Origin of the sequence: Runella sp. (assembly GCF_027484545.1) — a bacterium.
In the GTDB taxonomy this organism is placed as follows: domain Bacteria; phylum Bacteroidota; class Bacteroidia; order Cytophagales; family Spirosomataceae; genus Runella.
This window is the reverse complement of the sequence record NZ_JAIXST010000212.1, coordinates 1-57,671: the sequence shown is the minus strand read 5'-3', so window position 1 is coordinate 57,671 and position 57,671 is coordinate 1. Positions and strand designations below refer to the sequence as shown.

Annotated in this window: 57 protein-coding genes and 1 other RNA gene (1 of these 58 running past the window's edge); 35 read left to right on the top strand and 23 right to left on the bottom strand. The window is 42.4% G+C overall.

Annotated elements, in window-relative coordinates; translation table 11 throughout:
- On the bottom strand, positions 1 to 342 hold the start of the coding sequence (locus Q0081_RS19860) for a BT_3928 family protein (protein ID WP_298357400.1). Its footprint begins 747 nt before the window's first position; 342 of the gene's 1,089 nt are visible here — the first part of the coding sequence; the start codon lies at positions 340 to 342; the stop codon falls past the left edge of the window.
- 93 nt (positions 343 to 435) lie between these two features.
- Positions 436 to 978 (bottom strand): DUF1599 domain-containing protein, encoded by a 543-nt coding sequence (locus tag Q0081_RS19855; RefSeq protein ID WP_298357397.1) that lies wholly within the window; start codon positions 976 to 978, stop codon positions 436 to 438.
- Positions 979 to 1,070: 92 nt separating this feature from the next.
- Here Q0081_RS19855 and folP point away from each other — a divergent pair, with 92 nt between their 5' ends.
- A complete protein-coding gene (gene folP, locus Q0081_RS19850; RefSeq protein WP_298357394.1) occupies positions 1,071 to 1,910 on the top strand; it encodes a dihydropteroate synthase in 840 nt (279 codons plus the stop codon).
- Positions 1,911 to 1,976: 66 nt separating this feature from the next.
- Here the strand turns inward: folP and Q0081_RS19845 are convergent, their stop codons facing one another.
- Together Q0081_RS19845 and Q0081_RS19840 are read right to left on the bottom strand one after the other, a co-directional pair.
- Positions 1,977 to 4,484: a glycoside hydrolase family 95 protein gene (locus tag Q0081_RS19845; RefSeq protein ID WP_298357391.1), complete on the bottom strand. Its 2,508-nt coding sequence runs from the start codon at positions 4,482 to 4,484 to the stop codon at positions 1,977 to 1,979.
- Between the two features lie 62 nt (positions 4,485 to 4,546).
- Positions 4,547 to 5,329: a rhamnogalacturonan acetylesterase gene (locus Q0081_RS19840; RefSeq protein ID WP_298357388.1), complete on the bottom strand. Its 783-nt coding sequence runs from the start codon at positions 5,327 to 5,329 to the stop codon at positions 4,547 to 4,549.
- A 272-nt stretch (positions 5,330 to 5,601) separates the two neighbouring features.
- Here Q0081_RS19840 and Q0081_RS19835 point away from each other — a divergent pair, with 272 nt between their 5' ends.
- The 15 genes from Q0081_RS19835 (at position 5,602) to Q0081_RS19765 (ending at position 21,533) form a co-directional block, all read left to right on the top strand.
- Positions 5,602 to 6,768, top strand: a complete 1,167-nt coding sequence (locus Q0081_RS19835) for a 1-deoxy-D-xylulose-5-phosphate reductoisomerase (protein ID WP_298357385.1) — start codon at positions 5,602 to 5,604, stop codon at positions 6,766 to 6,768.
- A gap of 297 nt (positions 6,769 to 7,065) precedes the next feature.
- A complete protein-coding gene (rseP, locus tag Q0081_RS19830) occupies positions 7,066 to 8,373 on the top strand; it encodes an RIP metalloprotease RseP (RefSeq protein WP_298357381.1) in 1,308 nt (435 codons plus the stop codon).
- Between the two features lie 16 nt (positions 8,374 to 8,389).
- Positions 8,390 to 8,926, top strand: coding sequence for a DUF6702 family protein (locus Q0081_RS19825; RefSeq protein ID WP_298357378.1), 537 nt, complete (start codon positions 8,390 to 8,392; stop codon positions 8,924 to 8,926).
- Between the two features lie 123 nt (positions 8,927 to 9,049).
- A complete protein-coding gene (gene rpmI / locus Q0081_RS19820) occupies positions 9,050 to 9,244 on the top strand; it encodes a 50S ribosomal protein L35 (RefSeq protein ID WP_028668644.1) in 195 nt (64 codons plus the stop codon).
- Positions 9,245 to 9,394: 150 nt separating this feature from the next.
- Complete coding sequence (gene rplT / locus Q0081_RS19815) at positions 9,395 to 9,739, top strand: 50S ribosomal protein L20 (RefSeq protein ID WP_298357370.1); 345 nt, start codon at positions 9,395 to 9,397, stop codon at positions 9,737 to 9,739.
- Between the two features lie 162 nt (positions 9,740 to 9,901).
- Entirely contained in the window at positions 9,902 to 10,348 is a 447-nt protein-coding gene (locus Q0081_RS19810; protein WP_298357367.1) for an HYC_CC_PP family protein, read from the top strand.
- 78 nt (positions 10,349 to 10,426) lie between these two features.
- Positions 10,427 to 10,996 (top strand): AraC family transcriptional regulator, encoded by a 570-nt coding sequence (locus Q0081_RS19805; RefSeq protein ID WP_298357364.1) that lies wholly within the window; start codon positions 10,427 to 10,429, stop codon positions 10,994 to 10,996.
- A 153-nt stretch (positions 10,997 to 11,149) separates the two neighbouring features.
- Positions 11,150 to 11,692: a DUF3347 domain-containing protein gene (locus Q0081_RS19800; protein WP_298357361.1), complete on the top strand. Its 543-nt coding sequence runs from the start codon at positions 11,150 to 11,152 to the stop codon at positions 11,690 to 11,692.
- 7 nt (positions 11,693 to 11,699) lie between these two features.
- Positions 11,700 to 12,770, top strand: a complete 1,071-nt coding sequence (locus Q0081_RS19795; protein WP_298357359.1) for a YncE family protein — start codon at positions 11,700 to 11,702, stop codon at positions 12,768 to 12,770.
- Positions 12,771 to 12,790: 20 nt separating this feature from the next.
- The gene (locus Q0081_RS19790; protein ID WP_298357356.1) at positions 12,791 to 13,345 is read left to right on the top strand and encodes a DUF2911 domain-containing protein; all 555 of its coding nucleotides are present in this window, start codon (positions 12,791 to 12,793) and stop codon (positions 13,343 to 13,345) included.
- Between the two features lie 10 nt (positions 13,346 to 13,355).
- Entirely contained in the window at positions 13,356 to 15,587 is a 2,232-nt protein-coding gene (locus Q0081_RS19785; protein ID WP_298357353.1) for a multicopper oxidase family protein, read from the top strand.
- Positions 15,588 to 15,614: 27 nt separating this feature from the next.
- Entirely contained in the window at positions 15,615 to 17,870 is a 2,256-nt protein-coding gene (locus tag Q0081_RS19780; protein ID WP_298357350.1) for a TonB-dependent receptor, read from the top strand.
- A gap of 90 nt (positions 17,871 to 17,960) precedes the next feature.
- Positions 17,961 to 18,314 (top strand): heavy-metal-associated domain-containing protein, encoded by a 354-nt coding sequence (locus tag Q0081_RS19775; RefSeq protein ID WP_298357347.1) that lies wholly within the window; start codon positions 17,961 to 17,963, stop codon positions 18,312 to 18,314.
- Positions 18,315 to 18,448: 134 nt separating this feature from the next.
- Positions 18,449 to 19,627 carry a hypothetical protein gene (locus tag Q0081_RS19770; RefSeq protein WP_298357344.1) on the top strand — a complete coding sequence of 393 codons (1,179 nt, stop codon included), beginning with the start codon at positions 18,449 to 18,451 and terminating at the stop codon, positions 19,625 to 19,627.
- Positions 19,620 to 21,533, top strand: coding sequence for a hypothetical protein (locus tag Q0081_RS19765; protein ID WP_298357341.1), 1,914 nt, complete (start codon positions 19,620 to 19,622; stop codon positions 21,531 to 21,533). Before Q0081_RS19770 ends, Q0081_RS19765 begins: the two co-directional genes overlap by 8 nt.
- A gap of 21 nt (positions 21,534 to 21,554) precedes the next feature.
- Here the strand turns inward: Q0081_RS19765 and Q0081_RS19760 are convergent, their stop codons facing one another.
- On the bottom strand, positions 21,555 to 24,014 hold the full coding sequence (locus Q0081_RS19760; protein ID WP_298357338.1) for an alpha/beta hydrolase-fold protein: 2,460 nt from the start codon (positions 24,012 to 24,014) through the stop codon (positions 21,555 to 21,557).
- Positions 24,015 to 24,180: 166 nt separating this feature from the next.
- Between Q0081_RS19760 and Q0081_RS19755 the strand changes: the two genes are divergently transcribed.
- The gene (locus Q0081_RS19755; protein ID WP_013930995.1) at positions 24,181 to 24,372 is read left to right on the top strand and encodes a cold-shock protein; all 192 of its coding nucleotides are present in this window, start codon (positions 24,181 to 24,183) and stop codon (positions 24,370 to 24,372) included.
- 84 nt (positions 24,373 to 24,456) lie between these two features.
- Here the strand turns inward: Q0081_RS19755 and Q0081_RS19750 are convergent, their stop codons facing one another.
- Complete coding sequence (locus Q0081_RS19750) at positions 24,457 to 25,317, bottom strand: SMP-30/gluconolactonase/LRE family protein (protein WP_298357442.1); 861 nt, start codon at positions 25,315 to 25,317, stop codon at positions 24,457 to 24,459.
- 194 nt (positions 25,318 to 25,511) lie between these two features.
- On the opposite strand from Q0081_RS19750, the gene Q0081_RS19745 reads away from it, so the two are divergent.
- The 4 genes from Q0081_RS19745 (at position 25,512) to Q0081_RS19730 (ending at position 26,814) form a co-directional block, all read left to right on the top strand.
- A complete protein-coding gene (locus Q0081_RS19745; RefSeq protein WP_298357327.1) occupies positions 25,512 to 25,769 on the top strand; it encodes a hypothetical protein in 258 nt (85 codons plus the stop codon).
- Positions 25,770 to 25,846: 77 nt separating this feature from the next.
- The gene (locus Q0081_RS19740) at positions 25,847 to 26,320 is read left to right on the top strand and encodes a DUF6932 family protein (protein ID WP_298357324.1); all 474 of its coding nucleotides are present in this window, start codon (positions 25,847 to 25,849) and stop codon (positions 26,318 to 26,320) included.
- A 4-nt stretch (positions 26,321 to 26,324) separates the two neighbouring features.
- Positions 26,325 to 26,564, top strand: a complete 240-nt coding sequence (locus Q0081_RS19735; RefSeq protein WP_298357321.1) for a hypothetical protein — start codon at positions 26,325 to 26,327, stop codon at positions 26,562 to 26,564.
- 16 nt (positions 26,565 to 26,580) lie between these two features.
- Positions 26,581 to 26,814, top strand: a complete 234-nt coding sequence (locus Q0081_RS19730) for a hypothetical protein (RefSeq protein WP_298357318.1) — start codon at positions 26,581 to 26,583, stop codon at positions 26,812 to 26,814.
- A gap of 173 nt (positions 26,815 to 26,987) precedes the next feature.
- Here the strand turns inward: Q0081_RS19730 and Q0081_RS19725 are convergent, their stop codons facing one another.
- The 5 genes from Q0081_RS19725 to Q0081_RS19705 form a co-directional block, all read right to left on the bottom strand.
- Positions 26,988 to 27,290 (bottom strand): helix-turn-helix domain-containing protein, encoded by a 303-nt coding sequence (locus tag Q0081_RS19725; RefSeq protein WP_298357315.1) that lies wholly within the window; start codon positions 27,288 to 27,290, stop codon positions 26,988 to 26,990.
- Positions 27,274 to 27,621 (bottom strand): type II toxin-antitoxin system RelE/ParE family toxin, encoded by a 348-nt coding sequence (locus Q0081_RS19720; protein WP_298357312.1) that lies wholly within the window; start codon positions 27,619 to 27,621, stop codon positions 27,274 to 27,276. Before Q0081_RS19720 ends, Q0081_RS19725 begins: the two co-directional genes overlap by 17 nt.
- 91 nt (positions 27,622 to 27,712) lie before the next feature.
- Positions 27,713 to 31,528 carry an Eco57I restriction-modification methylase domain-containing protein gene (locus tag Q0081_RS19715; protein WP_298357309.1) on the bottom strand — a complete coding sequence of 1,272 codons (3,816 nt, stop codon included), beginning with the start codon at positions 31,526 to 31,528 and terminating at the stop codon, positions 27,713 to 27,715.
- A 166-nt stretch (positions 31,529 to 31,694) separates the two neighbouring features.
- Positions 31,695 to 31,958 carry a Txe/YoeB family addiction module toxin gene (locus Q0081_RS19710; protein ID WP_298357307.1) on the bottom strand — a complete coding sequence of 88 codons (264 nt, stop codon included), beginning with the start codon at positions 31,956 to 31,958 and terminating at the stop codon, positions 31,695 to 31,697.
- Entirely contained in the window at positions 31,955 to 32,227 is a 273-nt protein-coding gene (locus Q0081_RS19705) for a hypothetical protein (RefSeq protein WP_298357304.1), read from the bottom strand. Before Q0081_RS19705 ends, Q0081_RS19710 begins: the two co-directional genes overlap by 4 nt.
- Positions 32,228 to 32,526: 299 nt before the next feature.
- On the opposite strand from Q0081_RS19705, the gene Q0081_RS19700 reads away from it, so the two are divergent.
- From Q0081_RS19700 to Q0081_RS19680, 5 genes are all read left to right on the top strand, one after another.
- Entirely contained in the window at positions 32,527 to 33,840 is a 1,314-nt protein-coding gene (locus tag Q0081_RS19700) for a site-specific integrase (protein ID WP_298357301.1), read from the top strand.
- Positions 33,841 to 33,904: 64 nt separating this feature from the next.
- Positions 33,905 to 34,777, top strand: a complete 873-nt coding sequence (locus tag Q0081_RS19695) for a hypothetical protein (RefSeq protein WP_298357298.1) — start codon at positions 33,905 to 33,907, stop codon at positions 34,775 to 34,777.
- A 105-nt stretch (positions 34,778 to 34,882) separates the two neighbouring features.
- Complete coding sequence (locus tag Q0081_RS19690; RefSeq protein WP_298357296.1) at positions 34,883 to 35,173, top strand: helix-turn-helix domain-containing protein; 291 nt, start codon at positions 34,883 to 34,885, stop codon at positions 35,171 to 35,173.
- Positions 35,174 to 35,177: 4 nt separating this feature from the next.
- Positions 35,178 to 35,597 carry a hypothetical protein gene (locus tag Q0081_RS19685; protein ID WP_298357293.1) on the top strand — a complete coding sequence of 140 codons (420 nt, stop codon included), beginning with the start codon at positions 35,178 to 35,180 and terminating at the stop codon, positions 35,595 to 35,597.
- Positions 35,598 to 35,681: 84 nt separating this feature from the next.
- A complete protein-coding gene (locus tag Q0081_RS19680; protein ID WP_298357290.1) occupies positions 35,682 to 36,884 on the top strand; it encodes a hypothetical protein in 1,203 nt (400 codons plus the stop codon).
- A 679-nt stretch (positions 36,885 to 37,563) separates the two neighbouring features.
- On the opposite strand, the gene ssrA is transcribed toward Q0081_RS19680, so the two are convergent.
- From ssrA to tsaB, 3 genes are all read right to left on the bottom strand, one after another.
- Positions 37,564 to 37,938, bottom strand: a transfer-messenger RNA (tmRNA) gene (gene ssrA, locus Q0081_RS19675).
- A 72-nt stretch (positions 37,939 to 38,010) separates the two neighbouring features.
- Positions 38,011 to 39,117, bottom strand: a complete 1,107-nt coding sequence (locus Q0081_RS19670; RefSeq protein WP_298357288.1) for a PQQ-binding-like beta-propeller repeat protein — start codon at positions 39,115 to 39,117, stop codon at positions 38,011 to 38,013.
- Positions 39,118 to 39,177: 60 nt separating this feature from the next.
- Complete coding sequence (tsaB, locus tag Q0081_RS19665; RefSeq protein WP_298357285.1) at positions 39,178 to 39,870, bottom strand: tRNA (adenosine(37)-N6)-threonylcarbamoyltransferase complex dimerization subunit type 1 TsaB; 693 nt, start codon at positions 39,868 to 39,870, stop codon at positions 39,178 to 39,180.
- A gap of 86 nt (positions 39,871 to 39,956) precedes the next feature.
- Between tsaB and murC the strand changes: the two genes are divergently transcribed.
- The 5 genes from murC (at position 39,957) to Q0081_RS19640 (ending at position 44,081) form a co-directional block, all read left to right on the top strand.
- Positions 39,957 to 41,324 carry a UDP-N-acetylmuramate--L-alanine ligase gene (murC, locus tag Q0081_RS19660; protein ID WP_298357282.1) on the top strand — a complete coding sequence of 456 codons (1,368 nt, stop codon included), beginning with the start codon at positions 39,957 to 39,959 and terminating at the stop codon, positions 41,322 to 41,324.
- Between the two features lie 14 nt (positions 41,325 to 41,338).
- Positions 41,339 to 42,379: a hypothetical protein gene (locus Q0081_RS19655; protein ID WP_298357280.1), complete on the top strand. Its 1,041-nt coding sequence runs from the start codon at positions 41,339 to 41,341 to the stop codon at positions 42,377 to 42,379.
- 75 nt (positions 42,380 to 42,454) lie between these two features.
- Positions 42,455 to 42,874 carry an element excision factor XisH family protein gene (locus tag Q0081_RS19650; protein ID WP_298357277.1) on the top strand — a complete coding sequence of 140 codons (420 nt, stop codon included), beginning with the start codon at positions 42,455 to 42,457 and terminating at the stop codon, positions 42,872 to 42,874.
- A complete protein-coding gene (locus Q0081_RS19645) occupies positions 42,862 to 43,197 on the top strand; it encodes an element excision factor XisI family protein (protein WP_298357274.1) in 336 nt (111 codons plus the stop codon). Before Q0081_RS19650 ends, Q0081_RS19645 begins: the two co-directional genes overlap by 13 nt.
- Positions 43,198 to 43,229: 32 nt before the next feature.
- A complete protein-coding gene (locus Q0081_RS19640; RefSeq protein ID WP_298357271.1) occupies positions 43,230 to 44,081 on the top strand; it encodes a TIGR01459 family HAD-type hydrolase in 852 nt (283 codons plus the stop codon).
- 12 nt (positions 44,082 to 44,093) lie between these two features.
- On the opposite strand, the gene Q0081_RS19635 is transcribed toward Q0081_RS19640, so the two are convergent.
- From Q0081_RS19635 to Q0081_RS19615, 5 genes are all read right to left on the bottom strand, one after another.
- Positions 44,094 to 44,744, bottom strand: coding sequence for a Uma2 family endonuclease (locus Q0081_RS19635; protein WP_298357268.1), 651 nt, complete (start codon positions 44,742 to 44,744; stop codon positions 44,094 to 44,096).
- A 69-nt stretch (positions 44,745 to 44,813) separates the two neighbouring features.
- Positions 44,814 to 46,106 (bottom strand): NAD(P)/FAD-dependent oxidoreductase, encoded by a 1,293-nt coding sequence (locus tag Q0081_RS19630; RefSeq protein WP_298357265.1) that lies wholly within the window; start codon positions 46,104 to 46,106, stop codon positions 44,814 to 44,816.
- A 159-nt stretch (positions 46,107 to 46,265) separates the two neighbouring features.
- Positions 46,266 to 47,144, bottom strand: coding sequence for an SGNH/GDSL hydrolase family protein (locus tag Q0081_RS19625; RefSeq protein ID WP_298357262.1), 879 nt, complete (start codon positions 47,142 to 47,144; stop codon positions 46,266 to 46,268).
- Positions 47,145 to 47,184: 40 nt separating this feature from the next.
- Entirely contained in the window at positions 47,185 to 49,056 is a 1,872-nt protein-coding gene (locus Q0081_RS19620) for a 3-coathanger stack domain-containing protein (protein ID WP_298357259.1), read from the bottom strand.
- A 35-nt stretch (positions 49,057 to 49,091) separates the two neighbouring features.
- Entirely contained in the window at positions 49,092 to 49,973 is an 882-nt protein-coding gene (locus Q0081_RS19615) for a hypothetical protein (protein WP_298357256.1), read from the bottom strand.
- 109 nt (positions 49,974 to 50,082) lie between these two features.
- Here Q0081_RS19615 and Q0081_RS19610 point away from each other — a divergent pair, with 109 nt between their 5' ends.
- Complete coding sequence (locus Q0081_RS19610; protein ID WP_298357253.1) at positions 50,083 to 50,961, top strand: PIG-L family deacetylase; 879 nt, start codon at positions 50,083 to 50,085, stop codon at positions 50,959 to 50,961.
- Between the two features lie 66 nt (positions 50,962 to 51,027).
- Positions 51,028 to 51,684 carry a beta-phosphoglucomutase gene (gene pgmB / locus Q0081_RS19605; protein ID WP_298357250.1) on the top strand — a complete coding sequence of 219 codons (657 nt, stop codon included), beginning with the start codon at positions 51,028 to 51,030 and terminating at the stop codon, positions 51,682 to 51,684.
- Positions 51,685 to 51,881: 197 nt separating this feature from the next.
- Here pgmB and Q0081_RS19600 read toward each other — a convergent pair whose 3' ends face one another.
- Positions 51,882 to 53,477, bottom strand: coding sequence for a peptide chain release factor 3 (locus Q0081_RS19600; RefSeq protein ID WP_298357247.1), 1,596 nt, complete (start codon positions 53,475 to 53,477; stop codon positions 51,882 to 51,884).
- A 103-nt stretch (positions 53,478 to 53,580) separates the two neighbouring features.
- A complete protein-coding gene (locus Q0081_RS19595) occupies positions 53,581 to 55,320 on the bottom strand; it encodes a hypothetical protein (RefSeq protein WP_298357244.1) in 1,740 nt (579 codons plus the stop codon).
- A gap of 58 nt (positions 55,321 to 55,378) precedes the next feature.
- Here Q0081_RS19595 and Q0081_RS19590 point away from each other — a divergent pair, with 58 nt between their 5' ends.
- Positions 55,379 to 55,882: a histidine phosphatase family protein gene (locus Q0081_RS19590; RefSeq protein ID WP_298357241.1), complete on the top strand. Its 504-nt coding sequence runs from the start codon at positions 55,379 to 55,381 to the stop codon at positions 55,880 to 55,882.
- 85 nt (positions 55,883 to 55,967) lie between these two features.
- Positions 55,968 to 56,156 carry a hypothetical protein gene (locus Q0081_RS19585; protein WP_298357238.1) on the top strand — a complete coding sequence of 63 codons (189 nt, stop codon included), beginning with the start codon at positions 55,968 to 55,970 and terminating at the stop codon, positions 56,154 to 56,156.
- 76 nt (positions 56,157 to 56,232) lie between these two features.
- On the opposite strand, the gene Q0081_RS19580 is transcribed toward Q0081_RS19585, so the two are convergent.
- A complete protein-coding gene (locus Q0081_RS19580) occupies positions 56,233 to 56,499 on the bottom strand; it encodes a hypothetical protein (protein ID WP_298357235.1) in 267 nt (88 codons plus the stop codon).
- A gap of 4 nt (positions 56,500 to 56,503) precedes the next feature.
- The gene (locus tag Q0081_RS19575; RefSeq protein WP_298357232.1) at positions 56,504 to 57,529 is read right to left on the bottom strand and encodes a lipopolysaccharide assembly protein LapB; all 1,026 of its coding nucleotides are present in this window, start codon (positions 57,527 to 57,529) and stop codon (positions 56,504 to 56,506) included.
- Positions 57,530 to 57,671: the final 142 nt, after the last annotated feature.

The following is a 57,671-nucleotide window of genomic DNA, read 5'->3' as shown; positions in this document are numbered from 1 at the left end:
GCCGCAATCGGTCACTTTATTGTAGTAAGCTGAATAGAACGTCAAAAACGTAAAGAAAACAACGAGTAACAATAACACCCAACTCACCTGTTTCAATCGCCAAGAGACAATCAACGCCACGCCTAAAATCACCTCAGCCGCACACATCAATACCGAAAAATACAAGGCAAAAGGCACTAATGACATCCAAAAATCGTGCATGACGGGCATATCAGCCGCGAATACCTCGAAATATTCTTCTAATTTTATTTGGGTTCCAACGGGGTCATTGAGTTTGACCAATCCCGAAAAAATAAAAATGCCTCCAACCAAGAAGCGAACAATGTGGGCTAAAATTTTCATTCAATTATTAGGTTCGTTATTTTTCTGTTATTCTAAGGGTTAATTTACAACGCAATTTTCAAAAATCAAGCCAAATAACTTGTTAATGAAAAGTTAAGCTGCCAATCCAAGTTTTATCAAACAAAAGACTGAATAGTTAATAATGTCCTGATACCCCGACTTTACGCCTTCCGAAATAAGGGTTTTGCCCGCATTGTCTTCAATTTGTTTGATACGAAACAACTTCATCAAAATAATATCCGTCATGCTGCTTACGCGCATATCGCGCCAAGCTTCAGCGTAATCGTGGTTTTTATTAAACAGCAATTCATAGACTTCATTCATCTGTACATCGTACAATTCGGTAAGTGCCTCTGCTGTCAAATCTGTACGTTTATCATCCCCTAACTGAATCTGAATCAAGGCCATTACGCAATAATTAATGATACCCATAAACTCCGGAGCTTCTCCTTCGTCCACTTTCGAAAAACCATTTTCCTGAAGCGTCCTGATGCGTTGTGCTTTAATAAAAATTTGATCAGTAATGGAAGGAAGTCGCAGGATTCGCCACGACGGACCATAGTCTTGGTTTTTTTTCGTAAAAATATCTTTGCATCGAGTGATAACACTCCGATATTCGCGCTCGGTTTTTTCCATGAATGAGTGAATGAATTCATTAGTAAATGAGTGAATGTTTATTCGCTCATCCATTCATTCACTAATTCGCTAATTAATCTGGCCGCTAAATTATGAAAAAAACGCTGAACATCGGCGGTAAATTACTGGACTTGTCTACGCCACAGGTCATGGGGATTCTTAACGTCACCCCTGATTCTTTCTATTCGGGGAGTCGTGTATTGCAGGTAGAAGATGCCTATAAGAAAGCAGAACGCATGATTTCCGAAGGAGCATCCATCCTTGATTTAGGCGGACATTCAACGCGCCCGGGGGCCGATGCGGTGAGTGAAGAAGAAGAGCTCAAACGCGTTTTGCCTGTGGTGGAGATGATACAAAAGCGATTTCCAGACGCCATTATTTCCATTGACACCTTTCGTTCGACGGTAGCGCGGGAATCTATTGCAGCCGGGGCTCACATTATTAATGACATAGCAGGCGGTAATATGGATGCCAACATGTTTGAAACCGTAGCGGCCCTTCATGTTCCTTATATTCTCATGCACAGTCGCGGAACACCGCAAACCATGAAAGAATTGAATCAATATGACGATTTGGTAACTGACGTATTACGAGAATTACAAACCAAAATTTACCAACTTCAACAGCTTGGCGTAAAAGACATCGTAGCAGATATGGGATTTGGATTTGCGAAAAACGCCGACCAAAATTATGTGTTGCTGAACGAGCTAAAAGCTTTTCAAATTCTGAACGTCCCCCTTTTAATAGGAGTATCCAGAAAATCCATGATTTGGCGAAAGCTCAACATTACAGCAGACCAATCGCTCAATGGAACGACCGTTTTAAATACAATAGCTCTGCTGAATGGCGCAAGTATTTTACGCGTACATGATGTAAAAGAAGCCGTTGAAGCGGTGAAATTGGTACAGTTACTTCAAAGTCACACTTCTTAGATTTTATCATGGAATCCAAACGGCAGCTTTGACAAAGTTGTAAACTTTGTCAAAGCTGAAAAACGCTTAATTTCCACCCAAAATATAAATCTTATTTATCTCCGTACTCAAATCATACACAAAACTGCCGGCTTCGGGCGTAGTGGTTTGATACTTATTTTCAAATACTTGGAAGAAATGGTTAGAGTTTTTGCCCTTAGCCGTTTGAAATTTCGCGTTGGTCAGTACGTTGGGCAATTTTAACCGGCAATTGCCCCCAAATGCCGATTTTACAATGATGCGGGTGATTTTCTTGTCTTTCCACGTCATATCTATTTCAAAACCGCCACGAGCTTTCAGGCCCTTCACTTCCCCCGTTGCCCATACATCGGGCAAGGCAGGAAGCAAATTGATGACGCCATCCTGACTTTGAAGCAGCATTTCAGCAATTCCCGACGTTCCGCCAAAATTCCCGTCAATCTGAAAAGGCGGATGAGCACAAAATAAATTCAAATAGGTACCGCCTCCGTTGGCATAATCTGTGCCTTCCACACCAGTCAGTTTGAGCAGTTCCTGCAAAAGTTTGTGGGCGTGATTACCATCGTGGAGACGTGCCCAAAAATTGATTTTCCACGACTTACTCCAGCCCGTTCCTCCATCGCCTCTGATTTCAAGCGTTTTACGAGCCGCATCCGTAAATTTAGGAGTACGCAGGGGCGAAATGTAATGCCCCGGATGCAGCGCAAACAAGTGCGATACATGGCGGTGTTGAGGATCTTGATCTTCCCAATCTTTGTACCATTCCTGCAAATTTCCTTTTTTGCCAATTTGCAACGGAAACAAATGTTGAAGTCTTTCTTCCAACGTTTTACGCAAATCAGCGTCCATTTTCAAATGCTCGGAAGCATGAATCACGTTGGTAAACAAATCGTACACCAGTGCCATATCCATCGTCGTAGCTACCGAAACCGACTGTTTTACGCCTTTTTCAGTAATAAAAACGTTTTCGGGAGAGGTCGCAGGCGACGTAATCCAATTGTCGTTAGCATCTTTCACTAACCAGTCCAAACAAAACTGCGCGGCATCCCGCATGAGTGGATAGGCGTAATTTTTCAAGTAATTTTCATCTCCCGAATACGCATAATGTTCCCACAGATGCTGACTCAGCCACGCGCCGCCCATGCTCCAGTTGGCCCACGATGGGCTTCCTTTTCCTTTGTCACCCACAGGATTGGAAGCACCCCAGATGTCGGAATTATGATGTACTGTCCAGCCGCTCATTCCGTAGAAATTCTTGGCGGTTTCTCGGCCCGTTGCAGCAGCACCCGCAATCCAATCGGTAAACGTAGTGTGCAAATCTGAAAGATTAGCCGGTTCGGCAGGCCAATAATTCATTTCAGCGTTGATGTTAGTAGTATAATTGCTGCTCCACGGCGGGCGCGTCATCGGGTTCCAAATTCCCTGCAAATTGGCGGGAATACCGCCCGGGCGAGAACTTGAAATCAATAAATAGCGGCCAAACTGAAAATACAATGCTTCCAATTCGGGGTCATTACCCATCTGAGCGTAGCGCATCAGACGTGAATCCATCGGCAAAAAAGCCGCTTCACCCGATGTACCCAATTTGAGTTTCATTCGATTAAAAAATTTCTGATAATCAGCAATATGTGCGTTGCGAATCGCCGTGATTGACTTACCGGAAGCCCGTTTTAGGTAGGATTCCACCAAGGCTTTTTCGTCCCGTCCCTGACTGTCCGGACATTTATCAAAACCATTAAAACTTGTAGCGGCCGTCACCAGTAAAATCGCTTCTGTTGCATCGCTAATCGAAATTCCTGAGGTATCGGCAGTCACTTTCCCATCGGTAGTTTGCACCTTTACCCGCCAGTCAAACCGCATTCCTTTGCAACCAGTGGGGTCTTCGTAATAAACCGGTTTGGCATTATAACTCACATAATTAGGATCTGCATGAGCAGGCGCTTTGCCCCGCATACTCAATTCATTTTTGCCAACGACCAACTTCGACATCGGATGAGGGCTTTGGGTAGAAGCCGAAAAATTCAGTTTCCCTTTTTGCGAAGCTGTCAATCGAAGCACAATTACTTGGTCAGGTGCCGAGACAAACAATTCTCGACTGTACGTGACGCCATCAATCGTAAATTGCGTATGCGCCGTGGCATTTTGAATGTCCAAATCTCGAAAATAAGCAGTAGGCTGCGCGTCGAAAGGCTGTTTTATCAACAAATTTCCCAACGGCTGATAAGCTTCCGTGTAAAGCCCCTGTATCTTTTGCAATTCTTTAGAGGCTGCTTCGTAGTCTTCCCGATTTAAGGCTTCTCGTACCGCAGGCAAATGTTTGATGGCATCAGGATTTGGATTTTTCTCCACCGGCCCACCTGACCAAAGAGTCTCCTCATTCAGTTGGAGTAATTCTTCATTGACTCGACCAAACGTCATTACCCCCAGCCTTCCGTTTCCTACGGGCAACGCTTCGTTCCAGTTACGGGCAGGTTGTTTGTAGTGAATGGGCGCTTGAGAAAAAGTGTTAAAAAGAGGCAAAAGGCAAAGAGCAAAAGGCAAAAGTCTTTTTTTCATCAGAAGGAGATGTTTACCGAACCAATAGAAACTATATGAACTATGTTTCTATGTGGTTACAATTAGTGTTTCAAATACTGTATCAAAGGACTACCTTTCAGGGATTTTAGTCCTGCTACCACCGAGTTTACATTCAGTTTTGCACCGGCTTCGTTGGTATGGGTGTTGTCTTTGGAAGTAAAGAATTCCGTCTTTACTTTCTCCTCACCGATTGCTTCGTAATGAGGCACAATCAGCCCAAACAAATCCACGTAAAAAGCGCCGTTAGATTTGGCAACCGCTTCTGCCCATTGCCGATTTCCCGCTTCGGAAGTAGCAATTTTACCTTCTTTCCAGCTGTTGCGCGGTACGGGTGAGCAAACAATTGCAATAGCTCCCTTCGCTTTGGTTTCATCCACGTATTTACGCATGTACCAGCCATACGAATGAACCACTTCGTGTTTTTTGGTCAGAATATTATCAATTTCTTCCACTTCTTCACCTATTCCTTTGATGGTTCCGCGTGCCCGGGTAGAGTCATTGATGGCGCTGTTATCGTTGTGTCCAAACTGCATAATAACAAAGTCACCCGATTTCAGATTCGCCACAATTTTATCCCAACGTCCTTCCGTAATAAACGTACGACTGCTGCGACCGCCAATAGCATGATTTTCAATATGGATACGCGTCGTATCAAAATGTTCGTGGAGAAAACTTCCCCAACCCCACATGTTATCCTGCCCTTTTCCAGAGCCATTTTTGACGGTAGAATCCCCGATAATATAAAGCGTGGGCTTAGGAGCAACGGCTGCTATAATTCCCAAAAAAAGAACAATAGCGGTAAAAAAAGCGGATAAAGTTTTCATAGTATTTTTGTTTAAAAAATTCAAAAGCGCAGAAAATCGACTCTTTTACTATTCATTGCTTTGTTCTTTTCACTCCGTTTGATTTGGTTGATACGCAAAAACTAAACTGCGACTTTGTCCATTAGGCATTAAATATGGCAGGTAAAATCGTTAATTAACTGATAATCAAACCAACACCACCGATAACCAATAACAGATAACGATTAACAGACCCGTAAGCACCTAAAAGCGAGAAGAATGTGTAATTTTGCTCTCGATTATTTGCTCATTGCATGAAGTTTCCTCAAAAACATTTAGCCATTCTCGGCTCAACGGGTTCAATAGGAACCCAAGCCCTCGACGTAGTAGCCGCTAATCCCGACTCATTTACGATTGAGATTCTCACGGCTCAAAACAACGCTGACCTGCTCATTGAGCAAGCCGCTCAGTTTCGACCCAATGTGGTTGTGATTGCCAATGAAGACCTCTATGACAAAGTTTTCGATGCACTCGACCCGCTTGGTATTCAAGTCTATGCCGGCAACAAGGCCATTGCTGACGTAGTTCAGATGGACTCCATTGACACTGTTTTGACTTCGATGGTAGGCTATTCCGGATTAATTCCTACCATAAAAGCCATTGAAGCAGGGAAGCAAATTGCCCTTGCCAACAAAGAAACGCTGGTAGTAGCCGGAGAATTGGTAACGGCTCTGGCCCGCGAAAAAGGCGTTAATATTTATCCCGTTGACTCCGAACATTCTGCCATATTTCAGTGCATTGTAGGCGAATTTCACAACCCCATCGAAAAAATTCTTTTGACAGCGTCGGGAGGACCTTTTCGTGGAAAAACACGCGACGAACTCTTACACGTCACTAAAGCACAGGCGCTCAAGCATCCCAATTGGAGTATGGGGGCGAAGATTACAATTGATTCTGCTTCATTGATGAATAAAGGGTTTGAAATCATTGAAGCCAAATGGCTGTTTGGTTTGGAAGCCTCTCAAATTGAGGTAATTGTCCATCCGCAAAGTATTATCCATTCGATGGTACAATTTGAAGACGGAAGTATCAAAGCACAAATGGGTCTTCCAGATATGCGCTTACCGATTCAATTTGCGTTGACCTATCCGCACCGAATTAAGGCCAATTTTCCGCGTTTTGACTTCACCCAATACCCTGCACTTACTTTCGAACAACCTGATCTGAAAACTTTTCGTAATTTGCAATTCGCATTTGACGCAATGGAACAGGGTGGCAACATGGCATGCATCGTCAACGCCGCGAATGAAATAGCCGTAGCAGCTTTCCTGCGCGACGAAATTGGGTTTCTGGAAATGTCGGACCTTATCGAAACTTGTATGCAACGCGTGACGTTTATACAGCAGCCAACGCTCAATGACTACATCGAAACCGATGCAGAAACGCGGAAAGTGGCAGAGCAATTTGTCATTTCGACGTAGGACAGGGCCAAACTACATAATTTTTACCCCTCAAAATACCAATCCTGAAAAACTACCGTTTGGAATTATCAACGGCGGCGAAGTGTTAGAAGGATTAGAGATTGATTTGAGAAACGTTTTTGAAGATATTTCATAATGAACACTATTTTGATTCGAGTCCCGAAGTGGGATACATTTATAGAAGGTGCTATCATTGGTTTGGTATTCGGAGTCCTCATTCTTGGAATAGGTTGGAATATCAACAAGTGGATTAAGAAAAACAACAATTAACCGTGCAGCAGCACAAACGAACACAGAATGGAAATTTTAATTATGGTGGGACAGTTGATTTTAGGACTGTCAATATTAGTAGGATTACACGAGTGGGGGCACCTCATCACAGCCAAGATGTTTGGAATGCGAGTGGAAAAATACTTCATCGGATTTCCGCCCAAAATATGGTCTATTCAACGCGGGGAAACTGAATATGGTATCGGCGCCATTCCATTGGGTGGATTTGTGAAAATTTCGGGGATGGTTGATGAATCTTTAGATACCAAAAACCTGACTGCTGAACCGGAACCGTGGGAATTTCGCGCCAAACCCGCCTGGCAACGTCTGATTGTGATGCTTGGAGGGATTATTGTCAATGTAATTACTGGAGTTATCATTTTTATTACCCTCACTTATTATGAAGGCCACGATTATATTGCCGCAAAAGACGTTAAATACGGAATTGTAGCCCATAAATTAGGTCAGGAAATTGGACTTCGCACAGGCGACAAAATAGTGGCCATTAACGGAAAGTCATTCGATGACTTTGCCGAAGTACGCAAAGTATTTTTAGAATCAAACAGCTATTATACCGTTGAACGCGGCGGCGAACGGATAGATGTCTATGTTCCCAATGACTTCATTGAGAAAGTTAGCGATAAGAAAAATGCGCGGGAGTTTATTGACCCTATTTTCCCCTTCAAAGTAGGGGAATTAGTACCTGCCATGCCTGCCGATAAAGCCGGGTTGAAAACAGGTGATAAAATTGTTAAACTCAATGAAACACCCATCAATTATTACCACGAAATTCAGGATGCGTTAGATAAATCTAAAAATCAAACGGTTACGCTTACTGTAGAGCGTGCGGGGCAGATGATTCCTTTACCGATAAAAGTTTCACCCGAAGGTACCATTGGTTTTTATCCTGAAAAAGATTTAAAGATTACGCACATTGATTATTCATTCGGTGAATCCATTGCAGTAGGTGCAGGAAAAGCGTTCAGCGTTGTTACTGATAACATTCGGGGATTTGGCAAAATATTCCGTGGTGAAGTGTCGGCATCTAAAGCGTTAAGCGGCCCCATCGGCATTGCACAAATGTTTGGCGGCATTTGGGATTGGGGACGTTTTTGGTTCCTCACAGGTCTTTTGTCAATGGTATTGGCGTTTATGAATATTCTTCCTATTCCTGCTCTTGACGGCGGTCACTCTGTATTGTTGATTTATGAAATGGTAACCGGTCATAAGCCTTCCGACAAGTTTTTAGAAGGAGCCCAAAAGGTAGGTATGGTCATCTTGTTAGGACTCATGGTATTTGCTTTTGGCAATGATATTTTCAAATTATTCCGTTAGCAAACCCTCTATCAATATGCTTAAAGCATTAGTTTACAGGCAAAGTACCCACTTTGTCACCCTGAAGGGGTCTATGTGGGTACTTTGCCTTACTTCGCTCCTGGTCTCTTTTCGTCTCCACGATTTCCATACCAGCATTACGCGCATGGATTTCAATGCAAAGGAGAAATCTTTTGAAATAAGCATTCGCGTTTTTACGGATGATTTTGAAAAAGCGCTTTCGAAAGATAATAACGGTCAAAAAATCGTAGTTGTTAATAATGACAAAAACGACCCCTTGGTAGAGAAATACATCCGTAAACATTTTGCCCTTCTTACCTCTCAAAAGCAGAAGAAAAACTACTCATACGTAGGTAAGGAACAGGAAGCAGACGCTACTTGGATTTACATTGAGATCCCTATGCAGGAAGCAATTACAGGTTTTTCTGTTCAAAACTCCATCATGCACGACCTTTTTGAAGACCAGATCAATTTGGTCAACCTCAATTATCAGGGTCAAAAGAAGTCGTATATCTTCAAAAAAGACGAATCTACCATCGCTTTAGGAATATAGGTAACTCTGCTATTTTTGGGTGGAATCAGAAAATCAATTACTTGATTGGTTTTCTGACTGGAAACCATTAACTTTGCATCCCAAATTTTTACTTTTTCAATTACTTTAAAAAAGTTCAGTATCATGCCAAAAGTTAAAACCAATTCAGGTGCCAAGAAGCGTTTTAAAATGACTGGCACTGGCAAGATTAAGCGTAAACACGCTTTTCACAGCCATATTCTGACCAAAAAATCAACTAAGCGTAAACGCAACCTCGTTGGCTTTACCGTAGTTGATGACACGAATATGGATCGCATCAAATTGATGCTCAAAATCTAATGGAGAGAGAAGTCAGAATTGAGGAGCGAGAATAAAAAACACTCACTACTCACTACTCACTACTCACTACCGGTTTATTGTTTCACCCGATTGTTGGTCCATAAAGTGTTTCTAAAGTAAGCCACCAACCGTCAAAAAACTAACAAAATTATGCCACGTTCGGTAAATCACGTCGCGTCGAGAGCTCGCCGCAAAAAAATCTTAAAACTGGCCAAAGGTTACTATGGCCGTCGTAAAAACGTTTGGACCGTAGCTAAAAACGCCGTTGAAAAAGGGCTTGCCTATGCTTATACAGGTCGTAAACAAAAGAAAAGAAATTTCCGCGCGTTGTGGATTCAGCGTATCAACGCTGCTGCTCGTCAAGAGGGATTATCTTATTCTGCATTGATGGGTAAAGTTCACGCCGCAGGGGTAGAACTGAACCGTAAAGTTCTTGCTGACCTCGCGATGAATCATCCTGAGGCTTTCAAGGCAGTAGTCGAAAAAGTAAAATAAGATTTGGAAAAGCGGTATGGAAGCACCGCTTTTTTTGAAAAGGTGACTGATATGTTATTGGTCACCTTTTTATTTTGTGAAACAAAATCTACCCCGTTGGTGTTGACAAATTGAATATCTTTTTATCTTTACCTACTTTTTCTCCTCGGCAAAAGTAAACGAATGAAAACGACACTCCGCAATTACTTCACTATTCTCTTGGCTCTGCTCATACTGACGGCGAGTACGGGGTTTGGTGTGATTGAGCATCACTGCATGATGCGGGGCAAGTCATTGCACTTGGCAGCTTTACAAAAAGAAGGTGCTAAGGGTTGTCAGCAAGAGCATTCAAAGTCTCCTATTTCATATAAGACTTCACTCCAAAAACAAGCGTGTTGTGACGATGACCAAAGCTACGAAAACGTAGATGTTTCGTCTTCGTTGGCACAATGGGTGGCCAAAATCCTTAAAGTAGCCAGTGATGCAGTCATTGGAGCATTCATAGCCGTATTCAAAGCAATTATTTCGCTTTTTTCCTCCGGTACGGACTCTTCTGCCCATTTATCTTCCTTTTCTTCGCTGTTTCACGGGCGAAGTCTGCTTTCTTTTGTTCAATCTTTTTTGATTTAGAGTAATCCATTTGTTTCTTCTCGTAGGCAGTCGGCTTACGGGCAATTGGTGTTTATGTCTAATCTAACTGATTGAACAATGTCTATACTATTCCATATCAAAAACATGGTCTGCGACCGCTGCAAGATGGTGGTTGAGGACTCATTTAGACAAGTAGGTGCCCACGTGATGAGTACCGAACTGGGAGAGATTCAAACCGCCGAAAATTTAAGTTCTTCTCAATTAGAAACTCTTGCTGAATTACTGAACCGACACGGTTTTGAATTGCTGGACGACAAACAAAGTCGCATCGTAGAGAAAATCAAAAATGTGGTCATTGAATTGATTCACAACCCGCAACATGAGCATTTCAAAAGCAATTTTTCCGATTATTTATCTGAAAAATTGAGCCGTGATTATAGCGGGTTAAGCACGTTGTTTTCTACTCACGAAGGCAGTACCATTGAGCAATACATCATTCGTCAAAAAATTGAGCGGGTCAAAGAGTTATTGATGTACGACGAGCAAAGTCTGAGCCAAATTGCCGATGAGCTACAGTACAGCAGTGTAGGGCATTTGTCTAATCAATTTAAAAAAGTAACAGGTCTGACACCCAGTCAATTCAAACAGGCAGCGGCGAAAAATCGCCTTTCCTTAGACCAGGTTTGAGAATCCAAAATGATGTAAAACATTGCGATAAATGTGTAAAGTTCTACAGGCCGTCTCCACATACCTTTGTATGGTACAATAAAATAATACCTATGAAGCCAAAGATGGACATCATAGAAATTGTAGGGTTAATTTTAAATTAAACAAAAAAACATGAAAAAGACATTCATTTTTGCCATGCTTATTTTTCATTCAGCATTTATTATCAGTCATTCTCGTGCAAATGTAGCCTTAAGTAACAATGCTGCTAAGGCAGGGATAATTACCGACATTAAAGTTCAAATCAATTCCTTGTTGGTTCATTATTATGGTATAAAAGACGCTTTGGTAGCTACCGACGGCAAAACAGCGCAACAAAAAGCCAACGATTTTTTGCAGGAATTTACCAAAATTGATGTCGCCAATATGACCAAAGAGCAACACGATTTGTATATGCCATTGGCCCCCAAGATTAAATTGGATGCCGAGTTCATTGCCAAAACTCAAGACACCGAGCAACAACGCGCCCGTTTCAACGATTTATCTAACAATCTTTTTGCAGTTTTGAAGGCACTGAAAATTAACGACAAGCCGGTGTATCAGCAGTATTGCCCTATGAAAAAAGCGTACTGGTTGAGTGATAATTCGGCCATCAAAAACCCATACTACGGTAAAATGATGCTGACTTGCGGAAAAGTAACCGAAACTTTAAACTAATATTCCTATGAAAAGATTTATCAAAATTCTCGTAGTGTGGATAAGTAGTTTTATCGTCTCCGCCTGCATGGATATGGGTTCGGCAACGCCCAAACTGAATATTGATTACCCGGCAGCTTATGTAGTAAATGGGGAAAGCAGTACCCTGTCCATCATCAATCTCAATACCAATGAGGTAACGGATTTGGTGCAGCTTACAGATGGAATGACGGGCATGGCACATGGTTCAGGGATATTTTTGGCCTATCCGCACCACATTTACTTAAATCCTGCTCAAAACCAAATCGCTATTGCCGACCCCGGTATCAACCTGAGCGGCGGACACGGCGCCGATCCTACTCATAAAAGCACAGCAAAAGTGCTGATTGTGGATGCGGTGAAAGGACAAAATATCAAGCTGATTGAACTCCCGAAGATGAACCACAACGCCATTTATACCCCCGATGGTAAAGAGATTTGGACTTCACAAATGGATCATGATGGTAAAATTTTAGTCTATGATGCCACCACATACGCCCTTAAAAATACCATTAAGGTAGGTAAAGAACCTGCTGAGATAACATTTTCGGCAGATGGCTCCATTGCTTTTGTTGCCAACGGCGAAGAAAACACCGTTTCTGCCATTCATCCCACTACTAAAGCTGTTACGGCTACGATTTCGGTGGGCAAAAATCCCGTAGGTGCGTGGATGGGTGCCGATAATCGGATGTACGTGGACAACGAAGATGGACAAACTGTTTCAATCATTGACGTAAAGACGTTGAAAGTAGTAGAAACCGTTGAGTTGGGTTTTATGCCGGGATATGCGGCCTACAATGCTGAATTGAAAGAACTTTGGATAACCGACCCAATAGTAGGAAAAGTACATTGGTGGAAGCAAGACTCTAACGGAAAATTTGCGCATGGTGGCACGTTGATAACTGCCGCCGGAGCCCACGCTATTGCATTTAAAGGTTCAACTGCTTATGTAACCAATCAGGATGCCGCTTCAGTATCTGTCATTGATGCAATGAAACATACAAAAATCAAAGACATTAAAGTAGGGGCAAAACCCAACGGAATTGTTTTGAAATTTTGAACTTACAACTCAAATTTATTATGAAACTTTTAATCATTTTCAGTATTTCTCTTTTTTTAACAAACGGTTTGTTTGCCCAACACGAGCATCTAAAAGCGGACACTACTAAAACTGCTGCTAAGCCTAAAAGCCCACGTTTGTCAGCAATGGCGATGGTGGGTGACAATCACGTTCATATTGATTACGGCTCGCCGAGCGTCAGGGGTCGTACTATTTGGAATGGTTTGGTTGCCTACAATCAGGTGTGGGCAACGGGGGCGCACAAAGCCACTTGGATTGAATTTTCAAAAGATGTGATGATTCAAGGCAAACATATCTCGAAAGGGAGGTACGGCTTTTTTACGATTCCAAATGAAAAAGAATGGACATTGATATTAAGCAAAACATGGGACATGCACTTAGCTGACGATTATAAGCAGGAAGATGACATAATTCGACTGACTGTAAAGCCCGCAACAAATAAAGAATTAGTGGAGACACTAACGTACGAAGTCCTTCCAATTAAATCAAACAAAGGTGAAATCAAAATGAGCTGGGTATATCTAAGTGTAGCGTTTACATTTGAAAGCATGTAAACTATTGATAATGAGATTTTTAGCAAACATTTTTATTTTTTTAGTTATTTTGATTCCTGTTTTTGCCCAACAGAAGCAGTATTCCATGCCCGTACCTCAAAAAGGTGGTACAAGTAAACCCAAAGTAGTTCATTACGATTTATATATTCGAGACACTACCGTACTATTTGGTAACAAACCCAAAAGAGCCATTGCCGTAAATGGGCAAATACCTATGCCCACCCTGACTTTTACCGAAGACGACACGGCAGAGATTTACGTTCATAACGAACTGAACGAAGAAACGTCTTTGCATTGGCACGGTTTGTTTTTACCCAATCAATATGATGGTGTGCCTAACCTGACACAGATGCCAATCAAACCACATACAACGCATTTGTATAAGTTTCTTATAAGTCAGCACGGCACCCATTGGTACCATAGTCATTCGAGTTTACAGGAGCAAATCGGTATGTATGGCTCCATGATTCTGAACAGAAAAGACGAATCCGATCTCCCCACACTGCCCATTATATTGAGTGAGTGGACAGATATGAAGCCCGAAAACGTGCACCGTATGTTACACAATGCTACTGATTGGTTTGCGATTCAAAAAGGCAGTACACAAAGCTACACCGAAGCCCTGAAGAAAGGCTATTTTAAGACTAAAATTGTCAATGAGTGGATGCGAATGAATGCCATGGACGTGAGCGATGTTTATTACAGCAAATTTCTCATCAATGGCAGGAATGAAAGTCAACTTACACAATTTAAAGCCGGTGATAAAATCCGATTAAGAATTTCAAACGGTGGAGCATCCACTTATTTCTGGCTTACGTATGCAGGTGGTAAAATAACGGTTGTGGCCAACGACGGTAATGATGTAGAACCCGTTGAGGTAGATAGATTAATTATCGCTGTTTCAGAAACCTACGATGTCATTGTTACCATTCCTGACAAAAACACTTCCTATGAGTTTTTAGCTACGTCTGAGGATCGAACAAAATCCGCCTCCTTGTTTTTGGGGACCGGTAATAAATTAAAAGCCAACCCGTTACCAAAACTCACCTATTTTGAGGGCATGAAAATGATGAATGGGATGATGAAGATGAATGGTGATTTGGACGATATGGGAATGAGTATGAGCTTAAATCAAATGGACATGAACATGGTCATGTATCCCGAAATTACAGGTTCTCCTTCCTCCGACACGGCAACTGATAAGCATGCAATGGGGCAATCACAAACAACTGTTACGTTGAACTATGCTATGTTGAAATCGCCCACAAAAACCAATTTATCAAAGAATGCTCCGGTTAAACAACTGCGTTTTGAATTGTCAGGAAACATGAATCGTTACGTGTGGAGTTTAAATAATAAAGTGGTTTCGGAAAGCGAACGCATTCTAATAAAAAAAGGGGAAACCGTGCGGATGATACTTTACAATGGTTCAATGATGCGTCACCCTATGCACTTACACGGCCACGATTTTAGGGTACTCAACGGACAAGGTGATTATGCTCCTTTAAAAAATGTCATTGATATCATGCCAATGGAAACTGACACCTTAGAATTTGCTGCTACCGAGAGCGGTGATTGGTTTTTTCATTGTCATATTTTATACCATATGATGGCAGGAATGGGGCGAATTTTTAGTTACGAAAACAGTCCAAAGAACCCTGAAATTCCCCATCCTAAGCTGGCCAAGCGCAAATTATTTGCCGATGACCGAACATTTCATTTGATGGCAGAGAATGGTTTTGAGACAAACGGCAATGATGGCGAAGCAATGTACTCAAATACAAGTTGGAGTATAGGTACAGAGTGGCGCTTGGGCTACCATGATAAACACGGTTACGAAACCGAGACCCATATCGGAAGGTACATCGGTAAAATGCAATGGTTAATGCCGTTTGTGGGCTTTGATTGGCGTTTCCGAAAGCTCGGTTTTGATCAAAAAGAAACAAATCTTTTCGGGCAAAGCAACACCAAAGATAATCGAGCAGTGCTTAGTTTTGGGGTGAATTACACGTTGCCCATGCTTATCATTGCTCAAGCCGAAGTGTTTACTGACGGCAATCTACGCTTTCAGATAGAGCGAAAAGACATTCCGATTAGTAGTCGCCTGCGAATGAACTTAATGTGGAATACCGACAAAGAATACATGGCCGGACTTCGCTTCATTATTAACAAAAACGTAGGGTTTTCAACCCATTACGACAGCGATATGGGCTTTGGCGCAGGTTTCTCACTTAATTATTAGAAATTTTTAATTTTAGAAAATGTTGAAATGAAAACAAAAATAGCTGTCCTTTTTATACTTATTACTCATTGCTTTTTACTCACTACCTTAAACGCACAACGCGTAACAGGAACCGTTTATGAGCGTAATGAAGCAGGGAAAAAATCGGCCTTAGTGGGGGTAAATGTATTTTGGAGCGGTACCTCGTTGGCTACAATCACAGATTCCGTAGGAAAATTTAACATTGCCCGTTCGGCTAAATCTAATGTATTGGTTTTGAGCTATATTGGATTCAAAACCGACTCCATAAAGGTAACTTCCGAAAGCAATTTCGAAATCGTGATGAAGCCTCAGGGACAGTTGGGCGAGGTCATAGTTCGAGCTACATCCACTCAAATCGATCGACTGAATCCCATTCAAACCGAAATCATTACCACCAAAGCATTGGCTAAAGCGGCTTGCTGCAATTTATCCGAAAGTTTTGAAACCAATGCTTCCGTTTCAGTAAGTTACAGTGATGCCGTGACGGGTGCAAAGCAAATTCAATTTTTAGGATTAGGTGGCCAATACGTCCAAACCAACGTCGAGAACGTCCCCACCATTCGCGGGTTAGCTTCGACTTTTGGGATGAATTACATTCCCGGAACATGGATTCAGTCCATTGACGTAGCCAAAGGTGCAGGTTCGGTAGTCAATGGCTACGAAAGCCTGACGGGTGCCATCAATGTGGAATTAGTGAAACCCGATGCACGCGAAAAAATGTATTTCAATGCGTATGTCAACCATTTAGGCCGTGGAGAACTCAATTTAAATATCAATCGTAAGTTATCCGAAAAATGGTCAACGGGTTTTCTAACCCACGTCAGTACTTTGCAAAACCGCATTGACCACAACGGTGATGGATTTATGGACTTACCGCTTTATACACAGTTCAACGGAATAAATCGTTGGCAATACAAAAGCGACAAAATTATGGTGCAATTTGGGGTAAAAGCATTGGCCGAAAATCGGATTGGCGGTCAAATCGGGTTTTACCCTTCTGAGCACCGAGGAACCGCCAAATTTTATGGGTTTGGTAACCAAACCAACCGAATCGAGTTGTTTTCAAAAACGGCAAAATTATACCAAGACCAACCTTATAAAGGATTAGGATTGATTCTGAATGCCTCACAGCATAATACAGATTCCTATTTTGGATTTGCCAATTACGACGGTCGCCAACGGACGCTGTACGGAAATTTAATTTACCAGTCCATTATCAGCAATACTAATCATCAGTTTAAAACGGGGTTGAGTTATCTGTTGGATGATTACCGTGAAACGTACAAGGATAGTTTGATGACTCGAACCGAATCAGTTCCGGGAGCGTTTTTTGAATATACCTTCAATCATTTGGAGAAGTTTACCCTCGTAGCCGGCTTACGTGCTGATTATAATAATTTGTTCGGTGCCTTTGTCACGCCGCGCCTGCACGCACGTTGGCAACTTTTGGAACACACGGCTCTACGCATATCAGCGGGACGAGGGCAGCGGACTCCCAATGCTTTCGCTGAGAACTACGGCTATTTGGTTAGCGGGCGAGCCGTTCGTTTTTGGGGAGGAAGAATCAATCCCGAAGTTTCCTGGAACTACGGCATCAGTCTAACCCAAACTTTTCACTGGTTTGATAAACACTGGGATGTGGTGGTGGATTACTACCGCACCAACTTTCAAAACCAACTTATTGCCGATACTGACCACGCCACTCCGTTGGCGTCGCATTTATATTTTTACAATCTGAAGGGAAAATCCTACTCAAATAGCTTTCAGGTTGAACTGAATACGTTGTTATCAAAACGTACTGAAGTGAAATTGGCATACCGTTTGTTTGATGTGTGGCAAACCATGGGACAGCCCGCCAACGATGTACGTTTGATGCAACGAATGATGATTCCGAGAGAACGTATCCTTTTTAACATTGGATACACCTTGCCTTATGATAAGTGGAAAGCCGATTTAACCTTCCAATGGAACGGAAAAGCGAGAATAAATGACCCCATGAAATCCTTACAGGCAACTGTTGATCGCAAACCTATGCCTATTTTGTATTCTCAATCGTTTATAAACATAAACGGACAAGTATCCAGAGCATTCAAAAAGTTTGAGGTATATTTAGGAGGAGAAAATTTAGCGAATTTTAAACAAATGAATCCAATCATTCACGCAGAAGACCCGTTCAGTAAATATTTTGACGCAGGTCAAACGTGGGGCCCGGTAGTAGGGCGGGTAATTTATGCCGGCATAAGAATAAAAGTAAAAGACTAAAGTAAAAATCAATTTTCACAAACCATCCCTTATAACCCCAAGGCATGGACAACAAAAAAACTCCCCTTCGGGGTTGGGGGCTATAAACCAATGAAACAGTTAACATTCGTATTCGCCTTGATTTTGGGAGTGGTATTTAGTTCAACTGCCAATAAACCAAGCAAAGACAAAGAGGTCAAAATCAAAACTTCGGCCGTTTGTGAGATGTGCAAAGAACGCATCGAGAAAAACCTGACGCTCAGCAAAGGCATCACCGAAGCCGTATTAAACCTGGAGGATAAGGTAGTAACAGTAAAATACAATCCTAAAAAAACCGACGAAACTCAAATTCGGAAAGTAATTACCGATACGGGTTATGACGCCGACAATCTGCAATGCAGCCAAACGGCTCATGATAAGTTACCAAGTTGCTGCCAAAAAACGGCAGAATCGCACGCGCATTAAAAAGTAGCATTGTCATTTGTAAGGAGCCTTAAAAGCTCCTTTTTTTATTTGCAACAAGACTTTGCAATAAAAAAAATGCAATAAATTTTTGCAATAAAAGTAATGCAACTTACTTTTACAAAAAGATTCTACTTATGAAATTAAGCATTGGTAAAACTGCAACAGGTGATAATTTCTTTCTTCGGGACGACATTGTGGATGAAATTTACGAAGCCCTTGAAGAAGGACAAAACTTGTTGCTTTCAGCTCCTAGGCGAGTGGGCAAAACATCCATTATCCATTACATCAAAGACAATCCTGCCGACGAATACTACTGTGTTTATGTAGATACAGAAGATGTTAGTGATAGTCAAACCTTTTTTAAAGTACTCCTCAAAGCCATCTTTGACATCGAAAACAAGAATCGTTTTCTAAAAACTATCGAAAAGGCAGGTAAGAAAATCAAAAGTTTTCTAAGCAGCATTGACAACGTCGAAGTGGGTGGAGTCAAAATAGACTTCAATGAAAAAGCCGATGAAAAGCTGGATTACTACGAAAAATTCAAGGACTTTCTCGAAAAAGCGGATTTAGACAATCGCAAAATTCTGTTGATGATTGATGAATTCCCGGTTACTATTGAACACATCCGTGACGAGCAAGGCGAACAGGCTGCTCGAAATTTCCTGAAGCAAAATCGCGCCATCCGCCAAAATGACAAGTACAATCAAAAAATCAAGTTCATTTATACGGGTTCCATTGGCTTACTTTCTGTAGTCAAAAAGCTCAACGCAACTGCGGATGTCAATGATATTCAGACCTATAAACTACGTCCGTTATCGTTAAAAGATGCGTTAGAGTTAGCCAAAACGTTACTCGAAAACTATCAAATTGAGGCTTCGAACGAGGTTTTAACGTACTTATTGAAAGAGAAAATTGAATGGCTGATTCCGTTTCATATTCAACTGGCCATCAAAGAAATCCGTGATTTACATCGTATTGATGCTCGCGAAGTAAACAGGGCTTTTATTGACCAAGCTTTCAATGAGTTGGTTCTCAACGGAAGCATTTACCTCGAACACTACCGTGGACGTTTAAGTCAGGTTTTTAATCGAAACGAGTTGGCACTGGTACACGAACTACTCAAAAAGCTCGCTGAATATCAATCCGTAGCTGAGTTGGAATTGTACGATTTGGCCGTGAAGCATCGCCTCGAAGAATCGTTCAAAAATATCCTGCTTACCCTCGAATATGACGGGTACATTGCCGAAACAAACGAGAAACAATGGCGGTTTTATTCTCCAATCCTCAAAAAGTGGTGGTCAAAAAATGTCTGATAAAAAACTAAAATACCTATTTAATCCTCCTCAAAAAGAACCACTGCAACTCAAAGCAGAGTTTGTAGTGAGAACGGCTGTTTTTGAACAACTATTTACGGATATTCAGGAGGATACCATGCAGCACCCACCGCAGCACTACATGATTTTAGGGCAAAGAGGCATGGGTAAAACGACGCTTTTACTGCGTCTCAAATATGCGGTACTGGACGATGAAAAACTCAATAAATGGCTCATTCCTGTACTTTTTAACGAAGAACAGTATTCGATGCCCGATTTGGCGGCGTTTTTTGAACACATTGCCAAAATCCTTGCCGAAGACCACCCTGCTTACGAAACGCTTTTGAATGAAATGCGAAAGCAGGAGTTCGAAGCCGACTATGACCAAAAAGCCTTTGAAATTTTAGTGGATTATTTGAAGCAGAACCAACAGAAAATCATTGTTTTTCACGACAATTTTGGGCAATTTTTGGAGAAAATTGGCAAAACCGCCACGCACCGCCTCCGCAATATTCTGATGAATTCGCCCCACCTACGATTGGTGGGTGCCTCAGCTACCTTGCTCGAACATACGTTTGATTACAAAGAGCCATTTTTTGACTTCTTTTATCAGATTCGGCTCAAAGGCATGACCACCGATGAGACGATTCCGCTTTTTGAGAAATTGGCCGAAAACGAAGGCAAAAGCGAGACATTTCAAGAAATGCTCAAAACCGAACGTCCGCGCATTGAGGTGATGCGTAAACTATCGGGCGGCGTGATACGTACGATGGTGATGCTCTTTGATGTCTTTATGGACAACGAAAAACAGGATAGTTTTAAAGACTTGGAGGTGATTTTGGACCGGGTAACGCCCCTCTACAAACACCGCATGGACGACCTCAAACCACAGCAGCAACTCATCGTAGATGCTGTGGCACGGGCGTGGGATGCCGTGACCGTGAGTGAGATTGCCGAATTGGCCCGCTCGGAAAGACAAGGTTTAAAAACCAATCAAATATCAGCCCAACTCAAACAATTAGTGGATAACCAAATCATTGAAATAGAACCCCGCACCACAGGCCGCACCCATCTCTATCGTTTACAGGAACGATTTTTCAATATTTGGTACTTAATGCGCTACTCTACCCGCCAAGACAAACAGCGAGTGATTTGGTTTGTAAAGTTTCTGGAAGGCTGGTGCGACACTACCGACCTCAAACAACTTTTTGAACGATTTGAGAATAACTTAGAGAAGGGAACGTACGAATTAAATACGGTTTTTGATAGGACGTTGGCTTATTCGATGGTGGAGAATGAGGAAGTTTTACCTGAAAAACTTAAGTTAATTCTTAATGCAATTGATTTTTTAAAAAATAATGGATACGGAGAAAAGTATTTAGAATTACTTAAAGAAAGGCATAGCGAAGTATTATTTGAATCTACAAGAAGAATATATAAAGAAATTGTTTCAGAAGTTCAGAATTTCCAATCTAAAATTTCTAATTATTCCAAGGCATATTTACGTAAGGTAGCTCTTGATTTATCAAATCAAGCTAATGGAATTAATGCCTTTTTCCCGCTAGCTATTCATTTGGTTCTTTTGGGCAATATTGAACTTGCTTTAAAATATTATTCATATTTTTTTGTTAAAGAACTAAAAAACCTTCTTTTTTGGCAACTCCAAGAGTTTTATTTGATACTAATTTCTATGAAACAGTATCATACTATTTACAAACTCTTTCAAGAAACTCCAGAGTTAAAAGACCATCTAAAACCTATTTATTTCTTAACAATGGAATATTTGAAAGATGAATATCCTAATGAATATCTAAAGGCAGGCGAAGAAATGCATGATACGATTGAAGAGTTGAAAGAAAGCGTAAAATGGTTTGAGGCGAATTTATCATTAACCCTTCTCCAATAAAGAGAAGGGCTGAAAGAAGCTCTATTGCGCTTTCACCGCATCACTCTTCGTCACCTGCCAATTGTTATCAAAAAAGCCTGCGAGTTTAACGCCTTTGGTTCCTTCTTTGAGCATATCCGTTCCAAAAATGAAGTAATCAGGAAAACCGCTACCTCCGGTAAAGTATTGGTTAGACTCCGTCGCCAACATTCCTGCTAAACCGGAACCGGAAACTACGGCCACCGAAGCAAAAGGGCTGTCAGGACGAGGATAGGTAAAATAAGCGCCCAAGTTATCACCTGTCAGTTGCTCCTCTCCTACTTTGATACTGCCTCGCTGAATTTGAATCGGGCTGTTGGAAAGCAAAGTAGTCCAAGCGCTGTTTGTGGTGGCATTTCCAAATAGAATTACTCCTCGGTCGGCGTACCCGGCGGGTGTAAATTCACGGTCAGGAATCATATCCACCGCACCGTTGCCGCGATAATACCAAGTTTCCGCATCGTAACGAGCTTTGTTATAGGCCCATTCATTTTCTTCTTTGGTTCCCGCAGTTCCGTACACAAATACCATCCGATGGTTGAAGGCGGCTTTAAATGTGCCGTTTCGATGCGAACCGCGTTGAGCTATGGTAGGTTTTTCAGCAGTTGCCCACTTCCCGTTTTTGGTAAAATACAAAGGTTGGTCGCCCAATTTACAATCCGAACACACTTCCACTTCGTCTATTTTTAATTTAAAAGATTGCCCTTTTGGAAAGGCCCCCGGCAGTACCATAAACGTCCGTACGTTATCGGTAGTTACCGTAATGCTTTTGTCGTTTAGTGTACGTTTGGCCTGAACACGGCTATAATTAAGCGGAATTTCCTGCTGTTCTATCCCTGCCCAATGATAATTAGAAGAAATCCCGGGATTGGCCGTGGTGAAATCAATCACGTCTATTTCCTCCACTTTCTTGCTGCGATGCCATTGAAAGAAGTCAAACAGCGCAGGCCAATCCACACTGTGGTCACCGTACCAATGCGAACCGTTGGGATATTCGTAGTACGAGAAATCATTGTGAAAAGCCCCCAATGTGTTACGCATGGTGCGGGCGTATTCGACCGAAACCGTACGGTCGGCATCACCGTGCAAAATATAAATACCGCTGGCTTTGTAATTGGAAGCCAACGCCATTACGTTACTCGGATTGCTGGCTCGAAGTAACATTTGTTCTACTTTGTCGGTACTATTTTCGGGAATTTTACCGTCGGCGGACCCATACCCCATCAAGGTTGGATAACCCGCGCAGGGTGCCACTCCTGCCCATTTACCGGGATAAGTAGCGCCTAAATACCAGCTGCCGTGCCCTCCCATGGAGTGCCCCGTAAGGTAAATCTTTTGGGGATTCGGATTGAACTTCTTTTTAGCAACTTCCAACACTTCAAGTGCGTCTATTCGGCCCCAATCTTCCCAATTGAAACCTCTGGGGCGGCGGTTAGTAGGAGCTACCAAGGTACCCCAATCTTTTGATTTATAAGCCCTTGCCTGCCCAATCGCCTCCACCCCGGCACCGTGTACGGATAAAAACAGGGCTGCCGTATCCTTTTGCCCGCCTTTTTGGGGAGCCACGCCGAAATACTGAACACTGCCATCTATGGCGCTGATAAACGTATTGCTGTAGTGCTCATTGGACGAAACGGCCTGCAATGGAATTGTCTTTTGATCAATCGCTTTGCCATTTTGCAGTAACGTAAGTTCACAAGCCACTTCGCCTTTTTGCTGAACGGCACTCAAATCCATTTTAAAACCTACTTTTCGAGAATTCAGGGCGGTGACGGCGGGTACATCGGTAATGATTTCTTTGCCCTGTATCACCGCACGGAGCCGTAAATCAGTCAATGGCTTTTCGGTCAAATTGAACAATACAATTCCTCCCCAAACAGGCTCGGCATTTTCAGTAAGAACGATATGCGGCAGTGTTATATCCGGTGTACTTATCAGGATATTTTTAGCAGGAAAAATCAAATTAGCCATAACACCTTGAAAGCGTCCGCCCATGCCCACCCGTACCAAAATTTCGTTCACCCCTTTTTTGAGCTTAACGGGGCTATACATGTAGCCATATTGGTTGGCATCGCCTCCGCGCGGTACGCCATTGAAATACAATCCTGCGTGGCCTGCTACCTGCAATAACGCCATAATCTCTTTGGGAGCGGTGTAGGTCAAATATAGGTAGCCATTGCTCAATGCTGCATGTCGAAATCGTTTGGCAGTATCGGCCACTACCCGCTGCCATTTCAGTTCTTTTCCTTGCGCATCCGTCAAAAATGTTTTTCCTTCGGCAGGTACCGCAAAGGTTTTATGAATTAATTGATAGGTCAATTGGTCCTTGTAAATAGCCTCGCGCCCGTATTGATGACAAGGCCCTACCACGAGTCCTTCCGTAAATGCATGGGTAGTTTGGGCGTAGCTGATATTGGTACATAATAATCCTACTAAAAGAAGTAAGTAAAAGGTAGGTTTCATATAAATGGGTGGTTTTTAATTTTTTTTAAAATATAGACAAATATAGTTTTTTTGTCCTTATTTCTGAGGGTTTTGAATTCCCTTCCGAAAATAAAAAAATGTAAATTAGGTATTGCCATTATTTTACCATACCTTTGATTCTCAATACTTAATAAAGAATAATAGAATGCAAGAAGGAACAGTAAAATTTTTTAATGACACCAAAGGATTTGGTTTTATTACTCCATCTAATGGTGGCGCAGACATTTTTGTACACGTAACAGGTCTTAATGAAGACATTCGTGAGAATGACAATGTGTCTTTCGACGTAGAAAACGGTAAGAAAGGTTTAAATGCAGTTAACGTAAAAGTTATCTAATTTTATTCATATAAATGACTCTGTAAGAGGCTGTCTCCTTCATTGGAGACAGCCTTCTTTTTTGTATTAAAATCATAAGTTTTACTACTCTACTCCTTTCACCTGCATTTGCAGTGTATAAATAGACTCAGAGGCCGTGATAAACAATAGGTTACGGTCTTTTCCTCCAAAACATACGTTACCTACCCAACCTGACGGAACCAGAATATTGGTAATTTTCTTACCCGTTGGGTCGTAGACGGTCACGCCGCGACCGGTAATGTAGAGATTGCCCAAATTGTCCAGTGTGATTCCGTCTGAACCCTGAGCCACAAAAAGTTGGCGATTTGACAAAGTGCCATCGGCATTAATTCCGTATTTGTAGGTTTTGTTGTCGCGAATATCAGCTACGTAGAGATATTTACCATCAGGTGTGCCTACGATGCCATTGGGCTGCTTCAAATTATCGTCCACCAAGACCGGCTCTTTTTTCCCTTTGGGCAAAAAATAGACGTTTTGTTTTTCCATATCCGGCTTTTTTCGCTCCCAATAATCGCGCGGATAAAAAGGATCCGTAAAATAAATACCGCCTTTGGGATGAATCCATAAATCATTGGGTCCGTTGAAGGTACGCCCCTGAAAACCATCCACCAAAACGGTTGTTTTGCCTTTGGGAGAAATTGACCACATCTCATTTTTTTCGTCGGCACAGGAAATGATATTGCCTTTTTTATCAATGTACAACCCGTTGGAACGCCCTGTTTTTTCCATATAGAGCGACAAATTTCCTTCCGTATCGTATTTCCAGATTTTATCGTTAGGTTGGTCGGTAAAATAGATATTTCCTTTTTTGTCCACCGCAGGGCCTTCCGTAAACTTAAATTGTTTGGAAACCTGTTGAAGAATCGCACCGGGCGCCACCAATTTGGCAGCATCCTCCTGAGCATTGGCAGCAGAGGAACCCATAAAGATTGAAAAAGAAAAAAGTAAAGCGTTACGATATTGATTCATTGGTAGTTATTTTTGGGCATATAAGTACCCTTTGGCGCATATTCTACTGAAAAACGCAGGGGAATCTACCACAATTAGCATTCATCCCAACCTACCCGTTAACTTTGGAGTAGGTTTGTATCTATTCACGCACTCCATTCGCTAAAACCATGAAAGTAACCTGGACATTTTACCCGCGAAACCAACCGAGCATTACTCTAACGGTCATTTACGTGCCGAAATTGGATGCCCGCCAATTTCGTCTATTATACGAGCCTACCAATACCGCTTTTGTGGACTGGGATACCTTTAAAATCTTTAACGGAAACGATCTCAAGGCCAAGCAGGACGCCTTTCAACGCCTCACCCGAATCTTTAAACCGAATGTGAATTTGGGGGATGAAGTGCTTGAGTTGGCGGAGGGATAACTGTGAAAGCAGACTTTGGAAGAGTATTGCCAATTAAAAGTAAATACCGTAAATTTGAATTAAATACAGTATGACATTTGACCGCTGCGGCGGACCGTCAACACGGATACCTTACGCCCTATGAAGTGATACTGACAGACTTTGAAACGTTTGAACAGGTGTTTGTAAAAGAGTTTTCTGAAATGAGTAAACGTCAAAGATGGTTTAACAACTATTTATCCTATATGGACTCCTTAAAACAAGTGATTGGGGCCGATTTTGTACAATGGATAGATGGAAGTTTTATAAGCCGAAAATTTAACCCTAACGACATTGACTTTTTAACTTTTATTGACTTTGAAAGTTACCAACAGCATGAGCAAGAAATAGAGAAATTTCGATTACGCAGATACTCACGCAAGTTAGGAACTGATGGCTGTTTTGTAAAGGTGTATCCATCCAATCATCCTTTGCACAACATTTACCAAATAGAGTGTAAACGTTGGTTGTTTGATTTTACGACCGAATATGTTACAAAACGCCCAAAAGGAATTATTCAACTCAATTTTTAGACCCATGGAAGAAATTAATGAATTGATTTTAAACAATGAACAACGCGCCGCCGCCGTAGCCAAACTATTTCAGTTGATTGAAATGGACACCGAAATAATTGAGCAATACCGCGCCAACGGCATCAATGATGCCCACGTAAGGCAATACGTGGACATAAGAAACGAAAACCTCCAAAAGTTAGGCCAACTATTGGACGCTCGCAGCGGCGAACCGCCCAAAACTCAAAATTCATTTGACATTTGAAAACGCGGCATAGGTAATGGAACGACAACCAACCGTAGCAGTCGTATTATGCGCCCGCAACGGCGGTTCGATAATTGAATTGATTGAGCAAATCAACGGCACGCTACAAATACACCGTAACGACCGCGCGGCGGACCGTCCGGAACCCGATGCCTTTGTCATTGAACAATACGAATACCGCAGGAGTCAATACTTGTCGAACCGCCGATGCGGGCGAATTGGCCGTACTTATGCAACCGTTAGGCGTTGAAATACAATGGAAAAATCAAAACGCAGCCTAAAAGCTGACTTATTTCCCCTCCACTATCGCGATTTCCTCCTCCGTTAAGCCATACAGGGCATACTCCAAGCGGTCTATTTCGGCTTCTAAGGCTGATGTATCGGCGTTACTATCGGCAGCTTTGGCGGTTAGGATTTTTATCTTTACAATTTTATGTTTAGTTGTAAATGTCCACCTAAACCAAGTTCTACAATTTTTTGAAGCGTTGAAAGTCTGACTTCCTTAATGTTGTTTTCAATCTTAGAAATATAAGATTTTGTCATGCCTACTTTTTCAGCAAGTTCTTCTTGCGTTAGACCTTTCACCAGCCTTGCTTCGTGAATCAAAGCACCTATTTTAAAGTTTTCATAGCCAGCTTCAAGGGCATCTCGTTTTGCGGTTCCAGGTATTCCGTAGTTTTTATCCTTGAATTGATCAAGGGTCAAGACACTATTTTTCGCTTTCATATTCTTGTTTGATTTTTAATGCTTTCTCAATTTCACTTTTAGGGGTCTTTTGTGTTTTCTTTTGAAAACCGTTGGCTAATACAACTAATTGTCCTTGGTCAAAAAAACAGAAAATGCGAAAAATATCACTGCCTTGTTGAATCCTTAACTCGTATAGCCCATCTGTATTTTCTAAATGCTTCAAATAGGTTTCTGGAATTTTCGGAAGCTCTTCAATAAGTTGAAGTGTCCAAACAATTTTGTCTTTCACCTTGTCACGCTGTTTTACAAAGAATTCCTGAAAGTAGTCTTTGTAGAAAAGAATTGTTCGTTTTTTCTGATTTCCTTCCACGTTGTAAATTTATAAAATGTTTCACTAAAGTGCAACTTTCTCAAAATCGATAGGGTGTTGTTACCAAGGCTTTTAGACCCTGACTGCGTTTTTACCCCTCTACTATCGCGATTTCCTCCTCCGTTAAGCCATACAGCGCATACACCAAACGGTCTATTTCTGATTCTAAGGCGGTGGTGTCGGCGGGGGCCGCGCCATTGTTGGATTTGTTCGTGATTATTTGGTTGACTAATTCGATAATTGACTCTTTTTTTTCAGGTGATGCGTGAGGGATAGGGAAAGTTTTAAAATAAATACTGCTTGGTTCATAAAACCCGCCTCTAAGCGTAGGCAATAGCTGTTGAAAAAGGAAGTAGGTAACTTTACTATTGAGTACTGCCAATAGAAATTTATCATCCATGGCAATTATAAAACACTTTTGATTTGTGTAAAAAGAGGCTTTATCAATGATAAATTCAGGTTGTCGACAAATATTAGGGTAGACAATTTTAGGCTTCTCAAACTCGTCATAGTAAGCACAAGCCCTTAATTCCCACCAATATTCACCCTTATCTGTTCGTATTTTTGCTTTGTCTTTAAAAGGTTCAAGATGTTGGCAAATAGCTGGGTAATTGTTTTGGAGCCGTTTCCATGCCGGTTCTTCATCCACCTTACCAAACATTGCTTTTGTGCTGCCGGAACGGAATAATATCAAAAATTTATCAACCGTGGGAGGGTGGTAACGTTTTACATCTCTACCTCCCAAAAACGGCTTGATAACTTCAGCACTTCGCGCGTCTTCCGTAATCAATTTATCTTTGGTAGCGGCATCAATTACGAAGGCTTCATTGAGCCCTGTCTTTATGCCGTAATATATTTGACCCTTTACATAATCATTAAGTGGGGTTCCCGTTGTCCGTAATTTGGTCATTAGTTGCTGTACTGCTCCGTTAGTGAGTTGCCAACTATCGTCTTTTAAACTTTCAAAATTTACCTCGAAACGGTTCGCTTGGACATAATCAGATAACCCAACATCATATTTTAACGTATCTATCTGAGCCGCTTGAAAATGATTGGAAGCAGGCGCGTTACGAATACTCAAAATGCTTGGGTAGGTGGTAGCCTCGTCAAAAACGGGCAAATCACCAAAGTCGGCAATTTGTTCAATCGCCAACGTTTTCAGCCATTTACGGAGGTTTTCACCGTAGCCCGCTCTCATCCATTTGTTTGGAATGATGAACACGAATTGACCATTGGGGCGTAAAATGCGTAAACCATGCTCCACGAACATCACGTAAAGGTCAGCCGTACCCGTGTAGGTTTTGGGGAAATCTTTTTTCAGTAATGTTTTTGATTCTCCTAAATCCTCCTGTCGGATGTAAGGTGGATTACCGATAACCGCGTCAAAACCCACAAAATCGCCTTTTTCGTTCAGTACTTCGGGAAACTCAAACCGCCACTCAAACGAACCCCGATAGAGGGCATTACTTTCAATATTTGCCCATTCTAATTCGGCTTGTTCAATTTGTTTATCTAACTTTATCTTTTCATCCTCAATCAATTTAGTGTCTTTGACCATTTTAGTACCGCGAATTTTAGTACCAAATAGGTCAGTATCAATATCCAAAACATCACGTTGTCCACGTAGTACAGAGAGTTTTTTTCGACGATGGTCAGTATTAATAATTTTATCGCGAAACTGCTCTTTTATTTCTCCTATAAACCTTAATAATTCACTTTTTGCGTCTTTATCGCGCACATTTTTGTACGCAGTAACAGCATCCTTGTAAGTTTTAAAACTAAATTTCTGCTTTTGAAAAACGTCAGTCAGGTCTTCTGTAAGGCTAAATTTGCTCAAAAGGCTGTTTCCCTGCTTGATATTGATGTCAATGTTGGGGAGGGTTTCCAGTTCCGTAAAACCCGATTCTTCGGTATAATAGGCATTTTTCAATAACTCAATCCACAGGCGCAAACGGCAAATTTTTACGGAGTTGGGGTTAATGTCCACTCCGAAAAGACAGTTTTCAATCAGCGTTTGTTTTTCGTGGAACAAAGTCTTTTGGATGCGTTGGCGTTCGGGCGTTGGTTTTCCAGTGGCTTGCAGAAAATATTGAAACGGCGTTTCGTCATCATCCAGAACAATCAACTCATCATTCAGAACGCTAACGGTATAGCCTTTCAGCCGTTTTCCTGTTTCATCCTGCAAAATACCCAGTTCCGACTTGATAGCGATGAGTTCGTTGAGTCCCGATACCAGAAAGTGGCCAGACCCCACGGCAGGATCACAGAGGGCAAGTTCATTGATCAGGGCGTTGGCTTCATTTCTATCAAGGTCTTTGTCTTCCAACGCGGCAAAATCGGCACAGTTCCAGCCTTTGGCATCGTTGAACTTCTGAACCACCGCCTTACGAATGGTTTCGCGGCACATGTATTCGGTGATGAATCCGGGCGTATAAAAAGAACCGTCTTTGTAGCCGTTGATTTTCTCAAAAATCAGCCCCAATACGGAGGCATTAATCAACGACCTGTTTTTTTCCTGAATCGTCTCACGGCTTTCCGAGGCAAAATCATAAGCATCCAAAAACGCAAACAGGTAAGAGAGCGTTGGCACTTGTTTGGCGTTTTTATAGGCGGGGTTGTCGTTCAGTACGCTTTTACTCAACAGCGGTAAGGTTTGGCTATCGTCGAGGCTATTGATATTGATGGTGGCGTCTTCCAATTCGCTAATTTCAAACAAAGAGCTGTTCAGGTAAGGAATACGGCCAAACTTGGTTTGGATAGAAGAACGGCGTTCGGAGGGGCGTTTGGCTAAGACCTGAAAAAACAGTTTAAAGAGTTCGTCAAAATCGGCAATCGTTTCGCGGTTCAGGAAAGAATACGTTTTGTCTTGGTTGTGGTAACTGACCAACTGCGATTCCAACAGTTTAAGAAACAAGATTCGATTGACCCACGTAATACAAAGTTCTAAGGCAACGCTGAACAGTTGTTCATCCGTAGTGGCTCCGTATTGCGCCCGGTCGGGGAGGTGGTAGAGTTTGCCCGCTGTATCAAGTTGGATAATGGTATTTTCGAGCAATGACCCCTCGTCCCGTTTATCGGCTTCTTTGCGTCGAATCACTTTTTTTCCGCCGTCTTTTACCTCCTCCAAGCCAATCAGGTGCAGCAGTTCGGAATAAAATTTAGGGTTGAGTTTATTACTGTCCGTCGTCGTTGGCAGCTTCAGCAGATGCGTAGGCGACACGATTTTGTAAAGGGGTAAGAGCGCCTTATCATTGGCTGTATTGCTATCGGCAACGATTTTTTTAAAATTGCGAATGTCAAAGTAGGTGAACGGTATTTCCTCCTTCAGCTCGGCCAAAAACGGTTTGGCAATTTCGTTGTAAAACAGTTCATTGTTGGTACTCACTTTTTGCCCCGACGCCCAAGCCCTATATTCTTTAATTAAATGGGCGTTTTTGTAAAATACCCGCTCGAACAGAGCCGCGTCAAAAATGAACCATTCATACACGTTGGTAATGACACAATAGCGTAAATCGCTGTTTTTGTCTTTGGTACGTTCGCGAAAATAATACAGGATTAACTCCTGCATGGCTTTGGTGTTCAGGTTTTCGCGCGTAATCATTTCTCCTTTATTGGTCGGACGTTTGACCTCAAAGAGTACCCCGGCGGGGGCGTTGGCTTCTTTGCCGGTATGAATCACAAAATCGGTTTTTCCCTTGGTGGCTATCAAATACGCGTCTTTGTAATAGACCTCTTTGAGAAAGTCCATTAAATGCCCTTTTACGTTCTCTTCGCTTTCCTGTTCGTTGATGCGATTCAGCAGGGTTGTGAAGTTGGCTTTGAATCGGTCAATCTGTTCGCGGTTGCCAGATTGTAAGCGATAAACTTTTTCGAGTGATTCAGTGGGTGTGAGGGATTTAAGAAGCATATTAAAATCGTTAAGATAAGCCAATGTAAGGCAAATTTAACGATTGGGCAAATCAGGAATTTAAAAAGTTACGCTATTGTCGGTATTTTCACCAACAACCCTTTTGAAGCAAAGATTGTCGGTCATAAGACCAACAACGGCGGAGAACTTCGAGAAGTGTTAATAGCTAATCATCGTAATGCCCCATCAGAGACAGAATCACAATTATATCAGCGGTTACTTCGTACACCATGCGATTGCCATCATCAATCCTACGAGACCAACAACCGCTTAAATTGCCGCGTAAAGGTTCTGGTTTTCCGATACCCTCAAAGGGAGCACGCCTTACCTCACTGATAAGTCTCACAATACGTTGATATGTTTTACGGTCTTGGGTTACCCACTGAGCCAGTTCTTCAAATGAATCCTGTTTGAATTCGACACTCCTCATGGCTTAACCTTCTTATACTTTTCTATATCAACAGACTCTCCTTTAAGAAGTTGGCTTGTTATATCGTCAAAACTATCTCCCTCAAAAAGATACGATACAGGGCTATTTTGACGCTGCTGAATCTTCTGCTCAAATGCCGATACCGTCATTTTATCCGGCGATTCAGCTTTTAAGTTGAGCGTAAGCCTCTTCCCCTTGAAGGTTGATTTGAGGGATTTGAAAAACTTATAATCAAGTTCGCTTTCGTCTAAGTAGTACGTGGCTTCCATGAAGAATCAATTTTAATCGAAAATGGCATAAAATATTGATAATTTATCTAAAACAATTAGAAAAACCCGCTAAATCATAAGATTTAGCGGGTTTTGTGGAGCCGGTGGTACTCGAACCTATAAAATTGTACCTTACCCAATGCTACTAAAATACACTGATAATCAATTATTTATAAAAGTCAATAGTAAAGAGGGATAAAGAGAAATAAGATTAAATTAACAAAAAGTGTCCCCCAAAGTGTCCCCCAAAAAATAAAGTTTACTATCTTTGTTCTGTTCGATTTTTAACCGTTTCAGATATGGCAAAGATAAACTTTTACCTCCGTGATAAGGAGGCCGACAGCCCTACCCCTATTTTGTTGTTTGTTAGTTACAATGGTGTACGTCTTACCAAGTATCCAACAGGAGAAACCATTGACCCGTTATTTTGGGACTCTAAAACCCAACGAGCCAAACAAACTAAGAAGAACCCGACCTATCCCGAATTTAATACCCGTCTTTCCAACATTGAGACAGTAGCGGAAAATATACTACGTCAATATATGAACGATAACGACCAACAGCCGCCAACGTTGGAGACTTACCGCGACTTATTGAATCAGAGCCTCAACAAAACCCCGAAAAAGGAAGAAGTCAAACCATTGGATTTGTTTGGATTCATTGAAGGTTTTCTAAAAGAGTACGAAACCAAACTGAACGACAAAACCGCGAAACCCGTCACAAAAACGACATTGAGGGTTTACCGCCAATCGTTGCGGGTATTGAAAGAGTTTAAGGATAAGAACTACAAAAACAGAGAATTTAGTTTCGCCCAGATTGACTACTATTTCTATACACAGTTTCAACAGTTTCTTGTAAAACAGAACTTTGCAACCAATACAATCGGGAAACACATTCGAACGCTCAAAACGTTTTTCTTAGAGGCACGGGAACGCGGTTTAATGCCCAATTTCAGCACAAAAAAGTTTAAGGTAGTATCAGAGTCCTCCGACGCAATCTATTTGAATCAGCGCGAATTAAACACCCTTTTTGAACTTGATTTGAATATGAACCCGCGACTCGAAAAAATCAGAGACTTATTTTTAGTGGGTTGTTGGACGGGGTTACGGTTTTCAGATTTTACCCGTATCAAAAAAGAAAACATTGACGGGGAGTTTATCGAGATGGAAACCCAAAAGACGGGGGAGGTTGTCGTAATTCCGATACATTGGCAGGTAGAGGCAATATTGAAACGATACGAAGGTAAAACCCCTAACAGCCTCCCCCAACCTATCAGCAATCAAAAGATGAACGACTATCTCAAAGAGTTGGGGAAAATGGCGGGGTTTGAGGAAACGGTATCCGAATCCATCACTAAAGGGGGCATAAGGCAGACCGTAAACCATCCAAAATGGGAAATGATAACAACGCACACTGCGCGACGTTCGTTTGCCACAAATCAATATTTGGCGGGTTTTCCTTCTACTTCCATTATGAAGATAACTGGACACCGTACCGAATCGTCGTTTATGAAGTATATCAAAGTGACACCCCGCGAAAATGCCAACAACCTACGGGAACTATGGAAGAAAAACACCCCCTCAAAGGATGAACCGTTCCGTATTGCCAACTAATTAAACTCATACCTCCCCCTACCAACAGACCGCGTAGGGGGTTTTACTTGTTCGATTTTTTGAAATGAAAAAACAGATTATTTGGGTAACACCTCCATTACGTTTATTTGTATTCAATGCACCTAAAGGTTTTTTACCTATAAAAAACGAGGTGTATTATACATATAGGAAAAACCCCTATGAGGTTTATGATGAAGAAACCCCCAATTTAGACACAGACCCCTTTGTTGAAGAAATTAAACCATTTCATTTGCGGTACTTTTTTAAGACAGAGGAGAATCTAACAGCAGATGGAAAATTTGCAGAACAGGGATATTGGAAACATACTTTTGCGGAAATGACTGAATTAAAAGTATTACAGGCGTTTTTTAATAGATTATTTGAATATTATGAGACTGACCAAGTAGAACTCTTTTTAGACTTTCACTATAACAGTTATCGTGGTGACCTTGATGAATGGTTAGATAAAGTAACTTCCTTTTTTGAAAAAATGTATTTTTATACGGATGAACATCCGCCCAAAATTGCATATCTTAGAGTTAAAAAAAATGCCGATAAATGGATAGCTGAAAAACGTAAAGAGTTGGCAGAATTGAAGGGCGAAACAATAGAACAACCGCCAACGGTGGAGGTAGTAGAAGAAACCCCAAAGAATACAGTAGAACGAACAAAACTGCAATGGAATGCCTCAAATAGTGCGCTGTATCATTTGTTTGCTAAACTAAGTGAAAAACAAACTACGAAAGGAGAAATACCCCTTAACTATACGCCCGAATTGTTGGCTAAGTTTTTAATTGAATCGTTTACAGACCTACCCGACATAAAAACCATACAACGCGAAATACAGAAATACAGAAAGACGGGAGGCATGGCAGAAAAATTGCCTCCTAAAGAGGCTATTGATATACGGGGTATAGATTTTAGTGCAGAAATTTGATTGAATTTGCCTGTTTTTTATCCGTAAATTATACATCTTTTATCCGTCGGAAAAATTAACCTTACTTCTCTTTGCTGTTTTGCATCCTAATCAAAAAATAAAACGATGACAACAGTAATTAGTACAACCTTCACGCCCGATGAATTGACAGGGCTAATTGAGGCAGCGGTTGAACGTACGGTTCGACCCATTATTGAGGCAGCGGTTCGGCCTCCACACTCCCCCAAACTATTGACCCGACAGGAAACCGCGCGTTTCTTGGGCGTATCCTTGCCTACGTTGCACGAATGGACAATGGGCGGCAAAATTACCGCCAACCGTATTGGAACGCGGGTACGGTACTATCAGACCGACGTAGAGGCAGCAGTTCAACAAATCAACGCGGGGAAACGATAGGGGCATGATAGCAGACTACAAAACCGTTCGATTTTTGCTGAATGTAGAAACGAACTACTATGAGAAACAGCCCGATTTAGTCCCCTTTACCAAACTCCCCAACGAGTTGAAAGTGGAAGAAACCCACGATCCGAGAATCAGACGAAACGGAGCTGAACAAATCATTCATGGCAGAATCCAAAACAAAAAGTATTTGTTCTTTACGGGGTTAGTACCCTCCCCAACGCGGGAAAGATGGTATTTTGGGAATCATTGTGAGTTCAGCAGCGGAAACAAAAAACTTTCTTTAATACTGTTTTGGTTTTCGTCTGACTTTCGAGAGTTGCGGGTTTATTTCTTTAGTGGGTATAACCTATACCCGTCAGAACGTGAGCGATTTTTGGGGGAGTTTATCAACGCGGTCAAAACTCAAATGAGCATCTAACGAATAAAAAAGGGCATGGGATAACCCCGCGCCCTTTTTGTTCAATCATGTTCGATTTTTGACCAATCACACCCCGACAGGCGAATGATTGACTTTGTAAAGGTACGAATAAACGATAAAGGTTTTGCCGAACGGTTACGCCAAAACCCCAACTTTGATTTTATGGGCAAGATAAACCCCGACACAGGCGAACAAAAGGACGGTAGTAGAGCCGCTGAATTTAAAAACCTGAAAATTGGATTGTACCCGTCGGGAATGGTGGAGGTAACGGGGAGTTTGCATAAGTTCGCCAACGACGGAGCGCACAATTACGACTCATTTACCTATCAGCGATTAGTTCAGACGATTGGGGACATTATGACGCTATTGGAAACCTCCCCCGACCGCGTGAGCCTCCACAATGTAGAGTTTGGGGTAAATATCTTACTTGATACCTCCCCCTCCAGGTTCTTGGATAATATCCTGAACTATCGGTTCAAACTCCCCGAAATGCGAACCTTTGGCGGTAAGGGCTATCTTATGCAATGGATTAAACAAAACTATATTGTGAAACTTTATGACAAAAAACGGCAATACACTTTAAACACCAACGTACTAAGGTTTGAAGTAAAAACAATGGCAATGGTACATTTGGCAGAGGTGGAGGTTCGGACGTTGGCGGATTTGTTGGACGTGTCAAAATTGCGTCTATTGGGCGTTAAATTGTGTGAGACGTATAGAGGTTTACTAATTGGGGAAAAGTTGAACACGGGGCAAATGTCACGGTCTGAACGACGGGTATATGAACAAGGTATGAACCCGAACTTTTGGCGTGACTTGACCGACCGCAAACAGCGCAACTATTATCGGGAACGGTTCGAGCAAATAATTAAAAAATACGGTTTGGGTGTTCGTGAAACAGTAGGCCAATTGATAGCGGATAAGGTAGGAGAACTGTTAAAAACTTCGGACGTTTTACCCGACTCCAAAAATAAAAACTTAGGACATTTTACTACTTCAAGTAAAGTGGTAAAACGTCCAATCAATCCAACGCCCGCCAACACCCCTCCAAGTACCCTTCAAAGGCATTGCAAGGTATGTGGAACACCCATCGAACACCGTCGCAAAGGTGCGGTATTCTGCCACAAAAAACAGTGCAGAAACAGCGACAGCAACCCACGCAACAACTTTAAAAGGCGGGTATTCCACAGCATAAACCAAACCAAATTATTTGAGTTTAGGGAGGTGTTCAAACCAACGCCACAACAGCGGGAAATAATGGTACAATTAAATTTAAAGTTTGGTTGAAAGAGAAACAGCAGGATCGAACAGCTAACAACCTTAATTTCCTATCTGATTTGAAAGTAATTAGATAGGAGGTTAAGAAATCAACGTAAATGCAAGGTAAATGCAGAACTTATAACCGAAAGTAAACCGAATGATTGAGGGGGGTATATAAAAGTTCAGGCGGTTTGTATGCTTTGACCCTTGTCCCCTTCTACGTGTGTTTTGTCAGTATTAGAAAACAGGGGGGTATCCTATCAGGTGGAAAGAGCCTGAAAACCTTACAAAACCTTACATTTTGGGTTGAAGAACTTCACAAAACTTCACTTTTTGGCGGGTAGAACCTTAGAAAACCTTAGATTTTGAGCCATTAAATTGAACGTATAGGAGGGGGGAGTGAAAAGTTTAGGGTTTCAAATCGGTTTACCCGTGTCCACCCCTTGCATATTTACCAGCATAAATAAGGGGGGAGGGTATCTATCGGTAAAACCTCACAAAACCTCACTTTTGAGAGCAGGTAGTTTTGCAGTAGGTAGAACTTAACAAAACTAAACAATCATTAATTGTTTTGACAACTAAATAAAAAGACGTTCTGCAAAAGTGTCCCAAATTCAAACGTTTTTCTAAAAGTGTCCCCCAAACTGTCCCCACGAAAAAACAAAACCTCTTAACTATTTGAAAGTCAAGAGGTTAAATGTTTAAGTTGTGGAGCCGGTGGGAGTCGAACCCACGTCCAGAACAAGGAAACCGTACGCCTTCTACACGCTTAGATTTGATTGGATTTTCGAGCGTAGGCAAGGTTCAAATCAGACCTCATCCTCCACCTTAGGTGTTGTGTCTCGTCGGGTATCAACACCATCCACCCGACCAGCCTCGCGTTTCGACGCTCCTTGACCCAACCAGCAAGGCGGAGGTTGGAGGAACGATGGCTAAAGCTTAATCACTCCGGATTAGGCAGCCATAGCGTAGCTATATTCGCCAGCTATTGTTTTAAGCGTGTTTTTAACAGGACTCGCGCTCACGTCCCGACGTGCTTATACGTATTGCTTCAACTCGCTGTCAAAACCAGGGCGGCCCCCTTTTTTGTATGGGTTCTGATGGAACACCGATGACGTTCGGAAAAGTTCACTTTTTATGGATTTACTTTGTACTACTGCTGTATGCCGCTTACACCCGGGTAATAGGTTTTAGCCGCGCTGTTTAGAACGGCAGGAGATGAGTAAATGCCGCCGCCCGTCTGAAAACTCCATTTCTTATTCCCGGTTTGCAGGTCTATAGCGTACAATTTACCGTCCAAACTGCCGATATAGGCCACACTATCCGTTACTGTTGGTGAGGAACGAATGTTGTTAGTTGTCCATGACTCCCATTTTTTCACCCCTGTTTTTGCATTCAACGCATATAGTTTAAGGTCGTTACTACCCGTATACACAATTCCGTTGGATACCGTAGGCGAGGAGAAAACGGGGCCGTCGGTTTTAAACTCCCATTTTTTTGCTCCTGTCTTTGAATCCAACGCGTACAATTTGCGATCAAAACTGCCTATAAATACGCTACCATCGGCCACTGTCGGTGAAGAACTTACTTCTCCTCCGGTAGAAAATTGCCATTTTTTAGTCCCGGTTTCCGTTTCTAAGGCGTACACATTATAATCGTTGCTGCCCACATACACGTAGCCATCCGCCACGGCGGGCGACGAATCTACCCCCGAGCCTGTAGCGAATTCCCACAACTTGGTTCCTTTTTTAGCATCCAGAGCGTATAGGTTTGTAAAGCCTCCTATATACACTTTCCCATTGACAATCGTGGGTGAAGATACGCTCAGTCCATCGGCCGTAAATTCCCATTTTTTAGCCCCTGTCACTACGTCCAAGGCGTACAGTTTGCTGGTAAACTTGGTGGTAGTACCCATGCCTACGTACACCGTACCGTCTACTACAAACGGAGCAGAAGAAATCCCCATTTCCATCGGAAATTCCCACACTTTTGCTCCCGTTTTGATGTCTAAGGCATACACTTTTTCGTCCGAACTCCCCACAATCACCATCCCAATTGCCAACGTAGGAGACGAATGTACGGCTCCTTTGGTGACAAAATCCCACATAAACGCGCCTGTTTTGGCATTCAATGCGTACAGTTTATTGTCGCTGCTTCCTACAAAAACCGCATCTATCCCTTTGGGCAATGGTTCATTCTTTTTGGAACAGGCAGCAGTTAGCAACAAAATACAGAAGAAGTAGATACTGTTTTTTTTCATGAATACATACTGATTTTAACTTCTCTAACGATACCGTTTTGGAAATATTACTTTATTGCACTACAGCACTCTTTTCTTAGGGGTAGTGGTCATGAAATCTTTTAAATAATAGGGTTCAAAAGTTACGACATCCTCAAACTGTTGATTTTCAAACAAGACCGTGGCTAATTGCCCTACTGTTCTAGCCGATGGATAAACGGAAATTTCAGGAAAAACGGCATTGGAATTTGTTTCAAAAATGGATTCACATTTCGCTGCTCCATCTCCAAAAAACACCACAGGTTGCTTAGCTAAGACCTCTTTAAAGGAATCGGCATCCATGATTTTGGCTTGAGTGGGTTCCACACTGTTTAGGTTTTTGTCAAACAGAGCGCAATACACTTCCATTCGCCGGGCGTCCAATAAGGGACAAAAAAGGTAATTATCCGAGTAAAAACTGCTCACCTGCAACGCCAACGCTTCGAGGGTATTGACGGCAATGAGTGGCTTTTCAAGGGCAAAGCACAGTCCTTTGGCCGTAGAAACGGCAATGCGAAGCCCCGTATAAGAGCCCGGGCCTTTGGCTACGGCAAAAGCATCTACCTCGGCCAATTCAAACCCAGCGTGTTCAACCGCATTTCCAATGAGTGTGGTGAGCATTCCCGAAGACGATTTCTCGGCCAAGAGGTCATAATTGACTACTAATTGGCCATTTTGGTGTAAAGCCACCGAGCAGCCACGCGTGGAAGTATCTATGCTAAGTAGTAAGGGCACTTTTCGAATCCGCCGATGCGGAAGTTTTACGTTTGAAGTTCCGAGTTTACAGTTATTTTTGCAAACTTAATTATTCGCCCTTCAAAATGAGTCAAAAAGTTCACTTTATCGCCATCGGTGGAAGCGTCATGCACAATTTAGCCATCGCTTTACACCGTCAAGGTTATCAAATTACCGGTTCGGACGACGAAATTTACGACCCTGCCCATACACGACTTTCTAATTTAGGCTTACTTCCTGCCGAAATCGGTTGGTTTCCCGAAAAAATTCACGCAGGACTGGATGCCATTATTCTGGGAATGCACGCTCGCAAAGACAATCCCGAATTGGCTAGGGCACAGGAACTGGGACTGCCCATTTATTCTTATCCTGAATACATTTACCAACAAAGTCTTAATAAACAGCGCGTTGTCATTGCAGGAAGTCACGGAAAAACCACTATCACTTCCATCATATTGCACGCAATGCGCGTCAACAACCGCACGTTTGACTATTTGGTAGGGGCTCAGTTGGAAGGCTTCGAAACCATGGTTAAACTTTCGGAGAATGCCCCCGTGATTATCATTGAAGGTGATGAATACCCCGCTTCTCCTACCGATCTTTCTCCTAAATTTTTGCATTATCATCCGCACGTTGCCCTTATCAGCGGTATCGCCTGGGACCATTTTAACGTGTTTCCTACGTGGGAAAGCTACGTCAAACAGTTTGAAAAATTAGCAAATTCTCTCTCTAAATCGGGCATTCTGATTTTTGACGAAACGGACGATATGCTCGACGTTATTGGCAAAAACGAGCGAACCGATGTCCGTCCCGTACCTTACGAAGCGCATCCTCATAAAATTGTAAATGGGCAAACGTTCCTGACCACTCAAGCCTACGGCGATGTACCCCTGTTGATATTTGGAGAGCACAACATGAAAAATATCAGCGGTGCGTTGGCCGTTTGTGAAGAACTGGGGTTGACCCAAGATCAATTTTATCGTGCCATCCAAACCTTCAAGGGAGCGGTTAATCGGATGGAAACGTTGGCAAAAAGCAGCAATATAGCCGTTTTTAAAGATTTTGCCCACGCTCCCTCCAAAGTGGAGGCCACTACAAAAGCGGCTAAATCACAGTTTCCCAAGCGAAAATTGGTAGCTTGCGTAGAACTGCACACGTTCAGCAGTTTGAACAAAACTTTCCTGAGCCAATATGCCCACAAATTAGATACCGCCGATGTAGCCGTGGTATATTATAATCCGCACACATTGGCCCACAAACGCCTAGAACCTATTGAACCCGCCGACGTCAAAGCGGCATTTCAACGGGAAAATCTACACGTATTTACTAATCAGGCAGAACTGCTAAAGTTTTTGCTGTCAAAAAAATGGGAGAATAAAAACCTGTTAATGATGAGTTCGGGTACGTTTGGAGGTTTGGATTTGAAGGCGTTGGCCACAACGATTATTACTTGAACTAATTAGAAATTATGCGTTTTGTAGATTATCCCTCCATCATCAGATTTGCTTGGGCGGACTTTGATTCCACCCGGCCCATTGAACAAATTGAAGACATAAGTGCCCGCGTTTCCACCAACCACGTTTTTCGAATTACCTTCGAAGGTGGTGATCGGGTCATTGCTAAACTCTCCTATTTTGGAAAGTTTGAACATTTTAAGGAGGATCACCGCCTTATTCACACCTTGGCCAACAACCTGTTGTATCCGTTTGAGAATGTATTGGCCAAGTCGTTAGTGAAAAACAATCAGGTGTTCGTTTATCGCCACCAATTCGAGGGAATGGATGTTTGGGTAGTTTTTTACAACCCCATCCGCGTTGCTGAAAAATTACCGCGCCGTTTGGAAGAGCACCATATCCGAAAAATGGGCAGTCAAATTGCCAAGTTTCATAAGGCCTGCGCCAGCGTGAGTACGGTAATGCCGAAGTCGTCTAAAACCTTACGTTCTGATATTCAAGACCTACTGGATTTGTTGGACACCGACACGGGTCAGTACGAACACCGAATGAACATTGAAGCGCTTCGAGAACAGTGCAACCTTTTTTTAGAACACCGTAAAAAAATGGTGGCAAATTCGGTAGAAACCATGCCCGTATTTTTGGACTGGAACATTGGAAATTTTTCGTTGACCGAAAAATTGGAGTTGTTTTCCCGTTGGGATTATGACTGGTTCCGCATCAGTTACCGCGTCATGGATTTTTATTTTTTCAGTCGGGTATGCTCCGATGCGGGCGACCGCACGGTGTTTTCGTATTTGATTGAACCACTGGCCGAAGAGCGATTTGGGTGGTTTTTGGAAGAATACCACAAAATTTACCCGCTTACGGAGCGCGAAATTCGTTTCCTGCCCGAAGCGTATCGCTTTTTTATTCTGAACTATGTCATTAAGTACGGACGCTACTTTTTTCACCGAACCTATGCCACCAAATTACAACACGAAGCCTACGCTACTTATTTTCCGTCTATCAAGAATTTCAGTGTAGAGCCTATTTTAGAAAGACTGGGCTTGTAAAGATTCTGTGATTAGAAAACAAACGATGGTTTTAAGCAGTTCTATTTTACATCTAAGTATATTTGCATAGATAAAATGGCAAAAGATATTTTTCATGATGCAGTACGAGAGGCTTTAGAAAAAGAGGACTGGACAATTACGCACGACCCTTATTCCGTTTATCATAAAGAGCAACAAATAGATTATGATATTGACTTGGGAGCGGAGAAGTTATTAGCTGCTGAAAAAGGCTTAGAACGAATCGCTATAGAAGTTAAAACTTTCGCCAAGCCTTCTCTTCCTTATGAGTTTCATAGTGTATTAGGGCAATACTTGGTAAATATTTCTATTTTACGGCGTTTTGATCCGGATAGAACTTTATATTTAGCCATTCCTCTCTATGCTGATGAGCGTATTGAAGGCTTCCCTTTCATTTTAGAAGTTGTGAAAGAGTATCAAGTAAACATTCTTGTTTTTGACAGTAAAACAAAAACTATTGTGTCATGGAAAAGATAAAAAAATACGAAAAGGCAATTTTGGATATTATCAAAAGTCAGCGCCCCGTAATTCTCAAAGACCCTGATAGTTATGTCATTAAAGATGTAAAAAACCACCATTATCAAATGTTATTGAGTGGTTGGGGAGATGGGGAAAAGTATTTTATAAAAGTGTTTATGCACTTCCACATAAGACCTGACGGAAAAATTGTTATTTTAGAAAACCACAGCTCTACCGACGTAGGAGAAGAGCTGGTGGAACGAGGGATTGCAAAATCAGATATTATCCTTGGCTTTCTTCCGGAATACGCTCGTCCTTATTCTGGATATGCCGTAGCATAATTTGAATTGATAAATCTTTCAACTATCCAATAATGCTTGCCATCGAACCTTTTGCCGAAGTAGCCCAACGTTATCAAGTATTCTTTTTCGATGCTTTTGGGGTCCTGAAAAACTCACACGGACTGATTGCAGGTATAGCAGACACGTTTACCTATTTACGGGAAAACCAAAAACAGTTTTATATACTGACCAACGATGCCTCGCGCAGTCCGCAACAACTGGCAGAATCGTATTGGCGAATGGGATTGATGGACATTACGCCCGATAACATCATCTCGTCGGGAATGTTGGCGCGCGAGTATCTGGAATTGAAAGTCAATCACGGAACAGTGGCTTATTTGGGAACCGAAGATTCAGCGCACTACATTGAATCTTCCGAAAGAAAAGCATTGTCAATCAGCGAATTAAATTTAGAATCCGTATCTGATATCAGTGCGCTGGTTTTGTTAGACGATGAAGGTTTTGACTGGAACAATGACCTCAACAAAACAGTCAATTTGCTGCGAAGAAGAAATATTCCGGTGATTGTGGCGAATACCGACGTCACCTATCCCACCTCCAAAACACACGTAGCCATTGCCATCGGAGGCGTAGCAGATATGTTGGAAAGCATTGTAGGTAAGCAGTTTATCCGTTTTGGCAAACCGGATGCGCAAATGTTCATGTTTGCTTATGAACGTGTCGTGGCACAAAATCCTGCCATTGGCAAAAAAGACATTGTAATGATTGGGGATACGCTCCGTACGGATATTTCGGGAGGGAATAAATTCGGGCTTGATACCGTACTTGTTTTAACGGGTAATATTCCTGCCGAAGATGCCGAAATCCGAATCAGAAGCACAGGAATTCTGCCTACTTATATCTGCGAATCGGCGGTTGTTTAGTGAAGATTATCGCTATTTCAGTAGGTACTTTAGCAGTTTTAAAACGGGAGTATTGCCAAAAATATCTTCTACCTCTATTTCAAAACCTGCGATTACCTCACTTTTAATTATTCCTGCCGACCCTTTAAACCGTAAATGATAATTGCCGTTGATAAGCACATATTGTTCTATTACTTTCTTGACGGGCTCTACAATCCAATACTCACTTACGCCGTGTGCTTCATAATCTACAAACTTGACAGTTCGGTCAATTTTGGCCGTTTTTTTAGATAAAACTTCGACCACAAAATCCGGCGCGGGAAAGTGCATTTGCTCCTCTTCAAACGTATCGGCTATTTCTTTTCGCCAAAAACATACATCCGGCTCATAGTCATTACGGGTAAGAGACACTAATATTTTTTCAATTCCGGCCCAACCAAGTTCAAGGTATTCTGCATAGCCCGACACCAGCGAAAAAATACGGCCTGTGGCTACACTATGTGCTTTTTTAACAGGCGAATTGAAAATGATGGTTCCATTGATAAACTCCATCTTGGAATTCTCATCTACAATTTCATAGAAGTGATGGCGCAGTTTTTGCTCGGCCTCAAGCTCCTTCTGCCATTCCTGAATGAGTAAGTAGGCATGAGGGGGGATATTGGAAGGAAGTTGTGCACCGGTCATTTTTAACATTCTTTTCTACAAAATTAACAAAAATACTATCTTAATTTACATCGCCAGATAAGTGCCATGTCACACCCTCCGCATTTCTTTTTCAATACTTTCTTTATAAGGAAAAAAATCAACCTGTAAGGTATGACGCGGTGAAGCATTGTAACGCTTTATCATTTTTTGCCGATCACGCTCAATGTCCCGCGTCATTTCGTTTACATCCGGCAGTTTGCACTTGCCTTTTATCAATTTGGCAATCCATTTTGCCTGCATTTCAGCCAAAGGCATAATAGCTCCCAAAGGCTGCATCAAGCCCAGAAAAAACAAATTGGGCCAATCGGGGTGAATGACCTTTTTATACAGTCGTAAATCGTTTGTACCGCCTACGTCGAAGGTCTTATCTGTCAAAAAAGGGAATGTTACTTTGTAACCTGTGGCATAGATAATCATGTCATACTTCTCACTTGTACCGTCTTCAAATACCACTTCTTTACCTTTGAACTCCTTGATATTGGGTTTATAATCAATCAGTCCCCGACCGCTGAGATTCAGCAACTCCTGCGACAAAGTGGGATGTTCCTGCAAAGGCGGACGTTTCGGTAACGGCACCCCGTATGCTTCCTGTCGACCTTGTGCCAGAAAAAGAGAGGTTTTCAACAACAACCGTTGCACGACCAAAGGCAATTTGGCAGTAAGCGGATTGGCCAGATTATCGAACGGCATACTCATAAACCAGTTGGGTACAATATAGGCTCCGCTGCGACTCGAAATTGTAACACGACCCGAATGCAGTTTGGCCGCTTCACAGGCTATGTCTACGGCCGAATTACCCATTCCTACAATCAGCAGGTTTTTGTACATAATTTGCTCGGGTACACGGTAATCATGCACATGAAGGCTTTCGCCCGTAAACTCTCCCGGAAAAGCGGGTTCAGGATAACGAGGGTTCCAATGGTGCCCGTTGGCTACAATAATGGATTGATAGTCTTTGACTTCCCCTTTTTCGGTCGTGACCCGATACCTACCGTTTTCATTACGGGTTACGTCCAAAACCGCATTATTGAACGTAATGCTTTCGAGTAATCCAAAATGCTCCACGTATTCTTCAAAATACTTGACAATGTGACTATGGTGAGGAAACATGGGCATATCGCGCGTAAGAAAATAGTCGCTATAGGCCATCACGTCGCGGTTGGTATTGATGTGCAGCGACCGATAGGCCGACGACAATCCGTTGTCATTATCGTACCGCCAATTTCCACCGATTTTTGAGCCTTTCTCAAAACAATCAAAACTTATCCCATTATCTTTTAGGGTTTTGGCCGCTGTTATCCCCGACGACCCCGCTCCTATTATACAGACTTGCTTTTGCATTTTTTGTATTTTTTTTATTACCAACACAACCCAAAAGTGCTCTACCAAGGTGTAGCGTGCAATTTATCCCCCGCTGGCGGGGGTAGGGGGTGGTAAACTTCTACGTTTGTCTATCCAGTCAACTAATATATCATATACTAAATCTATCCTTGGCTCTGTTTATTGTTTCAACCACTTCTCCACCAACGACGCAATCATTGCCGCACCGCGCGTATTGAAATGAAGATTATCCTGTGTCAAATCCATGCCGTGCGACAAACCTATTTTATCCCAATTCTGCCCCAATAACTCGTGCTTAATCACGCTCAAATACATTAGTTTTATCGTGTCTTTGTACTCGTAACTTAGCTTTTTGGGATGACTTTTCAGAAAGTCTTTCATCCGTTCACGCACGGGCAAGTAAGTTACCTGTTCATTAGCAGCCAGTGTTTTGATAAATTCGCTATACACGTCAGCTTTGAGATTGGCTTCATTTTGCAGGTTTTCGCCCATCACGGGCAATGATAGTACGGCAATTTGTGCCTTAGTTTGCGTTTTCAATTGGCGAACAATCTCGACATAATTTTGTTGAAAGCTCTCAAAATCAGGTAAAGCGCCAGGAGTAATTTTATGAAACTGATAGTATTTTTTTAAAGAGGCTTTACTTACAGTAGCATTTACGTCGTTGGTGCCGATAAGCAACGTCACAAAATCAGGCTGCGCAGCAATGATAGCCTCCAATCGGTCTAAAACCGTATAAGTCAGATCTGAATTGACACCTGCATTGTAGAAAAAGAAGTCTTCTCCCATCCATCGCTCAAGCATATCCACATAATTGGCGCTTACGTTGCCGTGTGTGATACTGTCGCCGATGCAAACAACCGCTTTTTTTCCCTTAGCAGCAGGATTGGGAACCTGTCCTTTGTACGGAAAGTTTTTGGGACGATGGAATCTCAGTTTTCGGACCAGGTATTGGTACACAACAAATACCAGAAAGCAAATACCGCTGAAGGTATAAATAAGGGGATATAAAAACAGCATTGCGGGAGAAGGAAACAATCGTTACGCAAAGTTAAAATTTTAGCCCGTAAAGTAAACTTTAGTTAGAGTTACTGCATCCTGCACCGACTGTTGCCAAAAAGGTAGTGTTTTTTTCCGCCACAAAACCAGGCTGAAGAGTGACCGAATTTTTGGCATCGTACGTAACTAGTGCACCTGCATTGATACTGTTAACTCCGGTAATTGCATTGGAGGCTTTGATGTTGATTGTTGCACCTGAAGCATAAGAAGAAGTAACAGTTGTATTGACAGGACACGCACTTATCTGAATAGAACTTTGAATAGAAGCACATCCTCCAATGCTGCATGACGCACTGTAAGAAGTATTTTGGGAAGGATTCTGCACTACACTATTCCCAATCTGACCGACTGACCAGCTCACGCTCCCCATGCACCCCTGCGCATACAGAGTAACTGGCTGACCTGCCACAACAGAAGATGAACTTGCTGACAAGGAAGGAGGGGATGGTAGGCTATTAGGAACAGTAACCGATGGCGTAACAATGGTATTTCCGAAAATATCTTTTAAATAAACCCGATATGTACCCGGTCCCGGCGCAATGGTTTGATTATTAGAAAAAGTAGCTGACACGTCTCCATTTCCATTGACCCAAAAATACTGATACCCGCTCGGAGCTGTAATGGAATAGGTTCCCGAGGCACAATTTAAAGTAAGCGAAGGCGGTGTTGTGGCCGCGTACGGAGTAGCATTGGCAAAAAAAGTATTGTCCAGTGACGTATTCCATCGGTTTGCCAATTCTGATATTCCCTGAATCCCCCCGGCCACGTTTTGAAGATGAACGCCGTCGGGACGGGGAATTTGGAGATTGTCTGTATCAGGGCCGGGGAATATTTTATTAGGGGGACTGATGGTCAGATTTTGCCCCGCTATCACTTCAGCATTAGTTGTTTGGAAGTAAGATACTCTCGCGATGGCCCACGATAAAAGTACCTTATTGGAATGATTGCGCGAGCGGCTAATGACATATTGCAAACTATCGCGATATTCGGCAGAAGAGGTATTGTCATTAGGATCTGTATTGTGATTTTTGATGCTGTCAGATTCGCCTTGGTGCCAAAGTACGGCTCTTACGCCAAACATTGCCGCATAAAAATTAAGTGCTTTTCGCAGGTAATAATAAGGAAAGTTAATATTACCACCGTATTGCCCGCCAATTTGTACGTGATTGGAAGGCAACCCGTCGGAACTTCGACTCCAATTGCCAACGGTTGAACCACTGGCCGCCGTATTTAAAAATAGAATCGGAACATTATAACGCGCAATCAAAGCATCGCCCAATTCTCCCCACGCCCAGGAGGATACTCCGTTGGGCGAGAGCATCACTCCCGAAGCTGCACTATTCAGCGCAGAAAATTGCGGAAAAGGAGGCTCGGCATTTTGACAAACCACATTGGGACAAGGCAATACCCAATTCACGTATTTTACCCGCCCTTGCACATCCGCCGAAGCTTTATTGCCATGATTTTCGACGCCCTGCACGTTGGATTGACCCGATATAATAAATACCTCTCCTACGCCAACCCGCGAAAGCGACACCGTTTGAAGTACGTTGTTAAACAAAACGGAACGTACCTCAAGCGTATACCAGCCTCCCGTCACGCCAAACAGACTGCCCGTGAAGGTTCCGCCCGTAGGGTTGGTATGAATGACGGTCCAATCTAAGCTGTTTCCGCCGCTTACTGAGGTGAGCCGTGCCTCAATACGGTCTACTGCTCCCGTGTAACTTCCCCCTATGTTTAAAGTAGCTAAATTTGACGTATTTCGTTGAAAAACAGCGCCCTCGAATGGAAAAGTAATGGCAAGTTGTGCTTGCGCGTTTTGGCAAATACTCAGGTTAACAAAAGATAAAAAAAAGCAAAATTTTAAGACAAAAGTAGATTTCGTGTACATCTATAATTTCCTTATTTATAGTTGAAACTTGATTTCTAATAATATTCAAACAGCACTTTTCGATCTTCCACCCTGATTTCGATATAGTCTTCGGCAGACGAGGCCGAGTATTTGTTGTCTTCGCTTTGGACAAGCCAATTGTATTTGAGTGCCAAGGGTTTGAGCGCTGCCCAAACCTCTTCCAATTTTTGTTTAGCGGTTGCTTCATCGGGCAACGTTCCAAAAAGCGACGAGAGATAAAAATGCGCTTTGGTTTCCTGATTGACGATAATTTCAGCCGTTGCCTTATTATCCAAAAGAAAGTTGGTTTGATACGCTATCTTTTTAGCACCATTCTCAAAAACTCGCAGGGTGGGTCCGATAATAGCACTAAAATCCAATTTTCGTAAGGCTATGAGTTGTTTGAGCCGTTGGGCTAACGGAGTATTGGGGGCGTAGGAAGATGTGGAAGGTGTTAAAATGCTTTTGCGAACCAGATAATAGCCCGTTTTTTGAGCATCTGCACTGGTTACAAATAAGTAATACGTACCGCCGACAGTCACTTTAAACGGAAACCGATGAAAACTGTATTCATCAAAGGGAGTAGCAGGGTCAAAGCTGTATACCGTTTTCCCGTCTGGGCTTTGAAGGCCTAACATAACTCGATAAACCGACGATTCTACTTCAAAAATCAATGTCTGACCTTCCTGCGCTTCTATGGCGTATTTATCAAAATAGCGGATTTGCTGTTCGGCATTGGTTTGGACCGCATCAGTGGTGCTTAAATTACCTTTGGCTTGGTCTTCGGCCAGACGAGTTTGAAGAGTAGCTTTGTTCTGATTTAGTGTTTCAGAAATAGTGGGCTTATTTTGGGCAACTAAACAATTGTAACTAAGAAAAAGACTGCAAAAAAGACCTATCTTAAAAGGAAATTTCATTTTTATTGTGCTTTAGTAACCAATAACGTAGAGTAGGAATAGTATTATAATTGCAAGATGGCTTTTTTTGTTGAAAAACCGTCTATTAGCTCCCTAAATCATTTTTTCGATGAAAATCCACTTTTATTTTCTTCTTTTTTTGGCTTCCTTCAGCGGCTTTGCTCAAGGCCCCAAAGTCCTCATTGTGACGGCTCACCCTGACGATGAAACGATGTTTCCCGTTACGGTTTTTAAAATTACGCACGAATTGAAGGGCTCCGCCGATTTGGCCTTGATTACCGACGCTTCCAGCGGTTTCAACGGCATGGTGGCTTCGATGTATTACGGAATGAATATGCTTGATTCGGTGGTAGGTCGCAAAAATTTACCCTTGATTCGAAAAAAAGAAATGATGGCGGCCGGAGAAATTTTGGGGATTGGCAATTACTTCTTTTTTGACCAAATTGACGATTATTACAACCGCAACGAAAAGCCTTATTTGGAAGGAAAGCGCTGGGATATCAGTTACATTGAACGCCGATTGGACGAGATTTTGGCCAAAGGGCAGTACGATTACATCTTTTGCCTGGTACCGCACGAAGGGCAACACGCTCATCATAAATCAGCCTCCCTCTGCGCATTACGCGCCGTTCAACGCTACAAAGGCACAAAAAAGCCGATTATCTTAGGCGGACAATCGGCCAATAAAAATTCCACTTTCCGTTTTACGGAACTGGAAAGCTATCCCGAAACCAAAATCAGCGCTACCGCTCCCGTCTTTGAGTTTGATCGCTCGTACGGGTTTGGAGAAGATCTCAAACACAGCTACATGATTGTGGCTGACTGGGTGAAGGCTTCGCACAAATCCCAAAGCGGCGACATGAATCAGTCGATGCACCGAGGCGAACTGGAAACGTTTTGGTATTTTTCGCTTAACGGTGATCAACGCATCAAAGATGTTCAATCACTTTTTGAAACGTTAAAAAAGAGCGGTTTTCCTACGAAATAATTCTTATTCGTCTTAAATTCCCCTTTTCTGCCTTATTTTTGCGCTTCACCAAACCTATGATGCGCCATGCAGGCATTTCTTTTTGACCTCGACGGAGTGATTGTCGATACCGCACATTTTCATTATCAAGCTTGGAGGCGACTGGCCAATGAAAAACTGGGATTTGATATTTCGGAAGAATTTAACGAAAGCCTCAAGGGCGTCAGCCGAACCGAATCACTCGACCGAATTCTTGCAGAAGGTGGAGTAACATTGGATGATGCCACGAAAGAAACCTACGCTACGCTCAAAAATCAGTGGTATGTAGAATTGGTCAATCAAATGACTCCCGACGATATTTTGCCGGGCATCCAAAAATTTCTCAAGGAAACACGAGACGCAGGTATCAAAATTGGCCTTGGCTCAGTCAGCAAAAACGCCAGACCTATTTTGGAACACATCGGAATTGTGGATGCTTTTGATGTGATTATCGACGGCACCAAAATTTCCAAAGGCAAGCCCGACCCCGAAGTATTTTTGAAAGGGGCCGAAGAATTGGGGGTTTCTCCCGACGAATGTGTGGTCTTTGAAGATGCTGTTGCAGGGATTGAATCGGGCAAAAGAGCAGGGATGAAAACGGTTGGTATCGGCCACCCTGACGTTTTAAAAGAAGCAGATATAGTTTTAGCCAATCTAAACAATTTAGCTCCTGCTGACTTAAAAAAAACCTTGTTTTCTGAGTAATTTTCGTGGGTCCGGGCTCTCAAAAAAAGACAGGATTTTTTTTGGAATAAATTGTTTTCTATCTATATTTGCACAACTAATAATGGTGTGGATATAGTCGGAAAGCTGTTCGATAATTTCGGGCAGCTTTTTTATTTTGGTTTTAGCCCCTAAATGTATCAAAATAAAAAAAAGCGGGGTGTTACCCCGCCTTATGTTTAGTCTGCCATTACTTTGAATTCCGACGTTGTATGAAACTGTATTTCCGGATTGTTGGTCCGATTCATTCGAAGCATCCACTCTGAATCTGCCAGAAAAACCGGATTATCATCTTTATCGTAGCCAATCTGTGTTCCTTTCAATCGGATAAACTCCTGTAATTTTTTAGGGTCTTCGCAGGTAATCCAACAAGCACGTGTCGTGTTCATGGGAACCCAACGGCATTTGGCTCCGTACTCATGTTCAAGGCGGTATTGAATCACTTCAAATTGCAGTTCACCAACTGTTCCCACTACTTTCCGATTTCCAGGTTGCACCGTAAACAATTGGGCTACCCCTTCGTCGGTCAACTGCTGTACCCCTTTTTCCAGTTGCTTGGATTTCATCGGGTCAAGGTTGATTAATTCTTTGAAAATTTCGGGTGAAAAACTCGGAATACCCGCATATTGTAAATTTTCTCCTTCCGTAAGCGTATCGCCGATTTTAAAGGTCCCGGTGTCATACAAACCGACCACGTCGCCTGGAAAACCTTCATCAATTACTTCTTTGGCAGAAGCCATAAAACTATAGGGGTTAGAGAAACGTACATCTTTGTCTAACCGCGTATGATGATAAAATTTACCCCGCTCAAATACACCTGAACACACCCGTAAAAACGCAATACGGTCCCGGTGGCGCGGGTCGATGTTGGCGTGGATTTTGAAAATAAAACCTGTAAATTTCTTCTCCAAAGGCTCTACTAAACGCACGTTAGTTTGACGGGCAATCGGAAAAGGAGAAATTTGGCAAAAGGCTTCCAATAATTCCCGCACCCCAAAATTGTTGACCGCACTGCCAAAGAAAACGGGGGCTATTTTTCCCGACAAATAATCTTCCCGGTTAAATTCTTCATACACCCCTTCAATCAGTTCCACATCTTCTCGGAGTTGAGCGGCATCGCGTTCGCCTACTTTTTTATCCAACTCATCCGAATCCAATTCCAACAAAACTACCTCTTCTTCAATTTTCGTTTTGTTTCCTTTGAAAAAATACATTTGTTTCTCCAACAAGTGGTATACGCCCTTAAAAGTCGCTCCTCCGTTGACCGGCCACGTAAGCGGACGTACTTTCAGGTTCAGTTTTTGCTCCAGTTCATCCAACAAATCAAACGGGTTTTGACCTTCTCTATCCATTTTATTGATAAATATAATCACGGGGGTATCACGCATCCGGCACACTTCCATCAGGCGCTCGGTTTGTTCCTCCACCCCTTTCACGCAGTCAATCACCAAAATAACCGAGTCGACCGCCGTCAATGTACGGTAAGTATCTTCGGCAAAATCTTTGTGACCCGGTGTATCTAAAATATTGATAAGTAGACTATTGTATTCAAAAGTCATTACCGAGGTTGCCACCGAAATCCCCCGTTGTTTTTCAATTTCCATGAAGTCGGAGGTGGCCGTTTTCTTGATTTTATTGGACTTCACAGCCCCCGCCGTTTGAATAGCGCCTCCAAAAAGAAGTAATTTTTCAGTCAAAGTCGTCTTTCCCGCATCCGGGTGACTGATGATGGCAAAGGTGCGCCGTTTGGCTATTTCTTGTTCTACAGTACTCATTGTGAGGAAATTAAAATATTGAGTTTACCTCAATTTGCCTTGGCAAGATTGGATTTATTAAAAAGTCCGCAAAGTTAGCGGCTTAAAACTAAAAAGCAGTTTCTTATTTCTGAAAATCTTGAATGTTAAGTTGTTGCGGTGTATAAACAAGTCGGCGTTTTTCTCCTTCGCAGTATAACAATCCCAAATGATACGTTCCCGCAGGGACATTGTCCTGATACACCAATGCTTCAAAACCTTCTCTAAAATAATAGCCGCTTTTCAAAAATGCTTTTCTATCCCGATTGGGCGTTTGTCGTACTGCTGTCAGATAGGTTGCTGAATCATTTTTCAGAATAAGAAATAATCCATTTTTGGAATCTCCTTGCTGAATAGATGCACTTTCATTCTTGATTTTGTTAATCAGAATTCCTCCATAAGCCGGTAAAGTATCTATTTCAAAAGTCATAGGCTCTGCCTTGACTTGAGAAGAATCAAAATCAGTAATTTGATTTGGGCTAACGGGCGTTTCGGGAAAAACGTAAATGCCTTTCTCAACAGCTTCGTCAAAGTACTTCTTTACCACCAAATTCGTCATCGTTTCCAGCTTACCACTTACCCGTTGATGTTGTTGAAGGGAAAAAGCATCGGCTAAGAGTGAATTACGAAAATTAATAATATCAGGAGCGGCAAAAAGATACGTTCCCAGCAGAAACAAACTTCCAAAAACGGTCATTCCGCCCGCCAAAATCCACTGCCCGCGTTTGGGTAGCAGAATCAAAAAAGTGACGTACAGCGCCACTACAGCCATTACGGAGTAAATCATGTACCGACCCGGCGTTTCCAAATTTTGACCCGCCCGAGCGGTTGCTACGCCTAACCCCGTCACCAACAACCAAGCAAGTAGGGTCAAAAGCGACACATTTTCCCGACTTTTTGTAAATGTTGATAACAGAAAAGGCACCTTAACATTCATTCTTTGCAAGCGTCCGCATTGCAAAAAACCCAGCAAAACGCTCTTTACGTATAAAACTCCCAGCCAAATCGCCAATGTTATTAGAGTAAGGGTAATCGCACCGCCTAAAACGACCACCTCAGGCAAACGTCCCCGCAGATAGGAAGCGCTTGCTCCAAAGAAAGAGATAATGGTAAGCAGTGAATTTCTAAGGCTTTTCTCCTGCCCCAATGACCCAAATCCAAAAGGATAGTACCAATAAAAAATCGCAGTAGTCAGCATACAGGCCAAAAGCCAAATACCGGCGGTTCGATAACGGCTTTGCAGTAAGGGTATCAACACGCCAATATACATACCAAACAAACCATTTCCGTTGGTGTAGGTCAACAGGAACCCTGAAACGATTGCCCCAGCCAGCGACCAACGAGTAGGCTTTGCCAATAGATAATAAGTAAGAACCCCTATAACAAAAGAAACGGTGTATTGCCACAGAGCCGCCGCCCAAAAGATATTTTCGTGATAAGCCGGGGTAAAGAGAAAAAGACCAATAGGAAGAACAAAAAAGAAAGGTAATTTATTGGCTGACAGTATTTTCCAAAAATAAAGAAACAAAAAAGCCACTAAACTGCTGCCGACTAAAATTAGAGTTCGGTAGTTGGCTTGCCCCGTTAGAAGATAATCCATCCAAAACACCAATTTAGCTGTAATGACACCGTGGCCGTTGTGCTTGTATTCCAATTCGCGCAAAAAATCCCACGCATTGGGCGCCTGAATGAATTTAATGATGTATTCTAAATAGGCATAATCATCAAAATATGGAACATTAACAGCATTCTGATGGACGAAGCGGTAAAAAACGGAAACAACAATAAACAGCAGTAATGCAACGAGATAGTTCAAAAATTTCATGCGTACGACACTTGGCGAGCCGACAAAGATAGCCTATTTTTGCCAAAACATTTCATCAATGAAACGCTACCTGTATATTGTTCGCCACGCCAAAGCCGAAGAAGGGTTGCCTTACTTTAAGGACTTCGAGCGCGAGCTTACCACGCCCGGAATGTTGGATGCTGCCCGAATGGGAAAGTTTTTGGCTGACAAAGGTTTACACCCTGATGTTTTAATAAGCAGTTCAGCAGCACGGGCCTTGCAAACGGCCCAACTCATGGCTGAACAACTGGACTATGCTAAAGAACTCATTCAAACTACGCGGGGACTTTACGACAACGGCCCTAAATCCTATTTAGCCGCTGTCAATACGGCGCCCGAATCATGTCAGTATCTGATGGTTTTCGGACATAATCCCGACGTTAGCTATTTCTCCGAATACCTCACCGGCGCCGATATCGGCTCCATGTCGAAAGGTGGCGTAGTAACCATTGAATTCGAGAATCTGGAATGGGCTGCTGTATCTGCTCGTACGGGTAAATTTATTAGTTACGATTCTCCCAAACAATTTAAAAATCAGTAGCGGCCCACCGCTGTGGTGAGGAGTGAGAACGGGGCTGCCTGTGCGGTCATTGATTCTCGCTCCTCACTACTCGCTCCTACACTTTATGAATCGCAACCGCAAAATATTTATTATCGCCACTATCGTTTTTGTATCCATTGTTGCACTGATTGCCATTGATATGGCGCGTCGTACAACGGCTCCCTGGAATAAGAAAAAACAAATTGTAAGAGCCTTTGATGTAACAACTGAATCCGATTCCATTGCAGTGGATACGACCAACGTTTCTAAATAAAAAAGCCTACTCATTATTTGATGTTGACTGCTGCCTCAAAAGGCAATCAAGTTTCGGTTCACCGATAAGTTGAACTTTATTTATTCATCAACTTCAAAATCATCGGGCTTTTGGGGCGTTTTTGCAGTGCCAGTGCATAGGCTTGTTTCGCCTTGCTTTTTTCATTTCGGTACTGATGCAATCTCCCCAAACTTTCTCCCATGGGATACATCAACCGTGGCGGCTCGTCGTACAGAATATATTTTTCAAGATTTAGAGCCTCTTTCCAAGCCATATCGTTGAAAGGCTGGGCAGGGTTTATGTTATCTATCCAACCGGCGAGTTCATAACGAGCCATGCTCATAATATCAAAGTTTCATTATCAAAGCTGCCCCTTCGTTGGGTACAGTAGTACTCAAGGTTGTATTGGCAAGTTGGTTTGCCGCTTCCAAATCAGCCTCATAATCGCCGCGCTCGGCTTGGGTCACGGCCAAAAAGTGAAGGTTGTGCAAATAGTTTTGGTTAGCCGCCAAGGGAATATGTTCAGCCGCATGATAAGCAACTTCCTGCTTCCGGGCTTGGGTATATACGGCCACAGCTTTATCGTAATCACCCGCCAAAAAATAGAGGTGTCCAGGCATGTGTACTAAGTGTGGAGAATTGGCTGCCAATTTTACCATTTTCTCCGCTGTTGCTTCAGCTTTGGCAAACTCAGGACGCAATTCCATCACGTGAACATAATAGTGTAACAAGCCGGTATGACTAGGAAAGCGTTTTAGGGCATTTTCCAATAAGGCCTTTACCTCCAACTGAGTCGCTTCATTTTGATGTTGACGAAGAATAATCGAAGCAAACGCGATAGCCTCCGGCTCGTCGGGATACGATTTGTATAAATTTCGGAAGGACGTTTGTGCGGGCCCAAGCCCCTGTTTTACCAACACATCGCCTGCTTCGATGAATGCTTTTTCCAGTGACAGGCTCTTGTTTTTCAAAGCATCTGCTTTGTTGATGGCATTCGTCCAAATCGTATTATCAGCCCCTCCAAACCCTGGCTGACACATCGCAAGTCCCCAGTAGCCCATGGCACAGGTACTGTCGATTTTGATAACCTGACGGAACGCTCGGTAAGCTTCTACGTGCCAAAACCCATGCAACAAATTGATTCCCTGATCAAACCATCGTTGTGCCTCTTTGCTTTGCGTAGTAATGGTTAAGTGACTGTTTCCGATGTTATCTCGAAAAGAGGGAACGGGCAAATCGTCCATTCCCGCAAGAGTGGCAACACTACGACACAAAGGAACGTCGTCTGTAGCAGTCCAGGCTTGTTGGGAAGTGGATTGGGTTTGGCAAGCCACGCATCCTGCACAAATCAGTAAGTAGAGAAATTTGGTCAAAACGGTCAACTTTAGTAATTGCTCAGGGCTTTTTCATAAAACAGTTTAACTTCTTGCAAAACAGCTCTTTGCCTTTTGTCTATCAAAGTTAAAATCTTCTCTGACGAGCCTTATATTATTTGTTATATTCTTTTTTGGTATT

What these genes read in the sequence shown, in the direction of transcription:
- Q0081_RS19855 (WP_298357397.1), bottom strand. Translation starts at nt 978, where the DNA reads ATGGAAAAAACCGAGCGCGAATATCGGAGTGTTATCACTCGATGCAAA.
- folP (WP_298357394.1), top strand. Translation starts at nt 1,071, where the DNA reads ATGAAAAAAACGCTGAACATCGGCGGTAAATTACTGGACTTGTCTACG.
- Q0081_RS19845 (WP_298357391.1), bottom strand. Translation starts at nt 4,484, where the DNA reads ATGAAAAAAAGACTTTTGCCTTTTGCTCTTTGCCTTTTGCCTCTTTTT.
- Q0081_RS19840 (WP_298357388.1), bottom strand. Translation starts at nt 5,329, where the DNA reads ATGAAAACTTTATCCGCTTTTTTTACCGCTATTGTTCTTTTTTTGGGA.
- Q0081_RS19835 (WP_298357385.1), top strand. Translation starts at nt 5,602, where the DNA reads ATGAAGTTTCCTCAAAAACATTTAGCCATTCTCGGCTCAACGGGTTCA.
- rseP (WP_298357381.1), top strand. Translation starts at nt 7,066, where the DNA reads ATGGAAATTTTAATTATGGTGGGACAGTTGATTTTAGGACTGTCAATA.
- Q0081_RS19825 (WP_298357378.1), top strand. Translation starts at nt 8,390, where the DNA reads ATGCTTAAAGCATTAGTTTACAGGCAAAGTACCCACTTTGTCACCCTG.
- rpmI (WP_028668644.1), top strand. Translation starts at nt 9,050, where the DNA reads ATGCCAAAAGTTAAAACCAATTCAGGTGCCAAGAAGCGTTTTAAAATG.
- rplT (WP_298357370.1), top strand. Translation starts at nt 9,395, where the DNA reads ATGCCACGTTCGGTAAATCACGTCGCGTCGAGAGCTCGCCGCAAAAAA.
- Q0081_RS19810 (WP_298357367.1), top strand. Translation starts at nt 9,902, where the DNA reads ATGAAAACGACACTCCGCAATTACTTCACTATTCTCTTGGCTCTGCTC.
- Q0081_RS19805 (WP_298357364.1), top strand. Translation starts at nt 10,427, where the DNA reads ATGTCTATACTATTCCATATCAAAAACATGGTCTGCGACCGCTGCAAG.
- Q0081_RS19800 (WP_298357361.1), top strand. Translation starts at nt 11,150, where the DNA reads ATGAAAAAGACATTCATTTTTGCCATGCTTATTTTTCATTCAGCATTT.
- Q0081_RS19795 (WP_298357359.1), top strand. Translation starts at nt 11,700, where the DNA reads ATGAAAAGATTTATCAAAATTCTCGTAGTGTGGATAAGTAGTTTTATC.
- Q0081_RS19790 (WP_298357356.1), top strand. Translation starts at nt 12,791, where the DNA reads ATGAAACTTTTAATCATTTTCAGTATTTCTCTTTTTTTAACAAACGGT.
- Q0081_RS19785 (WP_298357353.1), top strand. Translation starts at nt 13,356, where the DNA reads ATGAGATTTTTAGCAAACATTTTTATTTTTTTAGTTATTTTGATTCCT.
- Q0081_RS19780 (WP_298357350.1), top strand. Translation starts at nt 15,615, where the DNA reads ATGAAAACAAAAATAGCTGTCCTTTTTATACTTATTACTCATTGCTTT.
- Q0081_RS19775 (WP_298357347.1), top strand. Translation starts at nt 17,961, where the DNA reads ATGAAACAGTTAACATTCGTATTCGCCTTGATTTTGGGAGTGGTATTT.
- Q0081_RS19770 (WP_298357344.1), top strand. Translation starts at nt 18,449, where the DNA reads ATGAAATTAAGCATTGGTAAAACTGCAACAGGTGATAATTTCTTTCTT.
- Q0081_RS19765 (WP_298357341.1), top strand. Translation starts at nt 19,620, where the DNA reads ATGTCTGATAAAAAACTAAAATACCTATTTAATCCTCCTCAAAAAGAA.
- Q0081_RS19760 (WP_298357338.1), bottom strand. Translation starts at nt 24,014, where the DNA reads ATGAAACCTACCTTTTACTTACTTCTTTTAGTAGGATTATTATGTACC.
- Q0081_RS19755 (WP_013930995.1), top strand. Translation starts at nt 24,181, where the DNA reads ATGCAAGAAGGAACAGTAAAATTTTTTAATGACACCAAAGGATTTGGT.
- Q0081_RS19750 (WP_298357442.1), bottom strand. Translation starts at nt 25,317, where the DNA reads ATGGGTTCCTCTGCTGCCAATGCTCAGGAGGATGCTGCCAAATTGGTG.
- Q0081_RS19745 (WP_298357327.1), top strand. Translation starts at nt 25,512, where the DNA reads ATGAAAGTAACCTGGACATTTTACCCGCGAAACCAACCGAGCATTACT.
- Q0081_RS19735 (WP_298357321.1), top strand. Translation starts at nt 26,325, where the DNA reads ATGGAAGAAATTAATGAATTGATTTTAAACAATGAACAACGCGCCGCC.
- Q0081_RS19730 (WP_298357318.1), top strand. Translation starts at nt 26,581, where the DNA reads ATGGAACGACAACCAACCGTAGCAGTCGTATTATGCGCCCGCAACGGC.
- Q0081_RS19725 (WP_298357315.1), bottom strand. Translation starts at nt 27,290, where the DNA reads ATGAAAGCGAAAAATAGTGTCTTGACCCTTGATCAATTCAAGGATAAA.
- Q0081_RS19715 (WP_298357309.1), bottom strand. Translation starts at nt 31,528, where the DNA reads ATGCTTCTTAAATCCCTCACACCCACTGAATCACTCGAAAAAGTTTAT.
- Q0081_RS19710 (WP_298357307.1), bottom strand. Translation starts at nt 31,958, where the DNA reads ATGAGGAGTGTCGAATTCAAACAGGATTCATTTGAAGAACTGGCTCAG.
- Q0081_RS19705 (WP_298357304.1), bottom strand. Translation starts at nt 32,227, where the DNA reads ATGGAAGCCACGTACTACTTAGACGAAAGCGAACTTGATTATAAGTTT.
- Q0081_RS19700 (WP_298357301.1), top strand. Translation starts at nt 32,527, where the DNA reads ATGGCAAAGATAAACTTTTACCTCCGTGATAAGGAGGCCGACAGCCCT.
- Q0081_RS19695 (WP_298357298.1), top strand. Translation starts at nt 33,905, where the DNA reads ATGAAAAAACAGATTATTTGGGTAACACCTCCATTACGTTTATTTGTA.
- Q0081_RS19690 (WP_298357296.1), top strand. Translation starts at nt 34,883, where the DNA reads ATGACAACAGTAATTAGTACAACCTTCACGCCCGATGAATTGACAGGG.
- Q0081_RS19685 (WP_298357293.1), top strand. Translation starts at nt 35,178, where the DNA reads ATGATAGCAGACTACAAAACCGTTCGATTTTTGCTGAATGTAGAAACG.
- Q0081_RS19680 (WP_298357290.1), top strand. Translation starts at nt 35,682, where the DNA reads ATGATTGACTTTGTAAAGGTACGAATAAACGATAAAGGTTTTGCCGAA.
- Q0081_RS19670 (WP_298357288.1), bottom strand. Translation starts at nt 39,117, where the DNA reads ATGAAAAAAAACAGTATCTACTTCTTCTGTATTTTGTTGCTAACTGCT.
- murC (WP_298357282.1), top strand. Translation starts at nt 39,957, where the DNA reads ATGAGTCAAAAAGTTCACTTTATCGCCATCGGTGGAAGCGTCATGCAC.
- Q0081_RS19655 (WP_298357280.1), top strand. Translation starts at nt 41,339, where the DNA reads ATGCGTTTTGTAGATTATCCCTCCATCATCAGATTTGCTTGGGCGGAC.
- Q0081_RS19650 (WP_298357277.1), top strand. Translation starts at nt 42,455, where the DNA reads ATGGCAAAAGATATTTTTCATGATGCAGTACGAGAGGCTTTAGAAAAA.
- Q0081_RS19645 (WP_298357274.1), top strand. Translation starts at nt 42,862, where the DNA reads ATGGAAAAGATAAAAAAATACGAAAAGGCAATTTTGGATATTATCAAA.
- Q0081_RS19640 (WP_298357271.1), top strand. Translation starts at nt 43,230, where the DNA reads ATGCTTGCCATCGAACCTTTTGCCGAAGTAGCCCAACGTTATCAAGTA.
- Q0081_RS19635 (WP_298357268.1), bottom strand. Translation starts at nt 44,744, where the DNA reads ATGACCGGTGCACAACTTCCTTCCAATATCCCCCCTCATGCCTACTTA.
- Q0081_RS19630 (WP_298357265.1), bottom strand. Translation starts at nt 46,106, where the DNA reads ATGCAAAAGCAAGTCTGTATAATAGGAGCGGGGTCGTCGGGGATAACA.
- Q0081_RS19620 (WP_298357259.1), bottom strand. Translation starts at nt 49,056, where the DNA reads ATGTACACGAAATCTACTTTTGTCTTAAAATTTTGCTTTTTTTTATCT.
- Q0081_RS19615 (WP_298357256.1), bottom strand. Translation starts at nt 49,973, where the DNA reads ATGAAATTTCCTTTTAAGATAGGTCTTTTTTGCAGTCTTTTTCTTAGT.
- Q0081_RS19610 (WP_298357253.1), top strand. Translation starts at nt 50,083, where the DNA reads ATGAAAATCCACTTTTATTTTCTTCTTTTTTTGGCTTCCTTCAGCGGC.
- pgmB (WP_298357250.1), top strand. Translation starts at nt 51,028, where the DNA reads ATGCAGGCATTTCTTTTTGACCTCGACGGAGTGATTGTCGATACCGCA.
- Q0081_RS19600 (WP_298357247.1), bottom strand. Translation starts at nt 53,477, where the DNA reads ATGAGTACTGTAGAACAAGAAATAGCCAAACGGCGCACCTTTGCCATC.
- Q0081_RS19595 (WP_298357244.1), bottom strand. Translation starts at nt 55,320, where the DNA reads ATGAAATTTTTGAACTATCTCGTTGCATTACTGCTGTTTATTGTTGTT.
- Q0081_RS19590 (WP_298357241.1), top strand. Translation starts at nt 55,379, where the DNA reads ATGAAACGCTACCTGTATATTGTTCGCCACGCCAAAGCCGAAGAAGGG.
- Q0081_RS19585 (WP_298357238.1), top strand. Translation starts at nt 55,968, where the DNA reads ATGAATCGCAACCGCAAAATATTTATTATCGCCACTATCGTTTTTGTA.
- Q0081_RS19580 (WP_298357235.1), bottom strand. Translation starts at nt 56,499, where the DNA reads ATGAGCATGGCTCGTTATGAACTCGCCGGTTGGATAGATAACATAAAC.